General features: G+C 68.6%; 46 protein-coding genes (1 of these 46 only partly in view). 12 read left to right on the top strand and 34 right to left on the bottom strand.

Translation table 11 applies throughout. The features are described 5' to 3' along the window. On the bottom strand, positions 1 to 256 hold a 256-nt coding region (locus tag P2T65_RS18040; RefSeq protein WP_276198947.1), incomplete at its 3' end, for a transposase. A 164-nt stretch (positions 257 to 420) separates the two neighbouring features. On the opposite strand from P2T65_RS18040, the gene P2T65_RS18035 reads away from it, so the two are divergent. Continuing rightward, entirely contained in the window at positions 421 to 879 is a 459-nt protein-coding gene (locus tag P2T65_RS18035; RefSeq protein WP_276200425.1) for a hypothetical protein, read from the top strand. Positions 880 to 919: 40 nt separating this feature from the next. Here P2T65_RS18035 and pbpC read toward each other — a convergent pair whose 3' ends face one another. Together pbpC and P2T65_RS18025 are read right to left on the bottom strand one after the other, a co-directional pair. Continuing rightward, on the bottom strand, positions 920 to 3,031 hold the full coding sequence (gene pbpC / locus P2T65_RS18030) for a penicillin-binding protein 1C (RefSeq protein WP_276200424.1): 2,112 nt from the start codon (positions 3,029 to 3,031) through the stop codon (positions 920 to 922). A gap of 86 nt (positions 3,032 to 3,117) precedes the next feature. After that, on the bottom strand, positions 3,118 to 8,340 hold the full coding sequence (locus P2T65_RS18025; RefSeq protein ID WP_276200423.1) for an alpha-2-macroglobulin: 5,223 nt from the start codon (positions 8,338 to 8,340) through the stop codon (positions 3,118 to 3,120). A 177-nt stretch (positions 8,341 to 8,517) separates the two neighbouring features. On the opposite strand from P2T65_RS18025, the gene P2T65_RS18020 reads away from it, so the two are divergent. After that, positions 8,518 to 9,918 carry a peptidoglycan-binding domain-containing protein gene (locus P2T65_RS18020; protein ID WP_063185183.1) on the top strand — a complete coding sequence of 467 codons (1,401 nt, stop codon included), beginning with the start codon at positions 8,518 to 8,520 and terminating at the stop codon, positions 9,916 to 9,918. Between the two features lie 139 nt (positions 9,919 to 10,057). Here P2T65_RS18020 and phnN read toward each other — a convergent pair whose 3' ends face one another. The 8 genes from phnN to phnG are packed head-to-tail and all read right to left on the bottom strand — an operon-like array spanning position 10,058 to position 16,443. Further along, positions 10,058 to 10,657 carry a phosphonate metabolism protein/1,5-bisphosphokinase (PRPP-forming) PhnN gene (gene phnN / locus P2T65_RS18015; protein WP_276200422.1) on the bottom strand — a complete coding sequence of 200 codons (600 nt, stop codon included), beginning with the start codon at positions 10,655 to 10,657 and terminating at the stop codon, positions 10,058 to 10,060. Continuing rightward, positions 10,654 to 11,808: an alpha-D-ribose 1-methylphosphonate 5-triphosphate diphosphatase gene (locus P2T65_RS18010; RefSeq protein ID WP_276200421.1), complete on the bottom strand. Its 1,155-nt coding sequence runs from the start codon at positions 11,806 to 11,808 to the stop codon at positions 10,654 to 10,656. Before P2T65_RS18010 ends, phnN begins: the two co-directional genes overlap by 4 nt. A 15-nt stretch (positions 11,809 to 11,823) precedes the next feature. Beyond that, a complete protein-coding gene (gene phnL, locus P2T65_RS18005) occupies positions 11,824 to 12,537 on the bottom strand; it encodes a phosphonate C-P lyase system protein PhnL (RefSeq protein WP_276200420.1) in 714 nt (237 codons plus the stop codon). Next, positions 12,534 to 13,310: a phosphonate C-P lyase system protein PhnK gene (phnK, locus tag P2T65_RS18000; RefSeq protein ID WP_276200419.1), complete on the bottom strand. Its 777-nt coding sequence runs from the start codon at positions 13,308 to 13,310 to the stop codon at positions 12,534 to 12,536. Before phnK ends, phnL begins: the two co-directional genes overlap by 4 nt. Continuing rightward, a complete protein-coding gene (locus tag P2T65_RS17995) occupies positions 13,307 to 14,230 on the bottom strand; it encodes an alpha-D-ribose 1-methylphosphonate 5-phosphate C-P-lyase PhnJ (protein WP_276200427.1) in 924 nt (307 codons plus the stop codon). The genes phnK and P2T65_RS17995 overlap by 4 nt, the downstream gene beginning before the upstream one ends. Positions 14,231 to 14,238: 8 nt before the next feature. After that, entirely contained in the window at positions 14,239 to 15,348 is a 1,110-nt protein-coding gene (locus P2T65_RS17990; RefSeq protein WP_276200418.1) for a carbon-phosphorus lyase complex subunit PhnI, read from the bottom strand. A 1-nt stretch (position 15,349) separates the two neighbouring features. Then, positions 15,350 to 15,949 carry a phosphonate C-P lyase system protein PhnH gene (phnH, locus tag P2T65_RS17985; protein ID WP_276200417.1) on the bottom strand — a complete coding sequence of 200 codons (600 nt, stop codon included), beginning with the start codon at positions 15,947 to 15,949 and terminating at the stop codon, positions 15,350 to 15,352. Further along, a complete protein-coding gene (gene phnG, locus P2T65_RS17980) occupies positions 15,949 to 16,443 on the bottom strand; it encodes a phosphonate C-P lyase system protein PhnG (RefSeq protein WP_276200416.1) in 495 nt (164 codons plus the stop codon). Before phnG ends, phnH begins: the two co-directional genes overlap by 1 nt. 68 nt (positions 16,444 to 16,511) lie before the next feature. Between phnG and phnF the strand changes: the two genes are divergently transcribed. Further along, positions 16,512 to 17,318: a phosphonate metabolism transcriptional regulator PhnF gene (gene phnF / locus P2T65_RS17975; RefSeq protein WP_346348319.1), complete on the top strand. Its 807-nt coding sequence runs from the start codon at positions 16,512 to 16,514 to the stop codon at positions 17,316 to 17,318. 257 nt (positions 17,319 to 17,575) lie between these two features. On the opposite strand, the gene phnE (P2T65_RS17970) is transcribed toward phnF, so the two are convergent. The 4 genes from phnE (P2T65_RS17970) to phnC form a co-directional block, all read right to left on the bottom strand. Further along, positions 17,576 to 18,457: a phosphonate ABC transporter, permease protein PhnE gene (gene phnE, locus P2T65_RS17970; protein WP_063185194.1), complete on the bottom strand. Its 882-nt coding sequence runs from the start codon at positions 18,455 to 18,457 to the stop codon at positions 17,576 to 17,578. After that, positions 18,454 to 19,338 (bottom strand): phosphonate ABC transporter, permease protein PhnE, encoded by an 885-nt coding sequence (gene phnE / locus P2T65_RS17965; protein WP_276200415.1) that lies wholly within the window; start codon positions 19,336 to 19,338, stop codon positions 18,454 to 18,456. The genes phnE (P2T65_RS17970) and phnE (P2T65_RS17965) overlap by 4 nt, the downstream gene beginning before the upstream one ends. A 178-nt stretch (positions 19,339 to 19,516) precedes the next feature. Further along, positions 19,517 to 20,443, bottom strand: a complete 927-nt coding sequence (gene phnD, locus P2T65_RS17960) for a phosphonate ABC transporter substrate-binding protein (RefSeq protein WP_276200414.1) — start codon at positions 20,441 to 20,443, stop codon at positions 19,517 to 19,519. A 62-nt stretch (positions 20,444 to 20,505) separates the two neighbouring features. Next, positions 20,506 to 21,321 (bottom strand): phosphonate ABC transporter ATP-binding protein, encoded by an 816-nt coding sequence (gene phnC / locus P2T65_RS17955; protein ID WP_276200413.1) that lies wholly within the window; start codon positions 21,319 to 21,321, stop codon positions 20,506 to 20,508. A gap of 167 nt (positions 21,322 to 21,488) precedes the next feature. Between phnC and P2T65_RS17950 the strand changes: the two genes are divergently transcribed. Continuing rightward, the gene (locus P2T65_RS17950; protein ID WP_276200412.1) at positions 21,489 to 22,109 is read left to right on the top strand and encodes a DapH/DapD/GlmU-related protein; all 621 of its coding nucleotides are present in this window, start codon (positions 21,489 to 21,491) and stop codon (positions 22,107 to 22,109) included. Between the two features lie 7 nt (positions 22,110 to 22,116). Here P2T65_RS17950 and P2T65_RS17945 read toward each other — a convergent pair whose 3' ends face one another. The 6 genes from P2T65_RS17945 to dctP all read right to left on the bottom strand — a co-directional run bounded on the left by P2T65_RS17945 (position 22,117) and on the right by dctP (position 30,013). Then, positions 22,117 to 24,090 carry an alpha/beta hydrolase domain-containing protein gene (locus P2T65_RS17945; RefSeq protein ID WP_245280464.1) on the bottom strand — a complete coding sequence of 658 codons (1,974 nt, stop codon included), beginning with the start codon at positions 24,088 to 24,090 and terminating at the stop codon, positions 22,117 to 22,119. A 108-nt stretch (positions 24,091 to 24,198) separates the two neighbouring features. Continuing rightward, positions 24,199 to 25,713, bottom strand: a complete 1,515-nt coding sequence (locus P2T65_RS17940; RefSeq protein ID WP_055458040.1) for a malonyl-CoA synthase — start codon at positions 25,711 to 25,713, stop codon at positions 24,199 to 24,201. Between the two features lie 28 nt (positions 25,714 to 25,741). Then, entirely contained in the window at positions 25,742 to 27,100 is a 1,359-nt protein-coding gene (locus tag P2T65_RS17935; RefSeq protein WP_063185207.1) for a malonyl-CoA decarboxylase, read from the bottom strand. Between the two features lie 19 nt (positions 27,101 to 27,119). Then, on the bottom strand, positions 27,120 to 28,439 hold the full coding sequence (locus P2T65_RS17930; protein WP_055458038.1) for a TRAP transporter large permease: 1,320 nt from the start codon (positions 28,437 to 28,439) through the stop codon (positions 27,120 to 27,122). Further along, the gene (locus tag P2T65_RS17925; RefSeq protein WP_055458037.1) at positions 28,436 to 28,963 is read right to left on the bottom strand and encodes a TRAP transporter small permease; all 528 of its coding nucleotides are present in this window, start codon (positions 28,961 to 28,963) and stop codon (positions 28,436 to 28,438) included. The genes P2T65_RS17930 and P2T65_RS17925 overlap by 4 nt, the downstream gene beginning before the upstream one ends. A gap of 108 nt (positions 28,964 to 29,071) precedes the next feature. Then, positions 29,072 to 30,013 (bottom strand): TRAP transporter substrate-binding protein DctP, encoded by a 942-nt coding sequence (gene dctP / locus P2T65_RS17920; protein ID WP_245280487.1) that lies wholly within the window; start codon positions 30,011 to 30,013, stop codon positions 29,072 to 29,074. A gap of 196 nt (positions 30,014 to 30,209) precedes the next feature. On the opposite strand from dctP, the gene P2T65_RS17915 reads away from it, so the two are divergent. The 3 genes from P2T65_RS17915 to P2T65_RS17905 all read left to right on the top strand — a co-directional run bounded on the left by P2T65_RS17915 (position 30,210) and on the right by P2T65_RS17905 (position 33,904). Further along, positions 30,210 to 30,866, top strand: coding sequence for a GntR family transcriptional regulator (locus tag P2T65_RS17915; protein ID WP_063185210.1), 657 nt, complete (start codon positions 30,210 to 30,212; stop codon positions 30,864 to 30,866). A 194-nt stretch (positions 30,867 to 31,060) separates the two neighbouring features. Further along, complete coding sequence (locus P2T65_RS17910; RefSeq protein WP_276200411.1) at positions 31,061 to 31,855, top strand: substrate-binding domain-containing protein; 795 nt, start codon at positions 31,061 to 31,063, stop codon at positions 31,853 to 31,855. Between the two features lie 9 nt (positions 31,856 to 31,864). After that, positions 31,865 to 33,904 (top strand): methyl-accepting chemotaxis protein, encoded by a 2,040-nt coding sequence (locus P2T65_RS17905; protein WP_063185215.1) that lies wholly within the window; start codon positions 31,865 to 31,867, stop codon positions 33,902 to 33,904. 114 nt (positions 33,905 to 34,018) lie between these two features. On the opposite strand, the gene P2T65_RS17900 is transcribed toward P2T65_RS17905, so the two are convergent. Then, positions 34,019 to 35,167 carry a 2Fe-2S iron-sulfur cluster-binding protein gene (locus P2T65_RS17900; protein WP_055458032.1) on the bottom strand — a complete coding sequence of 383 codons (1,149 nt, stop codon included), beginning with the start codon at positions 35,165 to 35,167 and terminating at the stop codon, positions 34,019 to 34,021. Positions 35,168 to 35,238: 71 nt separating this feature from the next. Further along, the gene (locus P2T65_RS17895; protein WP_055458031.1) at positions 35,239 to 37,008 is read right to left on the bottom strand and encodes an ethylbenzene dehydrogenase-related protein; all 1,770 of its coding nucleotides are present in this window, start codon (positions 37,006 to 37,008) and stop codon (positions 35,239 to 35,241) included. A gap of 179 nt (positions 37,009 to 37,187) precedes the next feature. On the opposite strand from P2T65_RS17895, the gene purU reads away from it, so the two are divergent. Both purU and P2T65_RS17885 read left to right on the top strand, forming a co-directional pair. Further along, the gene (gene purU, locus P2T65_RS17890) at positions 37,188 to 38,051 is read left to right on the top strand and encodes a formyltetrahydrofolate deformylase (RefSeq protein ID WP_055458030.1); all 864 of its coding nucleotides are present in this window, start codon (positions 37,188 to 37,190) and stop codon (positions 38,049 to 38,051) included. Between the two features lie 248 nt (positions 38,052 to 38,299). Beyond that, on the top strand, positions 38,300 to 38,515 hold the full coding sequence (locus tag P2T65_RS17885) for a hypothetical protein (RefSeq protein WP_063185224.1): 216 nt from the start codon (positions 38,300 to 38,302) through the stop codon (positions 38,513 to 38,515). A gap of 140 nt (positions 38,516 to 38,655) precedes the next feature. Here P2T65_RS17885 and P2T65_RS17880 read toward each other — a convergent pair whose 3' ends face one another. From P2T65_RS17880 to P2T65_RS17835, 10 genes are all read right to left on the bottom strand, one after another. Beyond that, positions 38,656 to 40,116, bottom strand: a complete 1,461-nt coding sequence (locus tag P2T65_RS17880) for an aldehyde dehydrogenase family protein (RefSeq protein ID WP_096335325.1) — start codon at positions 40,114 to 40,116, stop codon at positions 38,656 to 38,658. A gap of 140 nt (positions 40,117 to 40,256) precedes the next feature. Continuing rightward, on the bottom strand, positions 40,257 to 42,098 hold the full coding sequence (locus tag P2T65_RS17875) for a dipeptide ABC transporter ATP-binding protein (RefSeq protein WP_276200410.1): 1,842 nt from the start codon (positions 42,096 to 42,098) through the stop codon (positions 40,257 to 40,259). A gap of 3 nt (positions 42,099 to 42,101) precedes the next feature. Further along, complete coding sequence (locus P2T65_RS17870) at positions 42,102 to 42,962, bottom strand: ABC transporter permease (protein ID WP_276200409.1); 861 nt, start codon at positions 42,960 to 42,962, stop codon at positions 42,102 to 42,104. After that, positions 42,959 to 43,906 (bottom strand): ABC transporter permease, encoded by a 948-nt coding sequence (locus P2T65_RS17865; RefSeq protein ID WP_276200408.1) that lies wholly within the window; start codon positions 43,904 to 43,906, stop codon positions 42,959 to 42,961. The genes P2T65_RS17870 and P2T65_RS17865 overlap by 4 nt, the downstream gene beginning before the upstream one ends. A gap of 166 nt (positions 43,907 to 44,072) precedes the next feature. Then, complete coding sequence (locus P2T65_RS17860; protein ID WP_276200407.1) at positions 44,073 to 45,572, bottom strand: ABC transporter substrate-binding protein; 1,500 nt, start codon at positions 45,570 to 45,572, stop codon at positions 44,073 to 44,075. Positions 45,573 to 45,796: 224 nt separating this feature from the next. Beyond that, the gene (locus tag P2T65_RS17855) at positions 45,797 to 47,077 is read right to left on the bottom strand and encodes an acetylornithine deacetylase/succinyl-diaminopimelate desuccinylase family protein (RefSeq protein ID WP_276200406.1); all 1,281 of its coding nucleotides are present in this window, start codon (positions 47,075 to 47,077) and stop codon (positions 45,797 to 45,799) included. Between the two features lie 103 nt (positions 47,078 to 47,180). Next, positions 47,181 to 48,461 (bottom strand): TRAP transporter large permease, encoded by a 1,281-nt coding sequence (locus P2T65_RS17850; RefSeq protein ID WP_063185233.1) that lies wholly within the window; start codon positions 48,459 to 48,461, stop codon positions 47,181 to 47,183. Beyond that, positions 48,461 to 48,994 (bottom strand): TRAP transporter small permease, encoded by a 534-nt coding sequence (locus P2T65_RS17845; RefSeq protein WP_276200405.1) that lies wholly within the window; start codon positions 48,992 to 48,994, stop codon positions 48,461 to 48,463. Before P2T65_RS17845 ends, P2T65_RS17850 begins: the two co-directional genes overlap by 1 nt. 317 nt (positions 48,995 to 49,311) lie before the next feature. Continuing rightward, positions 49,312 to 50,289, bottom strand: a complete 978-nt coding sequence (locus tag P2T65_RS17840) for a TRAP transporter substrate-binding protein (RefSeq protein ID WP_055458022.1) — start codon at positions 50,287 to 50,289, stop codon at positions 49,312 to 49,314. Positions 50,290 to 50,407: 118 nt separating this feature from the next. After that, complete coding sequence (locus tag P2T65_RS17835; protein ID WP_063185235.1) at positions 50,408 to 51,229, bottom strand: fumarylacetoacetate hydrolase family protein; 822 nt, start codon at positions 51,227 to 51,229, stop codon at positions 50,408 to 50,410. Positions 51,230 to 51,426: 197 nt separating this feature from the next. Between P2T65_RS17835 and P2T65_RS17830 the strand changes: the two genes are divergently transcribed. The 3 genes from P2T65_RS17830 (at position 51,427) to kduD (ending at position 53,811) form a co-directional block, all read left to right on the top strand. Continuing rightward, positions 51,427 to 52,104 carry a GntR family transcriptional regulator gene (locus tag P2T65_RS17830; RefSeq protein ID WP_096335324.1) on the top strand — a complete coding sequence of 226 codons (678 nt, stop codon included), beginning with the start codon at positions 51,427 to 51,429 and terminating at the stop codon, positions 52,102 to 52,104. Between the two features lie 64 nt (positions 52,105 to 52,168). Further along, complete coding sequence (gene kduI / locus P2T65_RS17825; protein WP_071923926.1) at positions 52,169 to 53,011, top strand: 5-dehydro-4-deoxy-D-glucuronate isomerase; 843 nt, start codon at positions 52,169 to 52,171, stop codon at positions 53,009 to 53,011. An 11-nt stretch (positions 53,012 to 53,022) separates the two neighbouring features. After that, positions 53,023 to 53,811 (top strand): 2-dehydro-3-deoxy-D-gluconate 5-dehydrogenase KduD, encoded by a 789-nt coding sequence (gene kduD, locus P2T65_RS17820; RefSeq protein ID WP_071923927.1) that lies wholly within the window; start codon positions 53,023 to 53,025, stop codon positions 53,809 to 53,811. Positions 53,812 to 54,131: 320 nt separating this feature from the next. On the opposite strand, the gene uxuA is transcribed toward kduD, so the two are convergent. Continuing rightward, positions 54,132 to 54,675 carry the final stretch of a mannonate dehydratase gene (uxuA, locus tag P2T65_RS17815; RefSeq protein ID WP_276200404.1) on the bottom strand. The gene runs 641 nt beyond the window's last position, so only the last 544 of its 1,185 coding nucleotides appear in the window; the start codon falls outside the window, past its right edge — the gene reads right to left on this strand; it ends in the stop codon at positions 54,132 to 54,134.

Raw genomic sequence — 54,675 nt, 5'->3', positions numbered from 1 at the left:
CATCGTAAGCCCTTGTGATCGCGTCCATGAGCCGATCCCAGACGCCCGCCTTCCGCCATCGGTTGAAGCGGTTGTAGATCGTGGTCGGCGGCCCGTAGCGCGCCGGCATGTCCGCCCACGGCGCGCCCGAGCGCAGGCACCAGAAGATGCCATTGAGAACCCGCCGGTCATCCACGCGAGGCACGCCCCGCGACTTGTTGGGAAGGTGAGGCCGGATCGCCTCCCATTCGAAATCCGTCAGATCGTAGCGGCCCATCGCAAAGCTCCCGAAAAGGAGCTTGAATCACAATCGCCACCGTCAGGGAACCCAGAGCCGTTTATGGGTTTACGGCCTAGGTTGCATTTAATGATTATTGACGGAAACGCTGGAATACGCGAAACGCTGCGGGCGCGGACTTCCAGGATCCATGAGCATGGATATTGCAGGCAGAATCTTTTTATTTTTGGTTGGATGCTCTGCTGTTTATGACGTTTTCAAAATTTATACGACGGATACTGGCAGACGCGATTGAAAACGTCTATCACATTGGCGCAATCGCCGACAATTCTCCAGAAAATCGGTGCCTCGCAATAGTCATGCTCGCGACGGCGATCGCACTCATGTCGGCATCATTCAACCTTGAACGGCCACTGAGGCCGATTTGGATTGTGACCGGAGCTCTTCTTCTTTCAGGCCCTGGCGCCTGCACCGCCTATCACACCCCTGAAGTCCTCGACATGAGCCACGATGCGCACGAATTCGGCTATCTGTTCTGGCTCTTCTGGTCCGGCGAACTCGTTTTGACTTTTGCCGGAGCGCTGGCTCTCGGACGCGGTTTCCAGCGCATCGCTCCCCCGCTATTCAGGCAGGATCAAAAGCTGCCCAGCGGCCATCCCTGATCCCCCTGGACCGGCGGAGTGTCAGCGCCCGGCCGTGCCCCTATTCCACCCGTACCGTCACGCTGTCTGTCGCGCCGCGGCCGTCCGTTACCGTCACCCGCGCGAAGCCGCGCCCGTCCGCCTCCCATGCGGCCTCGCGCCTCAGGCTGTGCGCGCCGAGCGGCGCGCCGTTGACGTACCACAGGAACGGCGGGCTTCCGCCGCTCGCCTTGAGAGCGAGCAGCGCTCCGGCCCCCTCCTCCGAGAGACCGAGGTCGACGCGCGCCCCATCCGGCGGAAAGGCGATGCGCAGCGGCGCCTGGACGACGGCCGCGATCGTCTTCGGCACGTCCTTGCGCAGGTGACGCAGCGGCGGTGGCAGGTTCGCCGTCGTCGCGTGGATGACGCCCGGCGGCTCGGCCACGGGCTCGCTCGCGCCGCCGCGCCGGGCGAAGGCCTCGAACAGCATCGGCGCCGCCACCTGTCGGGCGACGAGGCCGGGCACCGCCGCGCCGTCCGGCCGGCCGATCCACACCGCGATGGTGGTGCTGCGGTCGAAACCGACGGCCCAGGCGTCGCGATAGCCGTAGGAGGTGCCGGTCTTGTAGGCGATCATGCCCGGCAGCGCGTTCTGCGGCGCCGGCGCACCGCGCAGCACGTCGGCGACGTACCAGGCGGCGACCGGCTCGGTCAGGCGCGCGGCCTCGCCCGCGGGCGTTCCCTCCTCCCGCCACCAGAGTTCGGGCACGACACCGCCGCGCGCGAAGGCGGCATAGAGGCGCGCAAGATCGATGAGGCGCACGCCGACGCCGCCGAGACCGATGGCGAGGCCCGGCGCCGCCTCCTTCGGCAGGACGAGGTCCGCCCCGGCCGAGCGCAGCCGCGCGAGCAGCCGCACCGGCCCGATCTCCGACAGCAGTTCCACCGCCGGCACGTTGAGCGAGAGCTGCAGCGCTTGGCGTGCCGTCACCGTGCCCTGGAAGGTGAGGTCGAAGTTCTTCGGCGCATAGATGCCATAGCGGGACGGCCGGTCGTCCAGCACCGTCTCTGGATGGGCGAGCCCGTTCTCGAAGGCGAGCGCATAGATGAACGGCTTGAGCGCCGAGCCCGGCGAGCGCACGGCGAGCACGGTGTCCACCGCCCCGGCCCGCTCGGCCGAGAAATAGTCTGCCGCGCCGACATAGGCACGCACGGCGCCGCTCGCATTATCGATGGCGATGACGGCGGCCGAGGCGCGCGGATCGACCCGCTCGGCCGTTTCGCGCGCCAGCGCCTCGAGCCGCGCCTGCAGGCGCGCATCGAGCGTCAGGCGATGCTCGCGCCGGCCGGGCTCCGCGCGCACCACCGTCTCGGCGAGGTGCGGCGCCAGCATCGGCACCGGCTGGCGCTGCGTCGGCACCGGCGCCTCGCGGGCTGCCCGTGCCTCGGCCTCCGAGATGCCGCCGTGGGCGAGCGCCCGTGCCAGCACGCGGTCGCGCGCGGCGCGGGCGACCTCCGGAAAACGGTCCGGCCGGCGCGTTTCGGGAGATTGCGGCAGGGCGACGAGCAGCGCCGCCTCGGCGAGCGACAGGCGCTTCGGCTCCTTGCCGAAATAGGCGAGGCTCGCGGCGCGGATTCCCTCGAGATTACCGCCGTACGGCGCCATGGTGAGGTAGAAGCCGAGGATCGCATCCTTGTCGAAGCGCCGTTCGAGCTGCACGGCCCGCACCGCCTGACGCAGCTTGGCGACGAGGTCGCGCTCCTCGCGGGGCTCGAGCAGGCGCGCCACCTGCATGGTCAGCGTGGAGCCACCCGAGACGATGCGCCCGTTGAGCGCCACCTGGCCGGCGGCGCGCAGGACGGCGAGCGGATCGATGCCGGAATGCGCGCGAAAACGCCGGTCCTCATAGATTGTGAGCAGCGCGATGAAGCCCGGATCGACGTCGTCGACGCCGACCGGCAGGCGCCAGCGGCCCTGCGGCGTGGTGAAGGCACGCAGCAGCCGGCCGTCCCTGTCGGACACGACGGTCGACCGCTCCTCGACCTGTGCCAGATCGAGCGGCCCCAGCGAAGCGACGAACTGTGCAAGACCGATGCCGGCCGCAAAGAACAGCGCGGCGCAGCCCGCGACCACCCCACGCAACGCGCGGGAACGGAGCAGTCCGGCAAGTCGCTTGCTCAATCCGGCTGGCATCCCAGCGACCTTCTCGTTGCGCCCCGGCGGGCCTCATCTGTTCCCTCCCCCTTGCGGGGAGGGGAGAAACTGCCCCAGCGCCGCCCCTACTTCGCCTCCGTAACCTCGACCGTTCCGAAGCCCGTGCGGCCGAAGCGCTCGGGGCGGTACATGTCCTCGGCCGTCGCTGGCGGGTGAACGTAGCGGCCCGGCGCCACCGCGCGGATCATGTAGGCGACGGTGATGAAGGCCGACTGGCTGCTGTCACGGTCGAAGGCGGCGACAAAACGGTCGTCGCGATATTCGACATGCGCCGGCTCCACCGTGGTCTGCAACCACGATAGCGCCGCTGCGGAGGAGGCGTCGACGAGGTTCGGATTGTCGATCTCGAACCCGGCCGGCAGGTGATCGACGACGAGCAGGCGGGCGAAGCGCGCCTGGTCCTCCATCACCTTGAGCACGGTGACGAGCCGCTCGTTCTGCCGCACGGTTGCGGGATCGACCGCCGTGCCGTCGAGACGATAGTAGCTGCGCTCCACGGTGTAGCCGCGGGCGAGCGCCCCCTCCCGCGCCGTCGGATTGCCGGCGGCCGTGACGACGACCCGGGCATCGAGCGTGCCCGTGTTGGCGATCGTCACCGCCCCCTCGTCGAGACGGGCGGCGCGGTAGTTGCGGTAGAACGGACCATCGGCCTCGCGGCCATCGACGGTGAGCCTGAGCCGCGCATTGTCCCGCGCAAGCGCGCTGGCGGCGAGCACCAGCCAGGCCTGCTCCTGCGTGCTCGTGTAGCGGCTCGTGCCGCGCGCCTCGTCGATGACGAGGGACGCCTGCTGGATTTCGGCGCCGCCGGTGCCCGCTTCGCCGAGGAGAGCGAGGACGGCGGCACCGTCACGCAGGCGCGAGCCGTAGTCCGGCCGAGAGGCCGGACCGTCCTTCTCGCCGCGCAGGGTCGACATGGCGGTGGCGAAAGCGGTCTCCGCGCGGCGCCGGTCGCCGAGCAGCGCGAGCGCCGCGGCGATCTGCGCCTGCGCCATGGCGCTGCCGAAACGCGGCAGCCTGACGTCGGCGAGATAGCGCAGGTCGCCCATCACCGGCCGTCCGTTACGGGCGAGCACATAGATGGCATAGGCGAGCGTCTGGCCTTGGCCCTGATCGAACTCCGTCGTGTTGGCGACGTAGTTGCGCAGCCGCTCGAGCGCGAGGTCGAAGGCCGTCTGCGGCACGTCGAAGCCCTTTTCGCGGGCCCGCGTCAAGAAGTCCGTCACATAGGCGTCGAGCCAGATGTCGTCGCCGCCGACGGACCACAGGCCGAAGCTGCCGTTGGAATCCTGACGCGACAGCACCCGTTCCACGGCGCCCCGCACCCGCTCGTCGCGCTGCATGTCCACCGGCAGGGCCTCGGCACTGGCAAGCTCGTTGACATAAAGCAGCGGCAGCGCCCGGCTGACGATCTGCTCCGAGCAGCCGTAGGGATAGCGGTCCAGCGCCTGCAGCAGCCCCGGCACATCGAGCGCAGCGAGCGTGGTCACGGAAACGGACGCGACGCCCGAGCCCGGCATCAGGCCGGCGAGGATGTCGCTGCTGATCGAGACGCTGCCGCCGGCCGGCAGCGGCCGGACGGTGCGATGGGCGAGCGCCGGCGTGCCCGGGGCGATGCCGAGGGCGAAGTCCTGCGCCACGTCGATGCCCGGCCCCGTCAGCCGCGCGGTGAGCTTCGCGACGCCGAGCCCGCCGGCCGTGACCGGCAGCGACAGCGCCGTACGCGCGCCCTTCTCCAGCTTGAGCGTGCGCCGCGTCGCCTCGAGCGGCAGGATGACCGGGCCGGAAGCGTCGACCTCGATCACATAGTCGCCCGCCTCGCCTTCCAGATTGTCGATGGCGAGGTGGATGCGGGACGTATCGCCCACGTTGAGGAAGCGCGGCAGGGTGCCGGAGACGACGACGGGGTCGCGCACCACGACATCGGCCGTGGCTGAGCCGGCCCGCGTCTTCGACCACGCCACCGCCATCACACGCACGGTACCGTTGAAGGCCGGCATATCGAACGACACATGCGCGACACCGTCGGCCCCGGCGCGCACCACGCCGGAATAGAGCGCGACCGGCTCCTGCGTCGGCGGAGCGCCGTCGAGCTGGGGGGCGCCCGCGTCGCCGCCGGAGCGGATGGCGCCGCGCGTGCCCTGCATGCCGTCGATGAGATAGCCGTAGACGTCGCGGATCTCCGTGCCGAGACGCCGCTGGCCGAAGAAGTAGTCACCGGGACGCGGCGCCTCGTAGCGCGTGAGGTTGAGGATGCCGACGTCGACGGCGGCCACCGTCACATAGGCCTCCTCCCCCGCTGCGAGCCCGCCGAGCCGCACCGGCACCTCGAGCGTCTGCCGCGGCTGCATCACCTGTGGCACATCGAGCGAGACGTCGATGTCGCGCTGGTCGCGCGCCACGGAGAACCAGGCAAGGCCGAGCGCGCGACCCGGCATGCGCTTGGCCCCGACATCGAGCGGCCGGTGGGCCAGCACGACCACATAGGCCCCCGGCCCCCACTCGGCCTTCGCCTCGAGCGAGACCGTGGTGCCCGCCGGGTCGAGATCGACGAGCTTCTCCCAATGCACCTTGTCGCCGACGACGAGCACCGTCGCCTTGCCGGCCGCGCGGGGCTTGAGGCTAATCGCCATCGTCTCGCCGGCCGCGTAGGAGGCCTTGTCGAGGCGCATGTCGAGCACGTCCGGCGTATCGGCGCTCACTGAGCCACTGTAGCCGACGGAGAAGGACAGGCTCGTCGGCGCCGCCTCGCCCCGGCCCGCCTCGATCTCCAGGCGGTAGCGTCCCCAGCCGACGGGCGCGGAGATGCGCGCGGGCGCATCGGTCCCCGGCTCGATCTCGCCGTCGGCGATGCGGCGCGTCGTCTTGATCGGCTCGTAGGACCAGCCACCGCCCTGGTTGAACCACTGGTACCGCTGGTCGATGCGGTAGAGGCTCCAGCGCAGCGGCATGGCGAGCCGCTTGCCCTCGCCCGTGGCCGCGACCACGTCGAAGGTCGCGATGCCGCCATCGGAGAGATCGGTGAACAGCTTGCGCACGCCGATGACATTGCCGGCCTGGGCGACGGGCAACGTGAGCGAGCGCGCCACACCACGCCCGCCGGGCTCGGCCACGGTGACGGTGACGGTGGCCTGCAGCGGCCGCGGCGCAGTCACGTCCGGCAGCGGCACGGCGAAGACCGCCTTGCCGGCCGCGTCCGTTTCCGCCCCCTCCTCGACCTCTTGCATCACGGTCTCGAAGGCCTCGTCGTCGAGACCGACGGCATAGCCCTCGAGCCCCGGCACCGCATTGTTCGGCACGGCCTCGATCGTCACGGTGCCGCTGACCTCGAGCTCCGCGCCCGGGGCGCCATAGAGATAGCGGGCCGTGACGTCGATGTTCGCCGCGTCGCCGGCGGCGACCGTCGGCGCCTGCGGCGCCAGCGTCAGTTCCAGCCGCTCCGGCACATAGTCCTCGACAAGGAAGGTGGTCTCGCCGATGGCGGCGCCCTTCGGGTCCGCGTAGGCGGTGAGCCGCCAGGTGCCGCGCATGGCCCCGGGCAGGATCGCCAGCGACCAGGCGCGCCCGCCGAGGCCCTGGTCGTCGACGGCAACGCGCCGGTATTCGACGCCATCCGGTCGGCGCGCAACGAGGGTGAGCGGCAGGCCAGCGGCGGCGTCGCCACGCGCATCGCGCAGCAGCGCCGTGACCTGGACCGTCTCGCCCGTGCGGTAGACGCCCCGCTCGGTGAAGAGCTGCGCATCGAGCGGCCCAGGCGTCTGCCGGCCGGCGACGCCCCGGTCGGTGAGGTCGAAGGGCGTCTGCGCGAGGTCGAGGAAGGCGTAGTCGCCGGCCTCTGTCGTCGCCACCACGAGCCCCGGCGCGAGGCCACCCTTGCCGCGCGAGAGGCCGGGCGCGAAGACGGCGCGGCCGTTGCCGTCGCTCTTCACCTCGCCGAGCACCTCGTTGTTGCGGGCAACGAGCTTGACCGTGGCGCCGGCGAGCGGCCCGGCCGAGGCGAGCGACCGCGCGACGACGTGCACGCCGTCCTCACCGGAGAGCGCCGTGAGGCCGATGTCGGAGACGATGAACCACTGGGTCGCGGCCGGGCTGTAATCCTCGTCGGCAGGCGGCCCGCCTGAGGGACGCGCCGTCATCACATAGACGCCGGGTTCCAGTTTGCCGCCGGTCGCTTCCAGCACCGGGAAGGCGGTCGTTACGTCCTCGTTGGTCCGCCGCGCCACGTCGAGCGTGCCGGCCCAGACCTTCTGCCCCTGGTCGGAGGCGATGTTGTCGGCCGTGTAACGAGCGATCTGCGACATGAACTCGTCGGAGCGCAGGGTCGGCAGGAGGTTACGGTCGCCGATGCGGTAGAGCTCCACATCCACCTTGTCCGTGTTCACTGTGACGACGGGGATGCCCTCCTGCCCCGTGCGCGGCAGGATGTAGTTGCGGCCGGTGAAACGTGCCTGCGGAGAGCGGTCGCGCACGTAGATTTCGTAGTCGGCATTGCGCAGCAGCGTCTCCTCGACGGACGAGGGCAGGCCCTGGCGCAGCACGATGGCATAGCGCTCGCCGTGTTTCAGTCCGTCGACGCAGAGCTGGCGGTCCTCTCCCGTCACGGCGGGCGTCGCGCTGCCCGTCACGGCGACGAAAGGCGCGAAATCGACGCGGCCGCGCGCCAGCGGCTCCGAGAAGTTGAAGCACACGCGCGGCGAGGCTGAATCGGAATCGACCCGATAGTCGAGGATGCGGAAGCCGTACTTCTCGCGCAGGCCTTCATAGATCGACCGCACGTGCGAATCGTCGGCGAGCGCGAGGCTCATCCGGTAGGCGTCGAGCGACGGGCGCCAGTATTGCCGCGAGGCGAAGACGTCGCCGAGAAGCGCCAGCGCCGAGGCCTCGGCCGCGGCCCCGCGCGCGTTCTGATAGGCCGCATAAGCGGCACTTGTCGCTCGCTCAGCGAGCCTGTAGCGCTCGTTGTAATTGGCCGGCAAGATGGCCATGGCCGCCCGCGCATAGGCCGTCCAGCCGGCAGCGCTGGCCGGATCGGCGGCGACGGCCGCGGCGGCGGAGGAAAGCGCCTGCCGGGCATCGCCGCGGGCGAGTGCCTGGGCGCTGTCACGGCGCAACTGGTCGGCGGGGCGCGTCGCAGCCGCTCCCGCCTCCGTCTTCAGATCGGCCTGCAGCCTGACGGCGGCGCTGGCGAGATCGTCCCGGACCAGGGACTTCTGCGCCGAAACCGGGGGGGCAAGGGCGAGGAGGCAGAGGGTTGCAATGGCGACGGCAATCAGTTGCGCAGCACGAATCATGCTCCCCTCCCTCGGCGAGCCTTCGGGTGACGCCTAGGAAAAATAGCGCCGCCGCGATGACGGGCGTGAGACTAAGCGCCTCGAAGCACGGCCGCAATCCATGGCTGCGACGCATGCCGTGACGTCGCCGTGCCGTTTTGCCATAGTCACGCGACGCAACGAACGGGAGGCGGGGGCATGAACCGGGCGCGGACGCGGCGGGATCGTGGGCAGGGCGGCATCGGGGCCCTGATGGGCTTCCTTATCGGCGCAGCGGTCCTGCCTCTCGGCACCCCGGCTCTCGCGCAGCAGCCCGCGGCGGGCGAAGCGCTCGATGCCGCCCGTGCGGCCTTCGAGGCGCTGCCGGAGGCCGACCGCAAGGCCATCCAGGACGCGCTCGTCTGGACCGGCGACTACAACGGCACGCTCGACGGCGCCTTCGGCAAGCGCAGCTTCGATGCCATCCGCGCCTTCGAGACGCGCAGCCGCCTCACCGCGGACGGCATTCTCACGCCCGCCGAACGCGACGCGCTCCTGGCGGCCGCGCAACGCCAGCGCGATGCCGCCGGCTTTGCCGTCATCGACGATCGCCGCTCCGGCATCCGCATCGGCGTGCCGCAGAAGGTGCTCGCCGAGCGCAGCGACACGCCGGGCGGCTCCCTCTTCCGCGCCAGGCGCGGCGGCGGCGCCCTGACGACGGATCTCATCCCGGCCGCGGCCGGCACCGGCCTCAAGGATCTCTACGCCGACCTCAGCGCCGCGGCGCCGGGGCGCCGCATCACCTACAAGGTGCTGCGCGACAACTGGTTCGTCGTCACCGGCGAGGAAGGCGCCGAGCGCTTCTTCACGCGCTTTGCCGCAACCGCCGCCGGTCTGCGCGGCTTCACCATGGCCTATCCGGCGAGCGCCGCCGCGACCTTCGACCGGCTCACCATCGCCATCACCAACAGTTTCGAGCCGGAGCCCGAGACCGTATCGGCAGCAACGGCCACGGCCGGGGCCGGCGGTGCGGCATCCCCCGCCCCCACCGTCTCCGGCGGCAATGCCTTCACGGCCATCGTCCTCGACGGCGGGCGGGCGCTGACGAGCGCCGCCGCAGGTGCCTGCAAGGCGCCGACGGTCGGCGGCAAGCCGGTGAAGATCGAGGCGAGCGGCGGCGCCGCCTTCGTCGAAGGCGCCTTCGCGGCGGGAGGGGCGCCGGTGGCGTGGCGCCGGCCGGAGGGCACGGAGCAGGCGGTCTTCATCCTCGGCCATGCCGCCACGGGCGGCGAGCGCCGGCTCGTCGCGACGCCGGGCGTGCTCAAGGTGGCGGGCGACGGCGCGGCGCGCCTCGCTGCCCCGGTGCAGCCCGGCATGGCGGGAGCCCCCGTCGTCGATAGGTCCGGCGCTCTGGTCGCAATCGTCGGGCCTCTGCCGCAGACGATGACGCTGGTTGCTGGCATCGCGCTCGGCACGACCGTCCCCGCGACGATCGCGGCAAACCTTGCCGACAGCGCCAGCCTGCCCGAAGCCGACGGGACGGGCGAAGCGACAACCCTCGGCGCCGCGGCCGAGGTCTGGCGCGCCCGTATCGTGGCGGTGGACTGCCCGGGCGGGTAGCCGGCGGCTGGCCGGCCGCCTCTCATTTCGTCATGCCCGCGCTCGTCGCGGGCATCCACGCCTTGCCGTCGCGCAAGTGGCCCGAAGGCCGTGGGCGGAGAGCGTCGGATACGCGGCCCGGAGGCACTCCGAAGCACCCTCAATCCCGGAGCGCCCCACGCAGGAAGGCGACCAGCTTCTCCCCGGCCGCTTCGACGCTGCCATCATTGACGATGGTGAGATCCGGCGCCCGGTCGGGCATCACGGCCTTGCCGCGGGCGAGGCGCGCGGTGATCGTCTCGGCGCTTTCCCGGCCGCGGGCCGCGAGCCGTCCGGCGATGACGGCGTCCGGCGCCGTCACCGATACGACGGCGATGCGGGCAAAGGCCGCGCGCGCCGCCGCGACTTGCGCCCGCGAGATGTTGCAGACCACGACCGCCCCGTCCGCAAGCGCCGCCTCGACGCTGCGCGGCAGCGCATAGCCGAGGCCGTGCGCGCGCCAGTGCAGAGAAAAGGCGCCGCCCGCAATGCCTGCGCCGAAGGCCTCCTCGCTCAGGACATCGTGGTCCTCGGCGGTGCTCGCAGCGCGCGTGACGAGCCGGCGCGGAAAGACGAAGCGATCCCCCTCACCCGCGAGGCGCCGGCGGGCATGGTCGATGAGCGTGTCCTTGCCGGCGCCGCTCGGCCCGACGACGCAGACGAAGAGCCCGCGCCCGAGCGTGATGCGCACGCGATCGCCGGCTTCGGCTTCCATGGTCATGCCACGCGGCGCCCCTCGCGCCACACCTGCCGCACCACCGGCACGGCACCCGTCATGTGCACGCACACGAGATCGGCCCGAAGCCCGGCGGCGAGCGCGCCGCGGTCGGCGAGCCCCGTCGCGAGGGCCGGATTGCGCGTGACCGTCGCCACCGCCTCGGGCAGCGAGATGGCCGGCACCCGGCGCGGCAGGTCGAAGGCGGCCATGAGGAGGCTCGCCGGGACGTAGTCGGAGGAGATGATGTCGAGCACGCCCTCCCGCGCCACGGCCTCGGCGGCGACGCTGCCGGAATGGGAGCCGCCGCGCACGATGTTGGGGCCGCCCATCATCACCCGGATGCCGGCGGCATGGGAACCGCGGGCGGCCTCGATCGTCGTCGGGAATTCCGCGATGGCGACGCCGTCGGTCTTCGCCTCCTCCACATGCTCGGGCGTCGCGTCGTCGTGGCTCGCCAGCACGACGCCGCGCGCGCGGGCGATCTCGACGAGGCGGCGCCGGTGGGTTTCGGCATTCGCCTCATGCATGGCGAGCCGGCGGGCGATGAGCTCGTTCATGGCGTCGTCGCCGACGCCGTTCTTGCCGCTGTAATAGGTCTTCCATACGGCGATGTCGCGAAACTGGCGCTGGCCCGGCGTGTGGTCCATCAGCGACATCATGTGCACCGGGTACTCGGCCACATAGCGCTCGGCCTGGTCGATGACGTCGGGGGACGAGATTTCGCAGCGCAGGTGCGTGCGGTGCTCGGCGCGCACATGCCCCTCGGCGACGGCCGTCTTGATGGCATCGGCAAGCGCCCAGACCTCCTCGCCGAGCGAGCCCTTGTCGAAGTCGGAGCCGATGCGCAGGGAATCGAACACCGTTGTGATGCCGGCGGCCGCGATCTGCGCGTCATAGGCCATGACGGCGGCGAGCGGGTGCCAGCGCACCTTGGGCCGGGGCGCGTAGTGGCTCTCGAGATGATCGGTATGCAGCTCGACGAGGCCCGGCAGCAGATAGTCGCCGGCAAGGTCGATGCCGCGCTCCGGCGCCCGGCCCTCGCCGAACTCGGCGATGCGGCCGTCCGAGACCGCGAGCCAGCCGCCCGGGACGATCCTGTCGGGCAGGATGAGCGTGGCGTTCTCGATGACGAAACTGTCGGGCGTTGCGGTCATGACGGCGGCTCTCAATCAGGCGGCTCGGGAAGAAGCGAAGCGGGTGACGTCCTCGATGCGGTCGGCCACCGCCTCGCGCACGTCCTCGTCGTGGAAGATGCCGAGAATGGCGGTGCCGGCCCGCTTCTTCTCGTGGATGAGGTCGACGACGACGGCGCGGTTCTTCGCGTCGAGCGAAGCCGTCGGTTCGTCGAGGAGCAGCACCGGCCGGTCGGCGGCAAGGCCGCGGGCGATGTTGACGCGCTGCTGCTCGCCGCCCGAGAAGGTCGAGGGCGGCAATTGCCACAGGCGCTCCGGGACGTTGAGGAGGCTGAGCAGGCGCCTCGCCCGCTCCATCGCCTCCTGCTGCCCGGTACCGCTCTCACGCGCCGCATTGGCCACGATGTCGAGGGTCGCGACGCGCGGGATGACGCGCAGGAACTGGCTGACATAGCCCATGACGTCGCGCCGGAGCGCCAGGATGCGGCGCGGCTCGACGCTGGCGACGTCGACCACCTCCGCCCCGTCGCGGATGAGGATGCAGCCACGGTCGGCGCGGTAGTTGCCGTAGATCATCTTGAGGATCGACGACTTGCCGGCGCCCGAGGGGCCGCCGAGGACGACGCATTCGCCGGCCGCGACCGCGAGGCTGACGTCGGAGACGACGGCAAGCTCCAGCCCGCCGCGCAGGTGGAGCGTGAAGCTCTTCGACACGTCGTCGAGGGCGATGAGAGGCTGTTCGTTCGTCATGCTGCCAGCACCGAGGAAACGAGTAGCTGCGTATAGGCCTCGCGCGGGTCGTCGAGCACCTGGTCGGTCAGTCCGGTCTCGATCACCCTGCCCCGGCGCATCACCATTATGCGGTGCGAGAGCAGACGAGCCACAGCAAGATCGTGTGTCACGATGATGACGGCGAGGCCGAGTTCCGCCACGAGGCCGCGGATGAGATCGAGCAGGCGCGCCTGCACCGAGACGTCGAGGCCCGAGGTCGGCTCGTCCATGAAGACGAGGCGCGGATGGGTGACGAGGTTGCGGGCGATCTGCAGGCGCTGGCGCATGCCGCCGGAAAAACTCTTCGGCGTGTCGTCGATGCGGCCGGCCTCGATCTCGACACGCGCGAGCCAATCGCTCGCGGCGGCGCGGATATTGCCGTAATGCCGGGCGCCGACGGCCATCAGCCGTTCGCCGACATTGCCGCCGGCCGAGACGTCCATGCGCAGGCCCTCGCGCGCATCCTGGCGCACGAAGCCCCAGTCCGTGCGCAGCAGCAGGCGCCGCTCGGCCTCGGTGAGCTCGGACAGGTCGCGCACCGCCCCGTCACGCATGCGGTAGTGGACCGCGCCGGCGCTCGGGGCGAGCTCGGTCGCGAGCAGGCCGAGCAGCGTCGACTTGCCCGAGCCCGATTCGCCGACGACGGCGAGCACCTCGCCCTCGTGAAGGTCGAAGGTCACGTCCCGGCAACCAAGACGCTCGCCGTAAAATTTCGTCAGGCCGCGGGCGGACAAAAGCGGAAGATCGGTCATCGGGTCTCTCCTGCCGCGTCGCCATCCGCTGCCATCGCCCCTCCATGTCCGGCCGCCCTGCGCTCCTCGCAGAAATCGGTGTCGGAGCAGACGAACATGCGCCCGCCGCGGTCGTCGAGCACCACCTCGTCGAGATAGACCCCCTCGGCGCCGCAGAGTGCACAGGGCTGCTTGAAGGTCTGGATGCGGAAGGGATGGTCCTCGAAATCGAGGCTCCTCACCCGCGTGTGGGGCGGCACGGCATAGATCCGCTTCTCACGCCCGGCGCCGAAGAGCTGCAGCGCCGCGCACATGTCCATCTTGGGGTTGTCGAACTTCGGCGTCGGCGAGGGATCCATCACATAGCGGCCGGCGACCTCGACCGGATAGGCGTAGGTCGTGGCGATGTGGCCGTGGCGGGCGATGTCCTCGTAGAGCTTCACATGCATCAGCCCGTAGTCGGCGAGCGCGTGCAGCTTGCGCGTCTCGGTCTCGCGCGGCTCGAGGAAGCGCAGGGGCTCCGGGATCGGCACCTGGTAGACGAGGATCTGGCCGTCCCGCAGCGGTTCCTCCGGGATGCGGTGGCGCGTCTGGATAAGGGTTGCTTCCCGCGTCTTCGTCGTGGTCGCGACACCCGCCGTCTTCGCGAAGAAGCGGCGGATGGAGACGGCGTTCGTCGTGTCGTCCGAGCCCTGGTCGATGACCTTGAGCACATCCTCGGGGCCGAGCACCGCGGCCGTCACCTGCACGCCGCCGGTGCCCCAGCCATAGGGCATCGGCATCTCGCGGCTGGCAAACGGCACCTGGTAGCCGGGAATGGCGATCGCCTTCAGGATCGCCCGCCGGATCATGCGCTTCGTCTGCTCGTCGAGATAGGCGAAGTTGTAGGCCTCCGTTTCCTTCCCCACCTCTGTGCGGGGAAAAGGAAGATCATCCCGCATCGCCGCCCTCATTCCGCTGCCTCCTTCATCTCGCTCGCCTCGCCACGACGGGCGGCATATTCGGCGCGCATGCGGCGCACGAGGTCGAGCTCGGCCTGGAAGTCGACGTAGTGCGGCAGCTTCAGATGCTCGACGAAGCCGGTGGCCTGCACGTTGTCGCAATGGGCGAGCACGAATTCCTCGTCCTGTGCCGGGGCCGTCACCTCCTCGCCGAAGTCGCGGGCGCGCAGCGCCCGGTCGACCAGCGACATCGCCATGGCCTTGCGCTCGCTCTGGCCGAAGACGAGGCCGTAGCCGCGCGTGAACTGCGGCGGTACCTCGGCCGAGCCCTTGAACTGGTTGATCATCTGGCACTCGGTGACGTCGATCGTGCCGAGCGGCACGGCAAAACCGAGTTCCTCCGGCACGAACTCCACCGCCACCTCGCCGTAGCGCACCTCGCCGACGAAGGGATGCGTACGGCCGTAACCGCGCTGGGTGGAATAGCCGAGTGCGAGCAGGAAACCCTCGTCGCCACGGGCGAGCGCCTGCAGGCGCAGGTCCCGCTCGGCCGGGAAATCGAGCGGCTCGCGCGTCAGGTCGCCGACCGGCATGTCGCCGTCGGGCGCGACCTCGCGCTCGATCAGGTCCTCGCCGTCGAGGAGGTCCGTGACACGCGCCATCGGCTCGCCCTCGCCCGCCGCGGCCTCCGCCGGCTCGGGCGGCGTGGCGCCGGCGGCGAGCAGGAAGTCGATGAGCCGGTGGGTGTAGTCGAAGGTCGGCCCCAGCACCTGCCCGCCCGGCAGGTCCTTGTAAGTGGCGGAGATGCGGCGCTCGACGGCCATGGCGGCGGTGTCGACCGGCTCGCTGTAGCCGAAGCGCGGCAGCGTGGTGCGATAGGCGCGCACGAGGAAGATGGCCTCGACGAGATCGCCGCGCGCCTGCTTGATGGCGAGCGCGGCGAGATCCCGGTCGTAGAGCGAGCCTTCCGCCATCACCCGATCCGCGGCGAGCTTCAGCTGCCCGTCGATCTGCTCCGGGGAGATCTCCGGAATGGCGGGGTCGCCGCGCCGCGCATGGGCGAGCAGCCGGTGGGCGTTGTCGATGGCGGCTTCGCCGCCCTTGACCGCAACATACATGTCAGCCCTCCGGCAGGATCTGCGTGGTGCGGGGCAGCGCCGCGACAGAGCCCGGCGCGACGAAGACGCAGTCGACACCGCGCGGGAAGAGCGCCCGGTTCGCCGCGCGCTGGACGAGGAAGTCGCCCGGCAGCGGCGCGATGGCGATGTCGGCCCGGCCCAGAATGCCCGGCCCCTCGCAGGCGAGCCCCTGCCCTGCCGCGAGTCTCCGCACCGCCATGACGACGGTGGTGGAGCGGTCGGGATATTCGTCGGTGCCCACGGCGAAGGCGCCGAGCGGCGGCATCGCATCGGGCTCGGCGACGAGGGCGAAGGCCGCCTCGTCGGGCGCCTCGACGATACGGGCACCGGTGTGGAAGCGCAGATAGGCGGCCACCGCCGGCACGGCGGCGAGCGCCGCATCGAGCCAAAGCGGCGCCTCATGGTCGGCCAGCGCCAGAGCCACCGAAGCGAGTTCCGGCGTCAGCGGCGCCGGCGGCGCAAGGTCCGTGACGAGCGGCTGGACGGTCGCCGGCCGCGCGGTGGCATCCATGAGAGCGCGGAAGACGCGCTGCGCATCGAAGACGGGCTCGGTGAAGCCGGCTGCGAGGGCGATGCTCATCAATCCTCTCCGCGGACCATGGTGAAGAAGTTGACGCGCGTCGCCGCCGTGCGGCGCGCGGCCGTCTCGCGCTCGGCCGTGAGCCGTTCGTGCACCGGTGCGAGCGCCGCTTCCACCGCCTGCCGCCGGCCCGGCAATTGCCAGAGCGCGTCGATGATGGCGGCGGCACGCGCCCGCGCCGCGTCGCGGCCGAGGTGATAGGCGAAGCCGTTGACGGTGCGTCCGCCCTCCGCGATGCGCACCGCCGCGCGCGTCACCGTCGCCTCGCCGAGGTTGAACGGTGCGCCGTCACCGCCGGCACGCCCGCGCGTCATGACGAGGCCCGTCTCCGGCCGGCGCAGGTCGCTCGCTTCCGGCAGCGGCGCGAGCGCCGCGAGCACGCTGTCCAGCTCCTCGCGCCGTGCCGCGGCCGAAACGGCCATCACGGCTTGCCGCGCCGCGATTTCCCGATCATCGTCAGCTGGATGGATTTCACCTGGACCGACTGCGGTCATGATCACCCGCCCTCGCTGCCCTGTCGCAGCGCTTCAATAATTATTTGTCTAGTGGTATAGACAACTATATGAAAAAGTCCAGTGACAATTCCATGACGGGCGAGGCCATAACGGAGTTTGGCGACGCTGCGATGACCGGGACGAGCGACGGCGCGCTCGCCCGCGCCGCCGGCGTCACCGCCTGGCGGCAGATCGCCGATGCCATCGAGGCCGATGTGATGAACGGGCGCCTGACGCCCGGCAGCCAGATGCCGACGGAGGCGCGGCTTGCGGAGCGATTCGCCGTCAACCGCCACACCGTGCGCCGGGCGATCGCCGCGCTCGCCGCCAAGGGCCTGCTGCGCGCCACGCAGGGACGCGGCACCTTCGTGGAGGCGAAGCCCCTCGCCTACCCCATCGGCCGGCGCACGCGCTTCACCGAGATCGTCTCGCGCGAAGGCCACGAGGCGGGCGGCGAGCTGATGTCGGCGGCCGAGACGGTGGCCGACGAGGAGACGGCCCGGCGCCTGCGCCTCATGCCGGGCGCGCCGGTGCTGCGGACGGAGGTGCGCCGCTTCATCGACGGCACGCCTGTCTCTTACGGCACGTCTTTTTTCCCCTTGCCGCGCTTTGCCGGCGTCACCGCCGTGCTGCGCGAGACGGGATCGATCACCCGGGCACTCGCCGCCTGCGGCGTGCCGGACTACATGCGCGCCGAGACGCGCATCACCGCCCGCCTCGCCACGGGCGAGGATGCGGCGCGGCTCGACCTCTCGCCGGGGCGCATCCTTTTCGTCGTCGATGCGCTCAACGTCGACGGCACGGGCACGCCCGTGCAGGCGGCCCACGTCGTCTTCGCCGCCGACCGCGTCGAGCTAGTGGTCGAAAACGGCTAGAGCAGGACGAATGCAAGCCGGCCGCAAGGTTCTTGGCTTGATCCCTCCCCTCAAGGGGAGGGTGGATCGCGCCGAAGGCGCGAGACGGGTGGAGTCAAGACCGGGATCGACGCCCTTGTTGTCAACCCCTAACCCCCTCCGTCGCCGCTTCGCGGCGCCACCTCCCCCATACGGGGGAGGATCAGCGCGCACCAAAGTGCATCCGCCCGCGAAGTGGATGCCGGCTGGGGGAATAGGCGGATGCGAACATAAACGGTTCAGGCCGCGATCTTCGCATTGCCGATGATGGCGAAGCGCAGCCGGCCTGAGACGAAGTCGATCACTGCCACCGTGAGAAGGATCATCAGAACGAGGAAGGAGACGTGCTGCCATTCGAGCATGCGGATCTGCTCGTAGAGATGCAGGCCGACGCCGCCGGCGCCGACCACGCCGATGATGGTGGCGGAGCGGGTGTTCGATTCGAAATAATAGAGCACCTGACTGACGATGACCGGGAAGACCTGCGGCAGGAGGCCGAAGCGTACCTGATGCAGCTTGCCGCCGCCGGTTGAGGCGACGCCTTCCACGGCCTTCTTGTCCATCGCCTCGATGGCCTCGGAGAAGAGCTTGCCGAACTCGCCGAAATTGCTCGTCGCCACGGCGAGGATGCCGGCGAAGGGCCCGAGCCCGACAACATTGATCCAGATGAGCGCCCAGATCAGCACGTCGACGCCGCGCACCACATCAAGCCCGCGACGCAGCGAAAAATGCAGGAATACGTTCGGGATGACGTTCTTGGCCGCGAGGAAGCCAAAGGGAAAGGCAAGGATCGCCGCCGTCAGCGTGCCGAGGAAGGCGATCGCCAGCGTCTGCGCCAGCGCCATGAGATAGGTGAGGAAAGTCGCGTAGCTGCCCGGCGACGGCGGCAGCATGAAGCCGGCGAACTCGACGAGCTTGTCAAGGCCGCCGGCGATGCGGGCGAAGGAGAAGCCGAGCGCCCAGAAGCCCGAGACGAACAGGCCCGCGAGCACGGCGACGATCGCGACGCTCAGCAGCCGGCGCGGCCAGTTCACGCGGAAGATGGAAGGATGGCGCGCCACGAGCCCCCTCAGGCCGGCGAGCGCCTCGGCCTCGAAACGCTGTGTCCGTGTCGCGCTCATGAGCGGCGCTCCATGCCGATCAGCGCATGGCGCAGCCGCTCGGTCGCAAGGTCGATGACCATGACGGTGGCGATGATGATGAGGAGGATGGCGCTGACGTCGGAATAGTAGAACTTGCGGATGGATTCGATGAGGTCCTGGCCGATGCCGCCGGCGCCGACGAAGCCCATCACGGCCGCGCCGCGCACGTTGATCTCGAAGCGCAGGAGGCCATAGCTGGCGAAGTTGGACAGCACCTGCGGCAGCACGGCGAAGCGCACCGTCTCCAGCCAGGTCGCGCCGGTGGCCGAGACGCCCTCGACCGGCTTCATGTCGATGTTCTCGACGACTTCGGAAAAGAGCTTGCCGAGCGCCCCGGTCGTGTGGATCGCGATGGCGAGCACGCCCGGCACCGGGCCTAGGCCGAAGGCCGCGACGAAGATGAGCGCGAAGACGATCTCCGGCACCGTGCGGCAGAATTCGAGCACACGCCGCACCAGCCAGCGCACCCGCGCCGAGCGCGAGAGATTGGCCGCGGCAAGGAAGCAGAGGCTGATGGCGCAGAGCCCCCCGAGCATGGTGCCGAGATAGGCTATGAGCAGCGTCTCGCCCATGAGCCGCAGCCAGTAGCCGAGCCCCCAATACCACTCGGCGAGATCCTCGCCGAGATGGGCGAGCCGGAGCGTCGGCACGATGTCGCCGATGTAGCTCGGGAAGCGCCAGAGATTGGCGAAGAACTTCTCAAGGTCCACCTCGCCCGCCCAGGCGGACAGGCCGACGAGCGCGGCAAGGACGAGGCCGCCGAGAAGAACCTGCCGGCGCTTGGCGGCGACGGCCGCGCCGTAGGCATCTTCGAGCGCGCGCAGGCGCGGCTCAGGCAGACGGGCGATGACGTGCGACATGAGATGGTTGCTTTGTCAGCCGGTGGGCCGGAGGCAGCACGCCGTCATGCCCGTCCCTGTTGCGGGCCTCCACGCCTGACCGCAAGCGCCGTCGAAGGCCATGGATGGCCGGGACAAGCCCGGCCATGACGATGGAATGCGCGATGGGCGGCAGGGATGGCCTGCCGAACGGATGCGCTCAGGACGCCTTCTTGCGCTTCAGGCGGTCGACGAACTCGATGAGTTCGATGGTCGCCTTGTAGTCCTCCGTGGTGACCGGGGCGAAGCCCTTGTCCTTGCCGTCGGAGAGCTTGTCGAAGGCGGCCTTGTCCTTCTGCGGCGCCTCCTCGAAGGCCTTGGTGATGGCCTGCTTCAGGTCCGCCGGCAGGTCGGTGAGATAGGCGTAGGGCGAGCCCTGGATGAGGTCCGACTTGTAGATGATCCGGAAGTTCTCCTTCTTCGCCATGCCCTTGTTGGCCATGCGCGTCAGGTTGGAGTCGTTCTCGGAGTTCCACCAGTTGAAGGCGACGTCGACCGTGCCCTGCTCGAGCGCGGTAACGGCGTTCTCATGGCTGCCGGCATAGACGACCTTCCCGAAGAACTGCTCGGGATCGATGCCCTGCTTGTCGAGGGCGAAGCGCGGCACGTTGTTGCCCGAGGTCGAGTTGGGGTCGACGAGGCCGAGGTTCTTGCCCTTGAGGTCGTCGATCGACTGGTACGGGCTGTCGGCCTTCACATAAGCGACGGAATAATAGCCGACCGTCCCGTCGGAGTTGATCGTCGTCACGAAGGGCTCGACGCCGCCGTTCGTCACCTTGACGGCGCGGGAGAGCGAGGCCGGGCCGTAGTAGGCGATGTGGATGTTGCCGGCCTTCTGGCCCTCGATCACCGCCGCATAGTCGTTGGCGATGCGCAGCTTCACCGGCACGCCGAGTTCCTTCGACAGATAGGCGACGAAGTCGTCGTAGCGCTCGTTCACGCCCGAGGCGTTCTCGGCCGGGATGACGGCGAAGATGAGCTCGGGATACTTCGCCTTCCAGTCCCCAGCGAAGGCCGGAATCTGGGCCATGCCGGCGAAGGCGAAGGACGCGGCGGCGGCACCGATGAGGGCGCGGCGGTTCAACATCGTGGTCTCTCCTCAAGATTGACATCAGGCGCGGATCACCGCGCCCTTGTTCGTCGCGGCGCTCAGGCCGGGATCGAGACAGGGGAATGGGCGCCCCACCCGGATGCCGCCGTGGATGTGGCGCCCTCGCCGATGACGTCGGCGGCCTCGAGCCCGTATAGCTCGCGCGCGACGTCGTCGGTCAGACTTTCCGGCAGGCCGTCGAAGACGACGCGGCCGGCCGCCATGCCGACCAGACGGTCGCAGTAGCCGCGCGCCAGTTCGAGCGAATGCAGATTGCAGATGACGGTGATGCCGTAGGTGCGGTTGATGCGCTGCAGCGCGTCCATGACGATGCGCGTGTTGCGCGGATCGAGCGAGGCGATCGGCTCGTCGGCCAGGATGATCTCGGGCGACTGCGCGAGCGCGCGGGCAATGGCCACCCGCTGCTGCTGGCCGCCGGACAGAGAATCCGCGCGCTGCGCCGCGAGCCCGGCGATGTCGAACTGCTCGAGCGCCGCGAGCGCGATCGCCTTGTCCTCCACCCCCCACAGGCGCACGAGGGATTTCGCCGAGGGCGCGGCATTGAGCCGGCCCATGAGCACGTTGGTGAGCACGTCGAGCCGGCCGACGAGGTTGAACTGCTGGAAGATCATGGCGCAGCGCGCCCGCCAGTCGCGCAGCTCACGGCCCCTGAGGCCCGTCACGTCCACATCGCCGCAGCGGATGCGCCCGTCACTCGGGTCGACCAGCCGGTTGATCATGCGCAGCAGCGTCGACTTGCCGGCGCCGGAGCGGCCGATGACGCCCACGAAGGAGCCGGGAACCACGGTCAGCTCGACTTTGTCGACAGCCACTTTCGCACCGAAACGTCGGCTGACGCCTTCGAGAACCAGCATGCAGCAACCTCCATGATTGCTGCGTTAGCTAGATCGAGCAGACGACACTATCATGACAATCAATAAATTGATCAATTTGCCATATAACAACTTTTCAATACTGTTGATACCGTCACAACAGCGTCACATCGGCACACGAAACCTGCGCGCCACCTCCCGGGAGACGAATGATGGGCAAGCGCCTCGGCGAAACGCCGACGATCCACCCGACCGCCAGCGTGCTGCACTCGACGCTCGGCCGCTACACGGAAGTCGGCGCGCGCACGAGCCTCGTCGAGACGACGATGGGCGACTACAGCTACATTGTGAACGACGGCGACGTCATCTACACCACGATCGGCAAGTTCTGCTCCATCGCCGCCCAGGTGCGGCTCAACCCGGGCAACCACCCCATGTGGCGGGCGAGTCAGTCCCACTTCACCTACCGCGCCTCGGCCTATTTCGAGGGAGAGGAGGACGAGAGCGGGTTCTTCGACTGGCGCCGGGCCCAGCCCGTCACCCTCGGCCATGACGTGTGGATCGGCCACGGCGTCACGGTGATGCCGGGGGTGACGATCGGCACCGGCGCCGTCGTCGGCTCCGGCGCCGTCGTCACGAAGGACCTCGCGCCCTACGCCATCGTCGCGGGCGTGCCGGCCAGGCCCATCAGGCCCCGTTTCCCGGCCGCCGTCGCCGAGCGGCTCATGGCGCTCGCCTGGTGGGACTGGAGCCATGAGCGCCTGCACGCCGCCCTGCCCGACTTCCGCGCGCTGTCGGTCGAGGCCTTCCTCGAGAAGTACGGCGGCTGATCCGGCCTCAGCGGGCGACGTCGGAGGCTTCCGCGGCACGGACGATGGTGTCCGCGTCCGCCGGCAGCATCAGCCGCTCGTCAACGAGCTTGCGCGCCGCGGCGGAGACCGCCGCCACATAGGCGGCATGATCGGGATAGCGCTCCTCCAGCGACAGGCGCCCGTCGCCGGCCTCCTGCCGCGCCGCCCTGGTGCGGGCGAGCGGGATTTCGGAGCCGGTCAGGCCGCAGATGGCGCCCTCGGCGAAGCCCGCCTTGCGCAGGTTCCAGCCGAGATAGGTCGCCGTCGGCGCCTCGATCACCGGCAGGCGGATGCCCGCGACCGCATGCCCGTCGGCATCGACGCGCGGCAGGAAGACGGGATAGGCCGGTCCTGCGACGGGCGGCATGCGCGTATGGTCGACGAGCGACTTTTCGTTGTGCTCGCCCGCGAATTTCAGGCCGGGAATGTTGTCGTAGCCGGCCTCCTGCGCCGCGACGAGCGTGCCTTCTTCCAGGCCCGGATAGCGGCTCGGCGGCGGCTCCCGGCCCTCGGTTACCCAGGCGTCGAGCGCGACGAGCAGCGCGCGCATGGGCGCGCCCGCATGCAGCGGGTTCGAGGGCAGCTGGCAGGCCGCCACCGGCGCGGACTTGGCGCCGAAGGGCGTGAAGTGCGGCAGCCCGGCGAAGTAATAGGCGCGCACGTTCTCCGGCAGCGCCAGGGGCTTGCCGGCCGTGTCGGTGACGACGAGCGACAGGCGCGCCTGCACCGCCTCCGTGTCGGTGTCGGTCTGGATCACCTTGGGGCAGGAGCCGGCGGCCTCGCAGCGCTTCAGGATGCCGTCCGTGGTGCCGCCGATCGGATCGAGGCTCGTCGCATAGGAAAACGGGAAGGCGTCGCCCGGATAAAGATGGTCCTCGTGATCGCGCGAATAGCGGCCCGGCTGGGCGAAGCGCGCATTGGTGAAGGTTCTGCGCGCGCCGGCGATATGCGGCATCAGGCCGTCGAACACGGGCCGCCCGCTCTCGTCGTCGTTGAACCCCTGGTAGAGGAGATCGCGCAGGAAGCGGCCGCTCTGGGAGATGCCGATGGCATAGGCGGCCTTCAAGGCCGGCGCGCCGTCCGTGGCGAGAGGATTGGCGCTCCCGTCCGGCGCCGCGCCCTCGTAGCGCAGGAAGGAGACGAGGTCGCGCACGGCGGCAAAGCCGAGGCCCATGACCTTCGGGTTCTTTGCCGTGTAGATGAACTCGTAGATGGCGCCCGCATCGAAGCCTGGCGCCTTCGTAATCTCGATGCGGGTCGGGCTCAGATAGGTGAAGGAGAGGCCGGCCGGCGTCTCGCGCGCATCGCCCTCCCGGGCTCGCACGGTCAGCCGCGCCTTTGCGGGATCAGGATCGGCCGCCGGGTAGGAGAGATCGACGGCAACCGCCGGTCCCTCTGTGCCCTTGGTGTCGTCGAAGACGAATTCCTCGCGGCTCTCCCCCGTCACGCCGGGCACGGTCGGCACGTCGAGGCCCAGAAGCCCGCCGGCGGTCGCGAGGTCGCCCTGCCATCCGCTCCAGACGAGCGTGTAGCCCTGGTCCATGAGGAAGCCGTTGCCGGCATCGGCGGCCGAGGCCGGGTCATTCACCATCGGGGCATCGTTCAGCAGGCTGAGCCCGAGCTTGCGGCCGCGGTTGGTGACTTCGTAGAGGAGCTTGCCGTTGCCGCGCGCGGGATCGGCCGGCTTCAGGATGTGCACGTCTGTCGAGAAGACCACTTCGCCGGCGGCGTTCCGGGGCGCGAGCGCCAGGTCCACGATGCCGGCGTTGCGCGCATCCTCCGGCTTCACCGCCATGGTGACGCGCGCCACGATCTTTTCGTAGAGGCCCGCCGCGAAGCTGCGGCCGGCGAAGGCCGGCGCCTCGGTGCGCGTGACCTCGAAGCCGACGACGCGCGCCTCGGCGCCGGCGGCGAGTGCAACGAAGGATAACCCGGCGAGCAGCAGTCCTTTCACGGCCATTCCTCCCTGCTTCGCCCGAACGGCCGCGGCGGCGCGGGACGCGCCGTCATCTCACCGTCGGGGATTGCCCTCGTGCCGCCGCGGGCCGCCGGTCAGGCGCGGGATGCCTCACCGCGCGTAGAGGTCCTTGTAGGTGTCCCGCAGCACGTTCTTCTGCACCTTGCCCATGGTGTTGCGCGGCAGCTCCGGCACGACGACGACGTGCTTGGGCTGCTTGAACTTGGCGAGGCGCCCTTCGAGCGCCTTCACGATGGCGGCGGCGTCGACGCTCGCCCCCTTTTCGGCAACGACGGCCGCCGTCACGCCCTCGCCGAAATCCGGGTGCGGCACGCCGAAGACGGCGCTCTCGACGACGCCGGGCATGGCGTCGATCTCGCTCTCCACTTCCTTCGGGTAGACGTTGTAGCCGCCGGTGATGATGAGGTCCTTGCCGCGGCCGACGATGTGGACATAGCCGCGCTCGTCGACCTTGCCGAGGTCGCCGGTGATGAAGAAGCCGTCGTCGCGGAACTCGGCCTTCGTCTTCTCCGGGTTGCGCCAGTAGCCCTTGAAGACGTTGGGCCCCTTGACCTCGATCATGCCGATCTCGCCCTGCGGCAGCGCCTGCCCGCCTTCTGGATCGACGACGCGCAGCGTGACCCCCGGCAACGGGAAGCCGACCGTGCCGGCGACCCGGTCCCCGTCATAGGGATTGGACGTGTTCATGTTGGTCTCGGTCATGCCGTAGCGCTCGAGGATGGCGTGGCCCGTGCGCTCGCGCCATTCGCGATGGGTGTCGGCGAGGAGCGGCGCCGAGCCGGACACGAAGAGCCGCATGTGGCGGGTGGCCTCGCGCGTCAGGCCCTCGTGCTGCAGGAGGCGCACGTAGAAGGTCGGCACGCCCATCATGGCGGTCGCCTTCGGCAGGAGGCGCATCACCTCGTCGGCGTCGAATTTCGGCAGGAAGAGCATCGACGCGCCTGCGGCGAGAACGACGTTCGTCGCCACGAAGAGCCCGTGCGTGTGGAAGATGGGCAAGGCATGCAGCAGCACGTCGGCGCTGGTGAAGCGCCAGTAGTCCACGAGCGTCAGCGCGTTCGACAGGAGATTGTCGTGGCTGAGCATGGCGCCCTTCGAGCGCCCGGTGGTGCCGGAGGTGTAGAGGATGGCGGCGAGATCGTCCGCGCCCCGCTCCACGTCGGCGAAATCGGGCGTCTCGCCGGCGGCGCGCTCCGTCAGGCTGCCTTTGCCCGCCGCGTCGAGCGTGTCGACCCGCGCCCCGTAGCGCTCGGCGACGGGCACGAGCCCGTCGCGGCTCTTCGGATCGCAGACGACGAGGGCCGGTTCGGCATCGCCCAGGAAATAGTCGAGCTCAGCGAGCGTATAGGCCGTGTTGAGCGGCAGGAAGACGGCGCCCGCGCGCAGGCAGGCGAGATAGAGCATGACCGCCTCGGGGCTCTTCTCCACCTGCACCGCCACCCGGTCCCCCGGCCCGACGCCGCGCGCCACGAGCGCATGGGCGATCCGGCCGGTGCCCGCGACAAGGTCGCCGTAGGTGATGATCCGCCCGGTCGGCGTCTCGATGAAGGGCCTCTCGGCAGCCGGCATGCGGGCGGCGAGTCGGGCGAAGAGATAGGATGGCATGGGCTTTGTCTTCGTTCTGTCTTCTTGTTCAGTCGGTGACGGGCACGAGCGTGCGTGACGCCCGCTCGCCCTTCAGCTGCTTCCTCACCGCCGCGGCGGCGATGACCTCGCCCGAACCCGCGAAGGCCTCGTGGTTCTTCTCGATGTCCTCGAGCGCGTAGAGATAGTTGACCATCAGGCCATGGGCCTGGCCGAGGCCTTTGGCGCTGGTGTCGCCGAGGAAGTTGAGCCGCTCCAGCCGCGCCCCGTTGCCGAGGTGGAAGCGCGCCACCGGATCGACCGGCCGGCCGTTCGGCGTCTTGGCCTTGAGGAAATACCAGGCGGCGGCGGGCAGCAGCACCTTGCGCACCTTCTCCGCCGTCGCCGGATCCTCGTGCCAGCCCTCCTCGTCGAGCGCCGCGAGCACCGTCTTCGCCTCGGCATCGAGCGCCTGTGAAGCCTCGGAGCCGCGCTCCCGCGCGAGCCATTTCGCAAAGCCCGGCACCGGCGACAGTGTGACGAAGGTCTTGAGGTTGGGCAGGTCGCGCTTGAGATCGTCCACCACCTGCTTGATCAGGAAGTTGCCGAAGGAGACGCCGCCGAGCCCGCGCTGGGTGTTGGAGATGGAATAGAAGACCGCCGTGGTCGCCGCCTCGGCCGCGATCGGCTTGCGGTCCTTGGCGAGGAGCGGCGCAATGGCGCCGGGGATCTCCGCCGTCAGCGCCACCTCGACGAAGATCAGCGGTTCGTCGACGAGTTGCGGATGGAAGAAGGCGAAGCAGCGCCTGTCCGGCGGCTCGAGGCGCCGGCGCAGGTCGTCCCAGTCGTGGATCTCGTGCACCGCCTCATAGCGGATGATCTTCTCGAGGATGTTGGCCGGCGTCGTCCAGTCGATGGGGCGCAGCACGAGGAATCCCCTGTTGAACCAGGACGAGAAGAGATGAACGAAATCGGCATCGACCGCCCTGAGGTCCGGCCGGTTCGGCAGATGCTCGATCAGTTCCTCGCGCATCCTGACGAGCGCGGCGGTGCCACCCGGCGCCAGGTTGAGGCGGCGCATCAGCTCCTGCCGGCGCGCCTCGGCAGCGGTGTGCAGGCGGTGCAAAGTCGCCGCATCCGGCTTCTCGCGATAGGCCGTGATCGCCTCCTCGACCTTCTGCGGATCGGCACCGAAGCGCTCGGCGAGCGCCGTGAGGAAGGCGAGGCGCGTGGCGAGCGGGGCATTGGCGTAGGTGTCGAGCACGGCCTTGGCGAGCGCCACGCCAGAGGCCTCGCCGCGACCGGAGAGCAGGTGCTCCGACAGTTCCACGACGTCGCCGCGCGCCGCCGCATCGCGCGCGAGCCCGAGCATGGCACGACCTCGCTCGCTGAGCTGCTGCAGGAGTTCGTTGAAGAACGAGTTCGGCATCCGCCTCTCCTTGATCCTGTCAGATTGCGGGCCCCATCACGACATCCGGCAGCCACGTGGCGATCTGCGGAAAGATGCACAGAAGGAGGATACCGAGGAACATCACGAAGACATATGGCAGCGAGCCCCACAGCACCTCCCGCGTCGGCACCTGCGGCGCGATGGCGTTGATGACGAACAGGTTGAGGCCGATGGGCGGCGTGATGAGCCCGACTTCCATGTTGATCGTCAGCACCACCGCGAACCAGTAGGGGTCGAAGCCCGCCTGCGTCACGATGGGGAAGAGCAGCGGCGCCGCCATGACGATGACCGCGACGGGCGGCAGGAACATGCCGGCGACCAGCAGGAAGACGTTGATGACGCCCATCAGCAGCCAACGGTTGATCTCAAGCGAGGCAATGGCGCCGGCGATGGTCTGGGTGATGAAGAGCGAGGACAGCGCGAAGGCGAAGAGCTCCGCCGCCGCCATGATCATCATGATCATGATGCTCTCGCGCATCGCCGTGCCGAAGATCTCGACGACGGGCCCGGCCCGGAACAGCCGGTAGACGATGATGACGACGCCGAGCGTCAGGAAGGCGCCCGCCCCCGCCGCCTCCGAGGGCGTCGCGACCCCGCCGTAGAGCACGAAGAGCACGCCGAGGATGATGACGAGAAACGGCAGGACGCGTGGCAGCGTGGCGAACTTCTGCACCAATGTGAAGCGCCCGCGTCCGGCAGCGCCGAAGCGGAAGCCCTTGCGCTTGGCATCGATCAGCGCCCAGGCCATGAACATCGCCGTCAGCATCAGCCCGGGCATGACGCCGGCGAGGAACAGCCGGCCGATCGATGTCTCGGTGGCGATGCCGTAGACGATCATCGTGACCGACGGCGGGATGAGGATGCCGAGCGTGCCGCCGGCGCAGATGGAGCCGGTGGCGACGGAGGCGGGATAACCCCGCTTCATCATCTCGGGAATGCCCATCTTGCCGATGGCGGCGCAGGTGGCCGGGCTCGAGCCGGTCATGCCCGAGAAGATGGCGCAGGCGCCGAGGTTCGACAGCACGAGCCCGCCCGGCACGCGGTTGAGCCAGCGGTCGAGCGCCTCGTAGAGGTCCTTGCCCGCGGGCGAAGCCGCGACGGCGGCGCCCATGAGCACGAACATCGGGATCGACACATAGGCGAGATTGGCGATGCCAGCATACATGGTCTCGCCGAGGACGTCGAAGATGCCGAAGCCTTCCTCCACCAGGAGCCCCGCGATGGCGGCGAGGCCGAGCGCGAAGGCGATCGGCATGCCCGTCGCCAGGAAGGCGAAGAGCGAGCCGACGATGACATAGGCAGCGATGGAGAGTGTCATGCATCGGCTCCTGCGGCGTGCGGCAGGCGTTGCGCCGCCGGCGTCGAGGTGAAGAGTTTCAGGATCTCCGCAACGTATTGCAGGCTGAGCAGCCCGAAGCCGACAGGCAGCGGGATGAGCGGGATCCACAGCGGCGGCGCCCAGACGGTCGACGTGGTCCAGCCGCCTTCCCACGCCTCGTGGAAATAGAGGACGGAAGCGACGAACATCGCGATGCAGAAGGCAAGGCCGAGGAAGGCGCCGAGGATGGCGAGCGCCCGCCGCACCGGCGCGCTGGCCAGGGTCTCGATGACGTCGACCCCGACGTGCCCCTTGCGCAGGAGAACGTAGGGCGCGCCGAGGAAGATGGCCGCCGTGGCGCTGAAGACGACGAAATCGGTCTGCCAGATGGTCGGCGCGCGAAAGACGTAGCGCATGAAGATCATCTGGCAGATGACGACCATGGCGGCGGCGATGAGGACGCCGGCGACGATGCCGAACAGGCGCGATACGTTGTCGACACCGGCAACGAAGGCTCGAACCATTTGCGTGTTCCGTTCCCCGCGGGCATGGCAGAGGAGCGCCGGGTACACCCTCTGCCCGCCCGCGGGGAGAAGGTCCATCCGGCACCCCTGCGGCCGTCCGGCCTCGCCTCACTCGACGGCCAGCGCCTTTTCGATCAGCTCCTGGCCGCCCTTCACCTTCTCGGCGAAGTTCTTGTAGGAAGATTCCTGCGCCACCTTCAGCCACGCCTCGTAGTCCGCCTGGGACATCTCGACGACTTCCACCCCTGCCTTCTTGAAGGTGTCGATCAGCAGTTGGTCGCCCTTCTTCGCTTCCTCGTTGAAATAGGCTTCCGACGTCTTGCCGGCATCGAGGATCGCCTTCTGCTGCTCGGGCGTGAGCTTGTCGAAGACGCGCTTCGACATCAGCACCGGCTCATACATGAACCACAGCGCGTTCTCGCCCGGCGCCGTGAGGCACTTCACCTGCTCGTAGAGACGATAGGAGATGAAGCTCGACGAGGAGGTGTTGGTGGCATCGAGCACGCCGGTTTGCATGCCGGTGTAGATTTCCGACGAGGGCATCGACGAGATCGAGGCGCCGGCCAAGGCCAGCATCTGCTCGAAAGCGGGGCCGGCGGCGCGCGTCACCTGTCCCTTGATGGAATCGGGGCCGGTGATGCAGTTCTTCTTGGAGGCGAAGCCGCCCGACAGCCAGGCATCGGCGATGACGACGGCGCCAGCATCCTCGATGATCTTCTTGATATCCGCCATGAAGGGCGAATTGTTGAGCCGCTCGGCGCGCTCGTAATTGCGCACGAGGCCGGGCATCAGGGTGGCCGAGAACTGCGGATGGCGGCCCGAGGCATAGTCCAGCGGGAAGGCCGACATGTCGAGCTGCCCCTTGGTCAGGGCGCCCCACTGCTCGTTCGGCTTGAAGAGCGAGGCGCCGGGGAAGACCTGGATCTTGAGGCCGACATTGGCCTTCTCCACCTCGCGGGCGATGATCTGCACCATCTCGTCGCGCGGGTCTCCCTTGCCGCCCGGGAACTGGTGCGAGGCTTTAAGCACAATCTCCGCGGCGGCGGGCATCAGGCCGCCGATCAGAACGGCCACGGCACTGGCCGTCGCCAACAACGTCTTGCGCATGTCGTTTCCTCCAAATGGTCTGGCTCCCCGGGAGCCGGGGCCTCTTGCGGGCCTCGACGGCCATCGAAATCAAACTTGCATCCGCTGTCAACGATTTTGTATACAATATAGATCGTATCGTATGCGATGGTGCTGTCACATGAGCGGCAAACGCGGCTTCGTCCTCAGGGACGCCCTTGAGAACGACATCGCGATGGGCCTTCTCAAGGCAGGCGAGCGGCTGGACGAGGCGACGCTCGCGCAGCGCTTCGGCGTCTCGCGCACGCCGATCCGTGAGGCCCTGCTGCAGCTAGCCACCACCGGCCTCGTCGAAATCCGCCCACATCGCGGAGCTGTCGTCGCACAGGTGGGCCCCTCGCGCCTCATGGAGATGTTCGAGGTCATGGCCGAGCTCGAGGGTATGTGCGGCCGCCTCGCCGCCCGCCGGGCCGACGGCAGCGACATCACGGCGTTGGCGGCGGCGCAGCGGGATTGCCGCGCTGCCGCGGAGGCCGACGACGCGGATGGCTACTACTACGCCAACGAGCGCTTTCACCACGCCATCTACCAGGCCTCCCGCAACGGCTTCCTCGCCGAGCAGGCGACGCTGATGCACCGGCGGCTGAAGCCCTATCGGCGCCTCCAGCTCCGCGTCCGCGGTCGCATCCGCACCTCTCTCGCCGAGCACGACGGCATCCTGGCCGCCATCGAGCAGGGCGATGCGGAAGTCGCCTCGACCCTCCTGAAGGCGCACATCATCATCCAGGGCGAGCGCTTCGGCGACCTTGTCGCCAATCTCGCCGAGCACACGGCCTGAGCGCGTGGCGCCGATTTAACGCTCATACATTGTAAATACTGATCTGACTTGTGAAAGTAGCCGACAGTTAACCAACAAATTGCCCGAGCGTGGATGCATTGCACTGAACGCTACAACTTTCGGTAAGTTCACCTTTCATTACCCTCTGTCTCCTATCATGCAAGCCTTCGGGCAATAACGAGACACGAGGAAACATGCGCAAGCTCGTCGGCCTGATCTGCGCCGCAATCGTTGGCCTCGGCGCCCCGGCAGCCGCCACCGCGGCAGAACTGCGTATCGTGGGCACCGGCGACGGGATCGATATCCTGAGCGCCGTCGGCAAGCTCTATACGCAGCGCAACCCCCAGACGACGATCGTCGTGCCGCCAAGCATCGGCTCGGGTGGCGGCATCGCGGCCGTCGGATCGGGCAAGGAGATCCTCGGGCGCATCGCGCGGCCGCTCACGGATGCCGAGCGCTCTCAGGGCCTGGTGGCGACGCCGTTTCTCAGGCTGCCGTCCGCTTTCTATGTCAATCGCAGCGCCGGTGTGTCAGCCCTCACCGGCGCGCAGATCCGGGCGATCTTTTCCGGCGCGGTCGAGAACTGGCGCGAGGTGGGCGGCAGGGACCTGCGCGTGCGCGTCGTACGCCGCGAGGACGCCGACAGCACTCTTCAGGTACTGCGCGCCTCCATGCCCGGTTGGGACAAGCTCGTCTTCACGGACAAGTCGAAGACCGCCTTCACCACCCAGGAGGGCATCGACACGGTCCGAGAGGTCGAAGGCGCCATCGGCTTCGGCCCGTTCAGCAACAATCTGCCCGATGAGCTGGCGGTGTTGCGCGTCGACGGGCTGTTCCCAACCGACGACGGCTATCCGAGCGCCGTGACCGTGGCGATCATTCACGATCCCAAAACCGTGACGACGGAGGCCCTGAACTTCATTTCCTTCCTGTCCTCGCCGGAGGCGCAGGATGCCATGCGTCAGGCCGGCGGCGTTCCCGTGAAGTGAGGCCCTGCCTTGAAAAGCCTTTCCTCGCTCGGCACGCGCTTTACGATCGCGATCGTCGCCACTGCGCTCGCGGCCTTCGCCGCGCTCGTCGCGCTGACGGTCATGCGCCTCGACCGCGGGCTGAACCGACAGGCAATGCAGCTCGAAGCGCTGGCCGAGACGAAACTGTCCGAACGACTGGAGGCCGACGCGAGGCTCGCGGCAGCGCGCCTCAGGAACATCTTCGACGAGGTCACCTACCGCATCAACGCCATCGCGCTGAGGGCGGACGTCTCGCGCGCGATCGCCTCGGGCAATGTGGTGGCGATGAGCGAACTCCTCTCGCGCGCCGCCGAAGTCGCCAAGATCGACGGCATTCTGGTTGTCGATAACAAGATGCGGGTGATCGGCGCGCACGACCAGTGGCTCGACATTCTCGGCGCGAACGACGCACTGCAGAAAAGCCCGCTCGCAGAGCAGATCCGGCCCCTCATGACCGAGAACGACCGCCGCCGGCCGCGCATCCTCGAGACGGTCAGGCCACTCGACGAGGCGCTGGCGACGGCCGTTGGTGCCGTTGCCCCGGCCCCTGCCGCCGCCATCGTCGTCACGCCCATCTTCGACGATTTCGGCGATGTGGTGGCCGCGCTCATCGCGCACCGGGCGTTGCGCGCCAGCGAGCCGATTCTCAACGAGTTTTCGCGCCTGACCAACACTGGCGTTGCCGTGCTTTCCGGAGATCGCGTCGTCTCCCGTTCGGGCCTGCCCCCGCTGACGGGCAACTTCTCGGCGCATGAGGACACAAACCTGCTCGCGACGCCCGATCAGCAGTTCTTCTCGCGCTGCATCGACTTTCCCGCGAATCTCAGCGTGTGCGCCCTCGCGCCCCGTACCGAAGCCTACCAGCTCAGGGACGAGACAGTGCGCATCGGAGCCGCCGAGACGCGCGCGCTCGTCGCCTGGCTCGTCGGCGGCGCCAGCTTGGCGCTCATCGTCTTCGCCGCCATCGCGCTCGCCACGGCTCGCCACGTTACCCGGCCGTTGGAGCGCATCACCGAGGCCGTCGGTGCCGTCGCGCAGGGCGACTGGCGCACCCACGTCTCGGGCGCCAATCGCAAGGACGAGGTGGGCGATATCGCGCGCGCCGTCGTGCTGCTCCAGCGCTCGCTGCAGGAGCGCGACCAGCTGCGCACGCATGTCGCCTTCGCCGAGACCGTCAAGCAGCGGCGGGAAGCTCTGGAACAGGCCATCCACCGCTTCGACGAGACGATGCGTTCGGTCCTCGCCCGCGTCGGTAGCGGTATCGATACGATGGATGCCATGGCACACCAGCTTGCCGACGTTTCGGCCGCGGCCGAGAGGGAGGCTGTCGAAGCCGTCGCCGCCTCGGAAAGCACGGTCTCGAGCGTTACGCTCGTGAAACATGCGACCGAGCAGCTCAGCAGCTCCATCGCCGAGATCGCCGGCAAGGTGCAGGAGACGGCCACCGTGGTCGACGACGGCAATGCCGTCGCCCGCACGGCCACGGCCAAGGTCGACGGCCTGGCGGAGGCGGCGAGCAAGATCGGCGCCGTCGTGCGTCTCATCGACGAGATCGCGGCCCAGACCAATCTCCTCGCTCTCAATGCCACCATCGAGGCCGCCCGTGCCGGCGACGCCGGCAAGGGCTTCGCCATCGTCGCCAACGAGGTGAAGGCGCTCGCTGGACAGACGGCGAAGGCCACCGACGAGATCGCGAGCAAGGTCGCGGCCATCCAGGAGGCCACCGGCGAGGCGGTGAGCTCGATCGAGATGATCGCACGCACCCTCGAGAACGTCATGACCCATACGAGGGCGATCGAGATCTCCATCGAGCGCCAGACCGTGGCGACGCAGGAGATCGCGGGCAGCGTCCATGCCGCCTCCAACGGCACCGTCGACCTGTCGCACAGCGTCGACCGCCTCAAGGCGACGATCGGCGACGCCCGCAGCACGTCGGTTCATGTCGTCAACACGGCGACTGTCATGGTCGAAGAGGCGCGCCGCCTCGACCAGACCGTCCGCACTTTCCTGACGGAAGTGTCAGCCTAGTGCGTCGTCCGCTCAACGCGCTACCGGCCGGACGGGAAAAGGGCTGCCATTATAATAAAATAGGCGCTCGTTCTGATTCATTTCCGTCGGAACGAGCCATGATGTGCGATTGGCCTACTCCCGACGCATCAGCCGCCGAGCGGCGAACAGCGTCTCCTGCAGCGGCCGCCGTGCCGCGGGCCGGCTGGCCGGCCGTGCGGCCGGCACGCGGCCGGCGTCGTCCGCTCCCGCCATCTGCGGAGCGAACAGGCCGGCATCCTGCGGCACAGGTGTGCGGCCGGGCGTGCGCAGGAGCCGCGCCATCCTGTCCATGAAGGACATGCGCTGTTGGCTGGGCAGGAAGGGGTCGGCGAAGCAGAAGGCACCGGCCGACAGCGCCTTCAGCTTGACGGCATCGACCAGCCCCGGCGCTCCCGCCACATAGACCATGTCTGACGGCCCCAGCAGCGGCAGATAATTCGTCGGCCGTCCCGAGCGGACGAGCCCACCCCCGCCCTGCCGCGATGTCGCGATGACCTCGCGCGCGCCATGGTCGCGCAGCCAGTCGAGCGACTGGCGCATGTAGAGCCCGTCATGGTCGCGCGCGCCGACGATGACGATGATGTCGCGGCGCGGCCGGGCCCGCACCGCCTCGTGCGCCACGGCCCAGATGGGCGCCCAGCCGGTTCCGCCGGCGACCAGCACCATGAGCCCGTCGCCGCGGCGGAAGAAGGCATGGCCGAATGGCCCTCGCACATCCACCCGGTGCCCGGGCGTGATGCTGCGGCCGAGCTCGGACGAGACGATGCCGTCCGGCAGCATGCGGATGTGGAAGACGAGTTCGTGCGCCGCGCGTGTGCCGTCCCAGCGCAGGGTCGGGCTGTAGTCGCGCGGCGGAAAGCCGGCGAAGGTCACGCTCACATATTGCCCCGGCAGATAGTCGAGCGGGCTGCGCAGCTCGACGATCACTTCCACCACGTCGCGCGAGAGGGCGCGCATCGCCGCCACCTGGCCCGCGCGCTTGGTCGCCTCCGGCACCTCGTCATAGGTAATGACCGCATCGCCTTCGAGCGTCGCCTGGCAGGCGAGCACCGTGTCGCCCTCCCCGGTGCCCTGGTCGTCGACCGACCCGGAGACGACGCGCACGCGGCAGGTCTCGCATTGCCCCGAGCAGCAGTCGTGCGGCACGGCGATCCAGCCCCCCATGGCCGCATCGACCAGCGTCTCGCCGACGCTGGCCCGAACCGTGCGTCCATTGACCGTCAGATTGCACTTGCTTGCCATGTCTCACCTCTGGCGCGGCATCCGCCTCGCAGGCGCGGCACAACACGGGTCCGCGCCGCGCAGCAGGCGCATCACTCGATGACCAGCTTGACGGGGCGCACGTGGCGCGTGTGCCGGGTCTGGGTGTGGTCGAAAACGGCGACCCACATGTAGAACGGCTCGCCCGGCACGAAATCGACGTCGTATTTGCTGCCTGTCGTCAGCGCGCGCCTGGTTTCCAGCGTCCACCAGCCGTCCGACCAGCGGGCAGCGCCGACAATGTCGGCGCGGTCGCCGCTGTACTCGCCCATGATGAGCACGCCGGGGATCACCGTGCCGACAGGGATGGCGGCGTCGAGCTCCGGCGAATAGGGGACGGTCTCCGCCTCCATCATCCACCACTGAGCACCCTCGCTGTCGCTGCTGTCCGGGTCGAGGTCAAAGGTCTTGAGCTTGGCGGCGGTCTGCCGGTAATCGGCCGGCAGGCGCTTCAGCTGGACGGGGCCGCGATAGCCGCCCGGCGGTTCGGAGACATAGTTGTAGACATAGAAGGCCTTGCCCGGATCGCCGGTGTAGCCGCCCTGATAGCGGGCCGTCTTGTTCCAGTCCGCCTCCTTCGGCTCGATCGGCGGGCCGATGAACTGGTCGTCGACCCGGCCGAGCAGCCCGCCGCGCGAAGCCTTCCACTGCCACATGTCGATATAGCTGCCGTCGGTCGTGTAATGCAGGCCGCGGTTGTTGAGCGCGCCCGGCTTGTCTGAAAGCGGCTGCGGGCCGAGATGGGTGGAGGCGCCGCCGCCGAAGGCCTGCGAGCGCGAGAAGATGACGGACAGCTTGTCCTCATAGAAATTCATCACATCGGCGATGTCGGCGTGATCGTGGATGAGGTGCCAGCCGTCCTCCCGCTTGATGAGCGGCAGGCGGCGCAGCGAGCGCGTCGGATCCTGCCAGCGGAAGGCGAAGTAGATGTTGTTGGCATCCCGGACCGCCCGTACCTCGACGAGCGATTCGCCGCTGCCGCCGAGATTGGCGCCCTGCTGGGTGCGGATGCGCACCGGGCCGGCCCTCCGCCAGGCGGCATCGTCGAGTACGCCGTCGAGCGTCGGCGGATCATCCACTGCGCCGACCGTCAGCGTATCGCGCGTGCCCCAGTCGAAGGCGGCAATGGCCCCCGCGACCGGCACGCCGACGAGGACCGCCGTCAGCAGGGGCCGGGCCCTCATGCCGCTGTTGGCCATGAGCCGCGTCGGCCGGAACAGCCGCAGGATCTGCGGCCATCCGCCATAGAGGAAATGCGCGACGACATGAATGAAGATGTAGGCCAGCACGGCAATGGCACTCGCGGCATGGACCGCGACGATCCAGCCACCGTAGCCGATGTACAGCGCGATGCCCGTCGCCGTCAGGATGGCGACGAGCCCGTAGACCACCCAGTGCAGGATGACGTTGACGGCACCCCAGCGCAGGCGGCTGGCTGCCGGCATGACGAGCGCTCGCGTCTTCTTCAGTGCCACCCGATGGCGCAGGCCGCTGCGCAGCATGTAGAGCGCATAGGCCGTCGCGGAGAAGAAGAGGACGAGGCTGGCCACGAAGTGGACCGTCCAGATTTCCCCCTGAGGCAGGATGGGTTCCAGCGCCTTGGAGAGCACTGCCTCGGGCGCATCGGCCGAGATGCGCAGGCCCGTCAGCAGGCTCACGACCATCGCGATAGCGACGAGCCAGTGCAGAAAGATGGTGCCGATATCGGTGCGCGGTGGCCCCTCCCTGTCGCGCGTTGCGGTCTGCCTTGCCGCTTCGGCCGCGGCCCTTCGGGTCGGTCGGGATCGGTCGATCCCCTCTCGCAGATGTCCGATATCGGCCATGCCTGTCACCCGTATCGAGGAAGTCGGATCCGTGAATGCTGTTTTGATTTAAATTTTAATCTATCTTTTATCAAATCAGAACGATCGCCAATAGCCAAGACTGATCGTGCGGCGAAATTCTGTGGTGCTGCGACGCCATAGCCCTTGCAGATTCCGGAAAAAGGCTCAAAAGGGCGGCCATGTCACAGCCGCACTATGTCCTCACCCTGTCCTGCGCCAACCGCCCCGGCATCGTTGCGGCGGTCTCGACCCATCTCTTCGAATCGGGATGCAACATCCTCGACGCGCAGCAGTTCGACGACACGCAGAGCAACTGCTTCTTCATGCGGGTTGTCTTCAACCCGCTGAACGGTGCCCCGACGCTGGAGGACCTCAGGAAGAGCTTTTCGGAGGTCGCCGAGCGCTTCGCCATGACCTGGACGATGCGCGACCGGGCGGAGAAGCGGCGCGTGATGATTCTCGTCTCCAGGTTCGACCATTGCCTCGTCGACCTGCTTTATCGCAGGCGCCTCGGCGAATTGCCGATGGATCTCGTGGCCGTCGTCGCCAACCACCCGCGCGAAACCTATGGCTCGCTCGATTTCGACGGCGCGGCCTTCCACCACCTGCCCGTGACGAAGGAGACGAAGCTCGAGCAGGAAACCCGTCTGTGGGAGCTCATCCGCGAGACTGGGGCCGAGGTCGTCGTGCTTGCCCGCTACATGCAGGTGCTGTCCGACGGTCTCGCGGCCAAGCTCGCGGGGCGCTGCATCAACATCCACCATTCGTTTCTGCCCGGCTTCAAGGGCGCCAAGCCCTATCACCAGGCGCATGCGCGCGGCGTGAAGGTCATCGGGGCGACGGCCCACTACGTCACCTCGGACCTCGACGAGGGTCCGATCATCGAGCAGGACGTGGAGCGCATCAGTCACCGCGATACGCCGGACGACCTCGTGCGCAAGGGCCGCGACATTGAGCGGCGCGTGCTCGCCCGGGCCCTGCGCTACCACCTCGAGGACCGCGTCATCCTCAACGGCCAGCGCACGGTGGTGTTTACGGATTGATCACGGCCCGAGCGCCACCGGGCGCTTGAGGGAAGTTGAAACAAAGGTCGCGCCATGAAATGCACATGGCACGTATAATATAAATATATATTCCGAATTTAACTGATCTCCGCACCTGCAATTTCCATATCGAGAACAGACAGAACTTGCAGAAACCTCTATTTCACAGATTGGCAACACCCGACATTTGCATGAATAGAGATTCGACCATGCCAAATCCCCCCAAGATCGCCCCGGAGCGCGGATACATGCCCGGAACGCACCTGCCGGGACAGAGCATTGCCGCCCAGGCCGATGCCTGGACGCGAGGTCTCACCCAGACCATCCAGCAGCTCCCGCCCGGCCAGCAGCACCTTGCCGTGAACCCGGCCAATCCCGGGATCGGCGCGGGCAACGCGGCCAATCCCGCAAACGCCGCCAACCCGGGAGCCGGCGCCAACAATCCCGGAAATGCCCCCGGATGAAATGAACGAATCCGGGCTGCGGCAACGCCGCACCCATCGACCGGCAGGTGACGCGCGCCCGCGGAGCAGCGAGGACGGCATCGCGCAACACGGATTTTCACGATGCGTGATGCCGTCCTTCAACCAGCCCTATTGACCGCCTAGCCGTGCAGGATGGCCACCGTCTTCAGCACCGAAAAGCCATAGAGGGCCTCGAATCCCTTCTCCCGGCCGTGGCCGGAGCGCTTGACGCCGCCGAAGGGCAGTTCGACGCCGCCGCCTGCGCCATAGTTATTGATGAAGACCTGGCCGGACTTGAGCGCCCGCGCCATGCGCAGCTGGCGGCCGCCGTCGCGCGTCCACACGCCGGCGACGAGGCCGAAGTCGGTGCCGTTGGCGATGCGCACGGCCTCCTCCTCGCCCTCGAAGGGGATGACGACCTGCACCGGTCCGAAGATCTCCTCCTGCGCCAACCTGTGGTCGCCCGACACATTGGCGACGAGCGTAGGCCGCACGTAGCAGCCGCCGGCCGGCGCATCCGCCACGATGCCACCCTCGCCGGCGATGGCGAGGCCGTCGGCCCTGGCGATGCCGATATAGCGCTCGACGATCTCCTTCTGCCGGGCCGAGACCATGGGGCCCACATCGAGGTCCGCCAGCGCAGGTCCCACCTTCAGCGCCCGATAGCGCTCCGCCATGCGCGCGACCACCTCGTCGAAGACGACGCGCTCGACGAGGATGCGCGAGGAGGCCGAGCAGGTCTGGCCGGCGTTCTGGATGCCGGCATTGACGAGGAAGGGCAGCGCCGCGTCGAGGTCGGCGTCCGCAAAGACGACCTGAGGCGACTTGCCGCCGAGCTCGAGCGTCACCGGCACCGCGTTCTTCGCCGCGGCGGCCTGCACGAGCGCTCCCGTCGCAACGGAGCCGGTGAAGGAGAGGTGATGAACGCCGCGATGCGCCGAGAGCGCCGCCCCCGCGGCCTCGCCCGTGCCCGGCACCACGTTGAGCGCCCCGGCCGGCAGCCCTGCCTCCTCAGCAATATAGGCGAAGGCGAGCGCCGTCAGGCAGGCTTCCTCGGCCGGCTTCAGCACGGTCGCATTGCCCATGGCGAGCGCTGCGCCGACCGAGCGGCCTATGATCTGCATCGGGTAGTTCCATGGCACGATATGGCCGGTGACGCCGTGCGGCTCGCGCAGGGTCAGCACCGTGTAGCCGTCGAGGTAGGGAATGGTCTCGCCGTGCACCTTGTCGGCCGCGCCGCCGTAGAACTCGAGGTAGCGCGCCAGCGCCAGCGCATCGGCCTTCGCCTGCTTCAGCGGCTTGCCGACATCGAGCGCCTCGAGCCGGGCAAGTTCGTCCGCCTTCTCGGCCACGAGCCGCCCCATGGCCGAAAGGACGCGCCCGCGCTCGGTCGCCGTCATTCGCCCCCAGGCGCCGGACAGGGCCTCCTCCGCCGCGCCGACGGCAGCATCGACATCGCGGGCGCCGCCGGCGGCGATGCGCGCCAGTTCGCTGCCGTCGGAAGGATTGACGAGGGGAAGCGTCTCGCGGCTCGCCGGCGCCCGCCATTCGCCGGCGATGAGGACGCGGTCGGTCGCAAAGGCAGTGGTCATCTCGTTCATCCGTTCGCTGATCTGTCGCTGACGCTGTTCTAGAGCATTTTCCGCCGAAGTGGATACCGGTTCGGCGAAGAAAATGCTCTATTCTCAAAAAGATAGACGCTCTTTCCAATTTAATTGAATCGCAAAGAGCTATCGCCGCTTCAGCCGCCAGAGGGGACCTCGCCCGCCGCCGGACTCTCCCACGCCGGGCGCATGGCTCGCGCCGCGAGCGCCCGGGAGAGGTCGGGCGCGGCGGCGAGAAGCTCGCGCGTATAGGCGTGCCGCGGCGCCGCGAACACCTCCGCCGTCGGCCCCTCTTCCACGATCCGGCCGGCGCGCATCACGAGCACCCGGTCGGTGATGGCCCGCACCACCGTGAGGTCGTGCGAGATGAAGAGGTAGGCGAGCCCGTGCTCGGCCTGCAGGTCGGCGAGAAGGTCGAGCACCTGGGCGCGGATGGAGACATCGAGCGCCGACACCGGCTCGTCGAGGATGATGAGCGACGGCCGCGTGATGAGCGCCCTTGCGATGGCGAGGCGCTGGCGCTGCCCGCCGGAGAATTCGTGCGGATATTTGTCCGCATCTTCCGGCTTGAGGCCGACATCGCGCAGCACCGCGGCGATGCGCCGGTTGCGTTCCGCTGCGTCGATCTCCCCACGCAGGAGATGGAGCGGCTCGGCGACGAGCCGGCCGGCCTTGTGCCGCGGATCGAAGGAGCCATAGGGATCCTGGAACACCACCTGCACGGCCCGCCGCATGGCGGTGAGATCGGCGGCCGAGAAACCGGCCAAGGAGCGGCCGCGGAACAGCACGGCTCCGCCCTGCGGCGGCTCCAGCGCCATGAGCGTGCGCGCGAGGGTCGACTTGCCGCAGCCGGATTCGCCGACGAGCCCGACGCTTTCGCCCGGCCGGACGGCGAGGCTCACGGCATCGACGGCGCGCCGCTTCTCGGGCGCGCTGAAGAGCGACCGGCGCCGGCCGCGATATTCACGGACGACGGACTGCGCAACAAGGATAGGAGTGCCTGGTCCCTCCTCTCCGCGAGAGGGTGACGGATACGGCTGATCCCTCCCCTTCAGGGGAGGGTGGCTCGCGCCTCTCGGCGCGAGACGGGTGGGGTCCGGGCTGGGAGCAGTGCCCTCGACGGCAGCCGCGCCGCCCCCTCCGTCGCCGCTATGCGGCGCCACCTCCCCCTCACGGGGGAGGATCGGTGGCGCCGTCAACTTGCGCCTTGCCGGCACGTGAGTCGACGCTTCCAGCAGCGCCTTCGAATAGGGATGCCGCATGCCGGAGAAGAAGGCCGCCGTCGTGCCCTCCTCTACCACCTCGCCGTAACGCATCACGGTGACGCGGTCGGCCATCTCGGCGACGACGGCAAGGTCGTGCGTGATCATGAGGAGGCTGATGCCCTCCTCGGCCACCAGCTCGCGCATCAGTTCGAGGATCTGCGCCTGCGTCGTCACGTCGAGCGCCGTCGTCGGCTCGTCGGCGATGATGAGCTTGGGCTTCAGCGCCACCGCCATGGCGATGACGACCCTTTGGCGCTGGCCGCCGGAGAGCTCGTGCGGATAGCGGTCGAGCGGGAAGCGCGAGGGCGGCAGGCCGACACGCTCCAGCGCCTGCCCGGCCCAGGCCATGCATTCGGCGCGCCGGGCGCCGAGGTGCTGGGCAAAGCACTCCGCCACCTGCGCGCCGATGGTCTTCAGCGGATTGAGCGCCGTCATCGGCTCCTGGAAGATCATGCCGATGTCGCGCCCGCGCAAGGCGCACATCTGCACCTCGCTCTTGGAAAGAAGATCCTCGCCGTCGAGCAGGATGCGGCCCGTCGCGCTGGCACCGCGCGGCATCAGCTGCATCGCCGCGAGCGCCGTCATGGACTTGCCGGAACCGGATTCGCCGACGAGCCCGAGGATCTCGCCCTCGCCCACCGAGAGCGAGACCCCCTTGAGGATCGGCAGGCCGTAGATGGAAAGGTCGAGCCCCTCGACGCTGAACATGGCCATCGCTCAGCGCTCCCGGGCAAGGCGCGGGTCGAGCAGGTCGCGCAACCCGTCGCCGAGGAGGTTGAGGCCCATCACCGTGACGACGATGGCAAGGCCGGGCACCAGCGCAAGGCGCGGCGCGAGCGCCATCAGCGTCTGCGCCTCGTTGAGCATGCGCCCCCAGCTCGGCGCCGGCGGCTGCACGCCGAGCCCGACATAGGAGAGGGCCGCCTCGGCCAGCACGCCGAGCGAGAGCTGGATGGTGGCCTGCACGATGACGAGGCTCAGCATGTTGGGCAGGATATGCTCGAGCGTGATGAGCCCGCCGCCCTTGCCGGCGACACGCGCCGCCATGACGAACTCGCGGGTCCACAGGGGCAGCGCCGCGCCATAGGCGAGCCGCGCGAAGACCGGCACGTTGAAGATGCCGATGGCGACCATGGCGTTGACGGCGCCGGGGCCGAAGATGTCGCGCAGCATGATGGCGATGATGAGCGCCGGAAAGGCGAAGACGAAGTCGTTCGCCCGCATCACCGCCTCGCCGACGATGCCGCGCTGCGCGGCCGCCAGAAGCCCGAGCGGCACGCCGAGCCCGAGCCCGATGCCCACCGCCACGAAGGACACGGCCATCGACGTGACCGCCCCGTGCATGATCATCGACAGGACGTCGCGGCCGTACTGGTCGGTGCCGAGCCAGTGCGTCGCCGAGGGCGGCTGCAGCTTGCGGGCAATGTCGAGCACCGTCGGGTCGTGCGGCGTCCACACGAAGGACAGGAGCGCCATGGCGGCGACGACGAGCGAGATCGCGGCCCCCAGGAGGAAGCTCGGGTGGCCGAGCGCGCGGATGGCGAGGCGGCGCCGGCCAGGGGCCATGGTCGCGCTCATGCCCGCCTCCTCAGGCGCGGGTCGACGGCGGCATAGGCCACCTCGACGAGGAAGTTGACGATGACGACGCTCGCGACGAGCAGCATCACGATGCTCTTGACCACGATGAGGTCGCGCTGGGTGATGGCCTGGAAGACGAGGCGGCCGAGGCCCGGCAGGAAGAAGACATTCTCGATGATGATGGTGCCGGCGAGCAGGAAGGAGAACTGCAGGCCCATGATGGTGAGCACGGGAATGAGCGCGTTGCGCAGCGCATGCCGGCGCACCACCTCGCTCCGGCTCAGGCCCTTGGCACGGGCGGTGCGCACGTAGTCCTCGCCGAGCGCGTCGATGAGGGAGGAGCGCATCACGCGGGCGAGGATCGACGCCTGCGGCAGAGCGAGCGCCACCGCCGGCAGGATGAGCGAACGCCCCGCCGGCCACAGGCCCGCCCCCCAGCCGGGAAAGCCGCCGGCGGGCAGGAGCCGGAGGCTCACCGCGAAGATGAAGACGAGCAGCATCGCGAACCAGAAGTTCGGCACCGCTATGCCGACCTGCGTCGCCGCCATGATGCCGACATCGGCCGGTCCGTTGCGCCGCGTCGCCGCGAGCGCGCCGACGGGCACGGCGATGAGGACGGTGAGAAGCAGCGAGATGGCGGCGAGCGGAAGGCTGACCCACAGGCGCTGCGCGACAAGCTCGCCGACAGGCACCGAATAGGTATAACTGCGGCCGAGGTCCCCCTGGACGAAACCTGCCACCCAGGCCGCATAGCGCTCCGGCGCGGGCCGGTCGAGGCCGAAATCGGCCCTGAGCGCCGCAAGCGTATCCGGCCGCGCATTGGTCCCCAGCATGATCTCGGCGGGATCTCCGGGCAGCACCTCCATCACCGCGAAGATGACGAGCGAAGCGATGACCAGCGTCGCGGCGAGCGAGGCGAGGCGCTTGGCGAGATAGACGAGCATTCAGGTCAGCCCCACCTGAACGTCGCCATCGACAGACGTCCGACTACTTCGCTTCGCGAGCGGACGTCAGCGACACGAACAACGCTGTCCCCCTCCTCCCGCTTGCGGTGGGGAGATGGAGAAGGAGCCGCCGCGAGCGGGGAGCCGGACACGACCGAGATCACTGCTACTCGCGCCACTTGACTTCCGTCAGGTCATTGGCCGGCACCGGGGTGTTCTCCCACAGCCCCTCGAGCCGCGCGTCCCAGATGCCGATCTTGGGCAGGAGGAACAGCCAGGCGTTGACGGCGTCGTCCGCCAGCTTTTCCTGCAACTGGCCGAGGAGCGCGAGCCGCTCGCTCTCGTCGGTCGAGGCGACGAAACGCTCGTAGAGCGCGCGGTAGTCCGGGTCCTTGTAGCCGAAGTAATAGTCGTCGCGGGCATAGATATCGAGGTCGAGCGGCTCCACGTGGCTCACGACGGTCATGTCAAAGTTCTTGTTGCGGAACACTTCGCTCAGCCACTGCGCCCATTCCATCGGCACGATCTCGACCGAAATGCCGACGTTGCGCAGCTGCGCCGCCAGCACCTCGCCGCCGCGGCGGGCATAGTCCGGCGGCGGCAGCACGAGCCGGACGGAGAGGTTCTCCGCCCCCGCCTCCTTCAGAAGCGCCTTGGCCTTCTCTGGATCGAACGGATACTTGCCCGTGAGGTCGACATAGCCCTTGTCCTGCGGCGCGAAATGCGAGCCGATGGGCTTGCCGTAGCCGTACATGGCGCCCTCGATCAGCGCCTTGCGGTCGACGGCGTGGGAGACGGCGCGGCGCACGCGGATGTCGTCGAAGGGCTCCTTGCCGTTGTTCATGGCAAGCACGGTCTTGCCCTCGGTGTCGCCGACGACGACCGTGAAGCGCGGGTCGGCCTCGAACTGCGGCACGTTCTCCGGCGCGGGGAAGATCGGGAAGGCGTCGACATCGCCGGCCATCAGCGCCGCGAAGGAGGCGGTCGGGTCGCCGATGATCTTGAAGGTCGCCTTCTCGAGGGCGACGGGCTCGCCCCAATAACCGTCGCTGCGCGTCAGCGTGACGTGGTCGCCCTTCACCCATTCGGCGAGCTTGAAGGGACCGGTGCCGACCGGCGCCGTCTTGTTGTCGGCGGCGCTCTCGGGCGCGACGATGACGGCGGCGGCCCAGCCGAGGTTGAACGGCAGGCTGCCGCTCGGGCGCTTCAGCGTGATCCGCACTGTCTGCGGGTCCACCACCTCGACGGTGTCGATGGGCTCGAAAAGGCCTTTCTGCGGGTTGACGCTGTCGGCCGCGCGCGCCCTGTCGAGCGAGAACTTCACGTCCTCGGCGTCGAAGGTCGTGCCGTCGTGGAACTTCACGCCCTGCCGCAGGTGGAAGGTGTAGACCTTGCCGTCCTCCGACACCTCCCAGCGCTCGGCGAGCGAGGGCTTCACCGTCCCGTCGCGGTCGATGCGCGTCAGGCCCTGGAAGACGTTGTTGTAGACGATTTCCGCGATCGCCGCCGCGGCGCCCGCCGTCGGGTCGAGATGCGGCGGCTCGAGCCGGATGCCGAGAATGACGTCCGTCCGCGCCGCCAAGGCCGGCGTGCCAAGGAGGATGCCGGCCGATACGGCGACAGCGGCCGTCCCCCTCACCAGATGCTGCATCAGACGGCGATACATTCCGGCCCCTCCTTCGTCGCAAGGTCATTTGTTGTCGATATCATGCCAGGCACGCCTTTCGTCATCGCCGGGCTCGTCCTCGCAAGGCGGGCTTGCCCGACTTGCGACACTTCCCGTAAGCGCAGCGCGTATCCGCGCTGCATTGCCATCCACGCCTTCTGCGCAGGCTGCAGGGCGTGGATGCCCGCGACAAGTGCGGGCATGACGGCGGGTGCACAACACGCTCACGCCTTGCCGCCACCCTCCAGAAGCTCATGCAAGGCGCGCGCCATGACCCTCGCCGAATCGACCATGTCGTCGATGCCGACATATTCGTCCGGCTGGTGCGCCAGGTCGAGAATGCCCGGACCATAGGCGATGCAGTCCTTCAACCGACCGATGCGATCGACGTGCTTCTGGTCGTAGGTGCCAGGCGAGACGACATAGCTCGGCTCCTGGCCCATGACCTCGCGGATCCCGCCCGCAACGGCCTGCACCACGGGCGCCTCGCGGTCGGTCATCGTCGGCTGCACCTCGAACAGGTCCTCGATGGCATAGGCAAAGTCCTTCCGCTCCCTGGCCAGCCGGTCGAGGATGCCGATCACCTCGGCCTTCACGTCCTCGATCCGCTCTTCCATGAGGAAGCGGCGATCGATGACCATGCGCGCGGAATCCGGCACGCAGGGCGACGGCAGGCCGTCATGGTCCTCGCCTTGCCCGCCGTGGATGGAATTGATGTTGAGGGTCGAGCTGCGCGCGCCCGGCGGGATCACGGGCATCGCCGTGCGGCGCGCGGCGAGCGCCGGGATGAGCTCACACTCGAAGGCATTGAGGACCGCGCCCATGTGGCGCACGGCGCAATCACCGAGGAAGGGCATGGAGCCGTGCGCGATGCGGCCCTTCGTCTCGATCTTCGCCCACCACACGCCGCGATGGCCGAGGCAGATGCAGTCCTTGTTGAGCGGCTCGGGAATGATGACGTGATCGACACGCGGCTTCGAGAAGAAGCCCTTGCCCGCGAGATAGGCAACGCCGCCGTAGCCGCCCGATTCCTCGTCGGCCGTGCCGGAGATCTCGATGGCGCCGGGAAAACCGGGCATGAGATCGATGAAGGCCTCGGCCGCGATGATGGAGGCTGCGAGCCCGCCCTTCATGTCGCAGGCACCGCGGCCGTAGACCTTGCCGTCCTCGATCTGGCCGCCGAAGGGGTCGCGCGTCCAGCCCGCCCCGGCCTCGACGACGTCGATATGGGAATTGAAATGGACGCAGGGACCCGGCCGGGCGCCCTCCTTGCGCGCGATGACGTTCCAGCGCGGATAGCGGTCGCTGTCGCCGGGCGTTCCCTCCGCGCGGACATAGGCGATGTCGAAGCCGCGCCGGCGGAGCCGCTCGCCGACGAATTCGGCGCAGTCGCGATAGTTCTCCCCCGGCGGGTTGACGGTCGGGATGCGGATCAGGTCAGCCGTAAGGGCGGCCAGCTCATCGCGGCGGTCTCGAACGGCTTCAAGGACGTCTCGGATAGACATGACCGTCTCGGATCGGTTGGGCCCGGCATGGTTTCACCACGCCGGGCCACCTGCAAGACAGTTTTCGTTTGTACACACACGTTTTCGGACGGTTCTCGCATCGTTACCGGAAGAGGGCCGGCAGCCACAGCGACAGCGACGGCACGTAGGTGACGAGCATCAGCACGGCGAAACACGCCCCGTAGAAGGGCCAGATGGTCCTGACCGCCTGCATGATGCCGATGCGAGCGACGGCGCAACCGACGAAAAGCACGGATCCGACCGGCGGCGTGCACAGGCCGATGCCGAGGTTGAGCACCAGGATGACGCCGAAATGCACCGGGTCCATGCCGAAGGCGGTGACGACCGGCAGGAAGATCGGTGTCGTGATGATGATCAGCGGCGACATGTCCATGAAGCAGCCGAGCACCAGCAGGATGAGGTTGATGAGGAGGAAGATGACGATGGGATTGTCGGACAGCGCACGCATGCCCTCCACCATCGCCGTCGGCACCTGCAGAAGCGCCAGCAGCCAGCCAAAGGAGGCGGCGCTGCCGATGACGAGCAGAACCATCGCCGTGGTGCGCACGGCGCCCAGCGTCGCCTCGACGAAGTCGCGCCAGCCCATCTCGCGATAGACGAGTACCGTGACCGCCACCGCATAGACGACGGCGATGCATGAGCTCTCGGTCGCCGTGAAGACGCCCGAACGCACCCCGCCGAAGATGATGCCGATGAGCAGGATGCCCGGCACCGCCCCGACGAGGATCGGCAGCATGGCGCCCCAGCCCGGGAAGACCCCGGCCGGATAGCCGCGCCACCGGGCAACCACATAGGCGGCCACCATGAGGGCGGCAGCAAGCAGCAGCCCGGGGATGATGCCGGCGGTGAAGAGGTCGGCGATCGAGATGCGCCCGCCCGCCGACATCGAATAGATGATCATGTTGTGCGAGGGCGGGATCATCAGCGCGATGATGGCCGAGGTCACCGTGACGTTGACGCCGTAGTCGGCGGCATAGCCGCGCTCGCGCATCTGCGGGATCATCAGCCCGCCGACCGCCGAGGCGTCAGCAACTGCCGAGCCGGAGACGCCGCCGAAGAGCGTGGAGGCGACGATGTTGACCTGCCCGAGGCCACCGCGCAGGTGGCCGACGAGGGCGGCCGCGAGGCGCACCAGCTTGCCGGCGATGCCGCCGCGCACCATGAGGTCGCCGGCATAGACGAAGAAGGGAATGGCCATCAGCGCAAAGGCGTTGATGCCGGAGTTGAGCCGCTGGAAGACGACGAACGGCGGCATTCCCATGTAAAGCACAGTCGCCAGCGACGCGATGCCGAGGCAGAAGGCCACCGGCGTGCCGAGGACGAGCAGGCCGAAGAACGTGCCGAAGAGGACCCAGAGTTCCATCAGTGCGCCTCCAGATCCGCGGCGGTCTTGGCGGCCACGATGTCTTCGCGCGGGTGGGCGATCATGCCGACGAGCCGCTCGACGGCGAAAAGGGCGATGAGCCCGCCGCCGACGACGAGCGGCAGGTAGTCGATGCCGCCGGGAATTCCCAGCACCGGGATGGTAGCTGACCAGGTCCCGACGACGAGCGTCAAGCCGAACCACGCCATGGCGATGCCGAAGCCCGTGATGGCGACGAGGCTGATGCCGTCCATGAATCGTGCCATCCGGTCAGGCGCGAAGAAGCGCACGATGTCGAGCCCGAGGTGGAAGTTCTCGCGCACCCCCACAGCCGCCCCGAGCAGGATGAACCAGCTCATCAGGAGGAGCGAGATCGGCTCCGTCCAGCTCGGCGTGTCGTTGAGCACGTAGCGGCCGAAGACCTGCCAGGCAACGGCGGCGGTCATGGCCACGAGCCCGGCGGCGGAAAGCCAGAGCGCCACCGTCGACAGGACGCGCAGCAGGCGATGCAGGGATGTCAGGATGGATGTCATGGGCGGTCCGATGGCGGTCCGGTATCTAAAAAGGGGCTTGGGAACGACATTTATGGCTCGTCATGGCCGGGCTTGTCCCGGCCATCCACGATCTTGCCGTTCGTCACAAGCTACGACGTGGGTGCTTGAGACCCCTCTTCGCCCATCATGGCCGGCAATGCGTATACGCATTGCCGTCGCCATCCGCGCCTTCAATCTGCGCGAGCGTCACGGCGTGGATGCCCGCGACGAGCGCGGGCATGACGGTGTGCGGTCGGGGGCCGGCGCTTCCACTCCGTCCGGATCCATGGCCCGGACGGAGTGATCCACCGACGTTGTCACTGCACCGCGCGGATCTTCTCCACCAGCGCCTGCAGCTTGGGATCCTTCACGAAGGAGGCGTAGAAGGGCTTCATCGCTTCCTCGAACGGCTTCTTGTCGATGGTGATCACCTCGACGCCGGCCTGCCGTACGATCTCCTCAGACTTCTTCTCGCGCGCCTGCCAGAGCTCGCGCATCTTGACGACGGACTTCTTCGCCGCGTCGCGGAAGGCGGCCTGATCCTCAGGCGAGAGCTTGTCCCACACCTTCTTCGACATCACCAGCACCTCCGGCGACAGGGAGTGCTCGGTGAGCGTGTAGAACTTCGCCACCTCGAAGTGCTTGGAGCTCTCGAGGCTCGGCCAGTTGTTCTCGGCCCCGTCGATGACGCCCGTCTGCAGCGCCGAATAGACCTCGCCGTAGGGCATCGGCGTCGGATTGCCACCCATGGCCTTGACCATGCCGATGAAGAGGTCGGACTGCTGCACGCGGATCTTGAGCCCCTTCACGTCATCGAGGCTGCGCACCGGCTTCTTCGTCGTGTAGAGGCTGCGTGCGCCGGAATCGTAGAAGGCGAGCCCGACGAGGTCATGCGCCTCGAAAGCCTTCAGGATCTCGTCGCCGATCGGCCCGTCGACAACCTTGTGCATGTGGTCGACCGAACGGAAGAGGAATGGCAGCGACAGCACGCCCGTTTCCGGGATGAGGTTGTTGAACGGCGCCATGTTGACGCGGTTGAGGTCGAGCACGCCGAAGCGCGTCTGCTCGATCGTGTCCTTCTCGCTGCCGAGCTGCTCGGAGACGAAGACCTTGATGTCATACCGCCCGTTAGTGGCCTCCTTGAGCAGGGAGCCCATGTATTTCACGGCCTCGACGGTGGGATAGCCGTCGGGGTGGACGTCCGCCGAACGAAGGACGGTCTGCGCCGACGCGGGCGCGATGGCAAGCGCCGCAGCTGCGAGCGCCGTGCCGATGAGAGTGCCGAATTTAAGCATTCAAGATGCCTCCCTGGAAATGGAACCGGGGCTTTTCGCCCTCGTTTTCTTGGCGGACCCGACAGGCCGCAGCGGCGGCGGTGGCGCGGGGGAGCCCCTGGCGCCGGCCGACCGCGGATCACCCCTCGCCGACGGCGCGGGTAACAGAAAGACGGATGTCGCCGGCCGCGCCGCACGACACGATCGCCTCCATGCCCGGTCGCACCGGATGGATGCCCGTGCTCGCCCCGGTCGAGACGATATCGCCGGTCTTGAGGCCAACGCCTCGCGCGGACAGGCAATTGGCGGCGAAGAGGAGGGCGCCGAGGGGTCCGCCCGGCACCTTCGCTGCACTGCCCTCGCCGACGGTCGCACCGTCAACCACGACACGGGTCGCGAGCGCCTCGAGCGGCGCATCGCGCCAGCCCCTCACCGCCGGCCCGAGGATGACGCCGGCATTGTTGCCGAAGCCGCTGATAATGGCAGCCGGCCCGAGATCGTTGATGACGGCGAGCGGATTGCTGGCAACCTCCACGGCGAGGAAGAGGTCGTCCACCGCTTGCGTCACGTCGTCGAGGCCGTAGGGCGCATCGCGCGCCGGCAGGTCGGCGCCGAGACGGACCGCGAACTCGGCCTCGATGGCCGCAAAGCCGCCCTCGATCACCGGCGCGGCCACCGCTTCCCCTCTCGCCTCGACCAGCGTGCCGGCGAAGACCGGGCCGACGAGTCGCTCCGCGCCGCCGTAGGCCGGGCGAAGGTCCGGATGGATGAGCGCGACCTTCCAGCCCACGACGGGTGCGCCCCATTGGCGGATCGCTTCGTCTTGAACGGCATAGGCCCCATCAACGGAAGCGGGCAGCGGACCGGGAAAGGAATCGAGCGCCACTGCCGCGCGACGGGCCGCCACGAAGCGCTTTGCGATTTCGGCGGAACCTGCAGGCGAGCGCCCGAGATCCTGCATGTCTCCTCCCCTTCCCCCTACCGGTATTGCCCGGCCATCTTGTCATTCCAGATTGCGCCCCTGGCAGTGAATGTCGACCGCCGCGGCGTCCTCCGCAATCGTATATTTGTGTATGGTAGTATGCTCTGCTATATGGAGCAACAGCCATTTGAACCGTTTCAAACATAATTTGAACCGTTTGAATAGGGTCGAAAACCGTGCGAGCAGAATCGCAGACCACTTTCGAATCGGCGGCGCGACGCGTCGAGCGCGAGTTGCGGCGAGCCATCATCACGCTTGCCATAGCCCCCGGAACACGCCTGTCGGAGGTGGAGATCGCCCAGCGCTGGGGCGTCTCGCGCCAGCCGGTGCGCGAGGCGCTCATCGCGCTTGCGAGGTCACGCCTGGTCGAGACGCTGCCCCAGCGCGGCACTGTCGTTGCCCTTCTCTCCGTACGCCAGATGATGGAGGCGCGCTTTGTGCGCGAAGCGGTGGAGGCGGCCGTCGTCCGCCGCGCCTGCGAGGGCTTTTCCTCCCAGAGCCGCCAGCGCATCGACGACCTGCTCGACCTGCAGGAGAAGGCGGCCGAGCGCGGCGACCATACAGCCTTCCAGCGCACGGACGAACTGTTCCATCTGGCCCTCGTCGAGGGCACGGGCAGCATCCTTGCCTGGCAGGCAATCGAGGACCTCAAGGCTCACATGGACAGGGTCTGCTATCTCACCCTGCCCGGCACCGAGGCGATGCGCCCGCTCGTCACCCAACATCGCGCCATCATGACCGCCATCGACGCGCGCGACGCCGACGCTGCCGAGAAGGCCATGCGCTACCACCTCAACGAGATCCTGCGCGCTCTCCCGCGCGTAGAGGCCGACCACCCTCACCTCTTCGAGTGAGCCGGCGGCGGCGCCATCCATCCGCAACCACGAGGCCCAACCCATGCCCGCCCAAGGAACCACCATGTCCATCGAGACCCGCTACGCCATCCACTGGCGCGAGGCGGAGACCTTCGACACGGAAGCGCTGCGCGAGAATTTCCTCGTGCCCGGCCTGCTCGTGCCCGGCGCGCTCAACGTCACCTACACCCATTACGACCGGCTGATGCTCGCCGGCGCCGTACCGCTCGGCGAGCCTCTCGCCTTCACCGAGGCCCATGCACGGCTCGTCGGCAGCGAGCATCATCTCGCCCGCCGCGAGCTCGGCCTCGTCAACATCGGCGGCCCCGGCCGCATCACGGCCGACGGCACAACCTTCGACCTCGGCTTCCAGGACGCGCTCTATCTCGGCTCCGGCACCGCCGACGTGACCTTCGCCAGCGTCGATCCGGCCAATCCGGCCAAGTTCTACATCAACACGGCCCCGGCCCACGCGCGCCATCCCGCCCGGCACATCACCAAGGAGGCGGCGAAGGCCGTCCCGCTCGGCAGCCAGGAGACCGCCAACAAGCGCACCATCTTCCAGTACCTGCATCCGGACGTGCTGCCGACCTGCCAGCTCGTCATGGGCCTCACCCGCCTTGAGAGCGGCAGCGTCTGGAACACGATGCCGGCCCACACCCACGACCGGCGCATGGAGGCCTATCTCTATTTCGAGCTGCCGGAGAACGCCTTCACGGTGCACCTGATGGGCCGGCCCGAGGCGACGCGCCATCTCGTCGTGCGCAACGAAGAGGCCATCGTCTCCCCGCCCTGGTCGATCCACTGCGGCGCCGGCACCACGAGCTATGCCTTCATCTGGAGCATGGCCGGCGACAACCAGGCCTTCACCGACATGGACATGATCGCCATGCAGGACCTGCGCTGAGGAGCCGGCCCATGACGACCACGACCAGCACTGCGCCGGCTTTCGCCAGCCTCTTCGACCTCTCCGGCAAGGTCGCCCTCGTCACCGGCGCGCGCACCGGCCTCGGCAAGGCGCTGGCCGAGGCGCTCGCCAGTGCCGGGGCGGACGTCGTCGGCCTCGGCTCGCGCCCCATGCCGGAAACGGCCCGTGCCGTCGCCGCGCAGGGCTGCAGCTTCCACGAGGTCGTGTGCGACCTCGAGAAGCCGCAGGACTTCCCTGCCCTCGTCGCCGACATCGTCGCAAGGGCCGGTCGCGTCGACATCCTCGTCAACAACGCCGGCATCATTCGCCGCGAGAACGTGCTCGACTATACGGAGGCGGACTGGGACGCGGTGATGACCGTGAACCTCAAGAGCCTCTTCCAGCTCTCGCAGGCGGTCGGGCGGCACATGGTGGCGAGCGGCCGGCCGGGCCGCATCGTCAACATCGCCTCGCTCCTCTCCTTCCAAGGCGGCATCCGCGTGCCGGCCTACACGGCGGCGAAGCACGGCGTCGCCGGCCTCACCAAGCTCATGGCGAACGAGCTGGCGCCGAAGGGCATCACCGTCAACGCCATCGCCCCCGGCTATATGGAGACGGACAACACGGCGGCCCTCAGGGCGGATCCCGAGCGCACACGTCAACTCATGGATCGCATCCCTGCCGGCCGGTGGGGCGCGCCGCAGGACCTCGCCACCGCCGTCCTCTTCTTCGCCGCCCCGGCAAGCGGCTACGTCACCGGCACGGTGCTGCCGGTCGACGGCGGCTGGATGGCGCGGTGACGGCATACGGATAGCCATCGCGGCCGAAGCCTCCCCGCACCGCCGAAGCCCGCGGACGCGAGCGACGCCTCCCCCCCCCCCGTCATGGCCGGGCTTGTCCCGGCCATCCATGCCTTTTGCGCTCCTGCCAGCGTCGCCGCATGGATGCCCGCGACAGGCGCGGGCATGACGGCGGGGGACTTGCGCTGCGCGGCCTGTCGCGCAGGCGGCCGATCAGGCGCGGGGCATGACGACTGGGGCGTTGCACTCCGTGGCTTCGTCTTGCCAAACGACGGCCATGGACGAGCGCGGCCATGCCCCCGGCGATGGCCGACGCCCCCTTACGCCCTGCCCTGCACCCGCTGCAGCGCCATCATCGCGCCGCGCAGTTCGGCGAGGCCGCGCAGGCGGCCGATGCAGGAATAGCCGGGGTTCGTCTTCTTGCCGACATCGTCGAGCATGAGGTGGCCGTGGTCCGGCCGCATGGGGATGACGGCATCCGCCCGCCCCTCGGCACGGCGGCGCGCCTCCTCGTCGAGGAGCGCCCCGATGACACCGATCATGTCGGACGAGCCGGCGAGATGGTCGTCCTCGAAGAAGGAGCCGTCGTCCTCGCGCTTCACGTTGCGCAGGTGGGCGAAGTGGATGCGCGGGCCGAATTCGCGCACCATGGCGACGAGGTCGTTGTCCGCCCGCGCGCCGTAAGATCCGACGCAGAAGGTCAGCCCGTTCGCCGGCGTGTCCGCCGCGGCCAGGACGGCACGGGCGTCCTCTGCCGTGGAGACGACGCGCGGAAGGCCGAAGAGCGAGAACGGCGGATCGTCCGGATGGATGCACAGGCGCGCGCCGACCTCCTCCGCCACCGGCGCCACCTCCTGCAGGAAG

This window comes from Chelatococcus sp. XZ-Ab1 (assembly GCF_029309855.1).
Lineage (GTDB): Bacteria > Pseudomonadota > Alphaproteobacteria > Rhizobiales > Beijerinckiaceae > Chelatococcus_A > Chelatococcus_A sambhunathii.
The sequence above is the reverse complement of the archived record's forward strand: the minus strand, read 5'-3'. Positions and strand labels throughout refer to the sequence as shown.

What these genes read in the sequence shown, in the direction of transcription:
- P2T65_RS17865 (WP_276200408.1), bottom strand. Translation starts at nt 43,906, where the DNA reads ATGCTCGTCTATCTCGCCAAGCGCCTCGCCTCGCTCGCCGCGACGCTG.
- P2T65_RS17895 (WP_055458031.1), bottom strand. Translation starts at nt 37,008, where the DNA reads ATGGCCGATATCGGACATCTGCGAGAGGGGATCGACCGATCCCGACCG.
- phnK (WP_276200419.1), bottom strand. Translation starts at nt 13,310, where the DNA reads ATGACCGATCTTCCGCTTTTGTCCGCCCGCGGCCTGACGAAATTTTAC.
- P2T65_RS17940 (WP_055458040.1), bottom strand. Translation starts at nt 25,713, where the DNA reads ATGCCATCCTATCTCTTCGCCCGACTCGCCGCCCGCATGCCGGCTGCC.
- P2T65_RS17850 (WP_063185233.1), bottom strand. Translation starts at nt 48,461, where the DNA reads ATGGAACTCTGGGTCCTCTTCGGCACGTTCTTCGGCCTGCTCGTCCTC.
- kduD (WP_071923927.1), top strand. Translation starts at nt 53,023, where the DNA reads ATGACGACCACGACCAGCACTGCGCCGGCTTTCGCCAGCCTCTTCGAC.
- P2T65_RS17930 (WP_055458038.1), bottom strand. Translation starts at nt 28,439, where the DNA reads ATGACACTCTCCATCGCTGCCTATGTCATCGTCGGCTCGCTCTTCGCC.
- P2T65_RS18025 (WP_276200423.1), bottom strand. Translation starts at nt 8,340, where the DNA reads ATGATTCGTGCTGCGCAACTGATTGCCGTCGCCATTGCAACCCTCTGC.
- P2T65_RS17945 (WP_245280464.1), bottom strand. Translation starts at nt 24,090, where the DNA reads ATGGCCGTGAAAGGACTGCTGCTCGCCGGGTTATCCTTCGTTGCACTC.
- P2T65_RS17835 (WP_063185235.1), bottom strand. Translation starts at nt 51,229, where the DNA reads ATGCAGGATCTCGGGCGCTCGCCTGCAGGTTCCGCCGAAATCGCAAAG.
- P2T65_RS17885 (WP_063185224.1), top strand. Translation starts at nt 38,300, where the DNA reads ATGCCCGGAACGCACCTGCCGGGACAGAGCATTGCCGCCCAGGCCGAT.
- P2T65_RS17870 (WP_276200409.1), bottom strand. Translation starts at nt 42,962, where the DNA reads ATGAGCGCGACCATGGCCCCTGGCCGGCGCCGCCTCGCCATCCGCGCG.
- P2T65_RS17935 (WP_063185207.1), bottom strand. Translation starts at nt 27,100, where the DNA reads ATGCCGAACTCGTTCTTCAACGAACTCCTGCAGCAGCTCAGCGAGCGA.
- P2T65_RS18010 (WP_276200421.1), bottom strand. Translation starts at nt 11,808, where the DNA reads ATGACCGCAACGCCCGACAGTTTCGTCATCGAGAACGCCACGCTCATC.
- P2T65_RS17995 (WP_276200427.1), bottom strand. Translation starts at nt 14,230, where the DNA reads ATGCGGGATGATCTTCCTTTTCCCCGCACAGAGGTGGGGAAGGAAACG.
- phnL (WP_276200420.1), bottom strand. Translation starts at nt 12,537, where the DNA reads ATGACGAACGAACAGCCTCTCATCGCCCTCGACGACGTGTCGAAGAGC.
- phnE (WP_276200415.1), bottom strand. Translation starts at nt 19,338, where the DNA reads ATGTCGCACGTCATCGCCCGTCTGCCTGAGCCGCGCCTGCGCGCGCTC.
- dctP (WP_245280487.1), bottom strand. Translation starts at nt 30,013, where the DNA reads ATGCCCGCCGCCGCGGAGATTGTGCTTAAAGCCTCGCACCAGTTCCCG.
- P2T65_RS17990 (WP_276200418.1), bottom strand. Translation starts at nt 15,348, where the DNA reads ATGTATGTTGCGGTCAAGGGCGGCGAAGCCGCCATCGACAACGCCCAC.
- P2T65_RS17875 (WP_276200410.1), bottom strand. Translation starts at nt 42,098, where the DNA reads ATGGCCATGTTCAGCGTCGAGGGGCTCGACCTTTCCATCTACGGCCTG.
- P2T65_RS17915 (WP_063185210.1), top strand. Translation starts at nt 30,210, where the DNA reads ATGAGCGGCAAACGCGGCTTCGTCCTCAGGGACGCCCTTGAGAACGAC.
- phnC (WP_276200413.1), bottom strand. Translation starts at nt 21,321, where the DNA reads ATGCTGGTTCTCGAAGGCGTCAGCCGACGTTTCGGTGCGAAAGTGGCT.
- P2T65_RS17860 (WP_276200407.1), bottom strand. Translation starts at nt 45,572, where the DNA reads ATGTATCGCCGTCTGATGCAGCATCTGGTGAGGGGGACGGCCGCTGTC.
- phnG (WP_276200416.1), bottom strand. Translation starts at nt 16,443, where the DNA reads ATGACCGCAGTCGGTCCAGGTGAAATCCATCCAGCTGACGATGATCGG.
- P2T65_RS17910 (WP_276200411.1), top strand. Translation starts at nt 31,061, where the DNA reads ATGCGCAAGCTCGTCGGCCTGATCTGCGCCGCAATCGTTGGCCTCGGC.
- pbpC (WP_276200424.1), bottom strand. Translation starts at nt 3,031, where the DNA reads ATGCCAGCCGGATTGAGCAAGCGACTTGCCGGACTGCTCCGTTCCCGC.
- phnE (WP_063185194.1), bottom strand. Translation starts at nt 18,457, where the DNA reads ATGAGCGCGACACGGACACAGCGTTTCGAGGCCGAGGCGCTCGCCGGC.
- phnF (WP_346348319.1), top strand. Translation starts at nt 16,512, where the DNA reads ATGAAAAAGTCCAGTGACAATTCCATGACGGGCGAGGCCATAACGGAG.
- P2T65_RS17845 (WP_276200405.1), bottom strand. Translation starts at nt 48,994, where the DNA reads ATGACATCCATCCTGACATCCCTGCATCGCCTGCTGCGCGTCCTGTCG.
- P2T65_RS17925 (WP_055458037.1), bottom strand. Translation starts at nt 28,963, where the DNA reads ATGGTTCGAGCCTTCGTTGCCGGTGTCGACAACGTATCGCGCCTGTTC.
- P2T65_RS17880 (WP_096335325.1), bottom strand. Translation starts at nt 40,116, where the DNA reads ATGAACGAGATGACCACTGCCTTTGCGACCGACCGCGTCCTCATCGCC.
- P2T65_RS17950 (WP_276200412.1), top strand. Translation starts at nt 21,489, where the DNA reads ATGATGGGCAAGCGCCTCGGCGAAACGCCGACGATCCACCCGACCGCC.
- P2T65_RS18020 (WP_063185183.1), top strand. Translation starts at nt 8,518, where the DNA reads ATGAACCGGGCGCGGACGCGGCGGGATCGTGGGCAGGGCGGCATCGGG.
- P2T65_RS17840 (WP_055458022.1), bottom strand. Translation starts at nt 50,289, where the DNA reads ATGCTTAAATTCGGCACTCTCATCGGCACGGCGCTCGCAGCTGCGGCG.
- kduI (WP_071923926.1), top strand. Translation starts at nt 52,169, where the DNA reads ATGTCCATCGAGACCCGCTACGCCATCCACTGGCGCGAGGCGGAGACC.
- phnN (WP_276200422.1), bottom strand. Translation starts at nt 10,657, where the DNA reads ATGACCATGGAAGCCGAAGCCGGCGATCGCGTGCGCATCACGCTCGGG.
- phnH (WP_276200417.1), bottom strand. Translation starts at nt 15,949, where the DNA reads ATGAGCATCGCCCTCGCAGCCGGCTTCACCGAGCCCGTCTTCGATGCG.
- purU (WP_055458030.1), top strand. Translation starts at nt 37,188, where the DNA reads ATGTCACAGCCGCACTATGTCCTCACCCTGTCCTGCGCCAACCGCCCC.
- P2T65_RS17855 (WP_276200406.1), bottom strand. Translation starts at nt 47,077, where the DNA reads ATGTCTATCCGAGACGTCCTTGAAGCCGTTCGAGACCGCCGCGATGAG.
- P2T65_RS17900 (WP_055458032.1), bottom strand. Translation starts at nt 35,167, where the DNA reads ATGGCAAGCAAGTGCAATCTGACGGTCAATGGACGCACGGTTCGGGCC.
- phnD (WP_276200414.1), bottom strand. Translation starts at nt 20,443, where the DNA reads ATGTTGAACCGCCGCGCCCTCATCGGTGCCGCCGCCGCGTCCTTCGCC.